Annotated in this window: 53 protein-coding genes and 1 riboswitch (2 of these 54 cut by a window edge); of the genes, 45 read left to right on the forward strand and 8 right to left on the reverse strand. The window is 36.6% G+C overall.

What is annotated here, in order from left to right:
- From MHH96_RS09435 to MHH96_RS09520, 18 genes are all read left to right on the forward strand, one after another.
- Positions 1-886 carry the 3' portion of an ABC transporter ATP-binding protein gene (locus MHH96_RS09435; protein ID WP_047941673.1) on the forward strand. 74 nt of this gene lie to the left of the window's left edge, so the window shows 886 of its 960 coding nt (coding positions 75-960); its start codon lies beyond the left edge, outside the window; it ends in the stop codon at positions 884-886.
- Between the two features lie 3 nt (positions 887-889).
- Positions 890-2,404, forward strand: a complete 1,515-nt coding sequence (gene opuFB / locus MHH96_RS09440; protein ID WP_047941672.1) for an osmoprotectant update ABC transporter permease/substrate-binding subunit OpuFB — start codon at positions 890-892, stop codon at positions 2,402-2,404.
- A gap of 274 nt (positions 2,405-2,678) precedes the next feature.
- Complete coding sequence (locus MHH96_RS09445) at positions 2,679-3,104, forward strand: NUDIX hydrolase (RefSeq protein ID WP_047941671.1); 426 nt, start codon at positions 2,679-2,681, stop codon at positions 3,102-3,104.
- 291 nt (positions 3,105-3,395) lie between these two features.
- Positions 3,396-4,229: a phosphate ABC transporter substrate-binding protein gene (locus tag MHH96_RS09450; protein ID WP_095259177.1), complete on the forward strand. Its 834-nt coding sequence runs from the start codon at positions 3,396-3,398 to the stop codon at positions 4,227-4,229.
- Between the two features lie 38 nt (positions 4,230-4,267).
- Positions 4,268-5,182 (forward strand): phosphate ABC transporter permease subunit PstC, encoded by a 915-nt coding sequence (gene pstC, locus MHH96_RS09455; protein WP_341117153.1) that lies wholly within the window; start codon positions 4,268-4,270, stop codon positions 5,180-5,182.
- Between the two features lies 1 nt (position 5,183).
- The gene (gene pstA / locus MHH96_RS09460; protein WP_047941670.1) at positions 5,184-6,008 is read left to right on the forward strand and encodes a phosphate ABC transporter permease PstA; all 825 of its coding nucleotides are present in this window, start codon (positions 5,184-5,186) and stop codon (positions 6,006-6,008) included.
- Between the two features lie 19 nt (positions 6,009-6,027).
- Positions 6,028-6,858 (forward strand): phosphate ABC transporter ATP-binding protein PstB, encoded by an 831-nt coding sequence (gene pstB, locus MHH96_RS09465; protein ID WP_047941669.1) that lies wholly within the window; start codon positions 6,028-6,030, stop codon positions 6,856-6,858.
- 12 nt (positions 6,859-6,870) lie between these two features.
- Positions 6,871-7,530: a phosphate signaling complex protein PhoU gene (gene phoU / locus MHH96_RS09470; RefSeq protein ID WP_047941668.1), complete on the forward strand. Its 660-nt coding sequence runs from the start codon at positions 6,871-6,873 to the stop codon at positions 7,528-7,530.
- Positions 7,531-7,860: 330 nt separating this feature from the next.
- The gene (locus tag MHH96_RS09475; RefSeq protein ID WP_053215640.1) at positions 7,861-8,898 is read left to right on the forward strand and encodes a substrate-binding domain-containing protein; all 1,038 of its coding nucleotides are present in this window, start codon (positions 7,861-7,863) and stop codon (positions 8,896-8,898) included.
- On the forward strand, positions 8,899-10,659 hold the full coding sequence (locus tag MHH96_RS09480) for a sensor histidine kinase (RefSeq protein WP_061801251.1): 1,761 nt from the start codon (positions 8,899-8,901) through the stop codon (positions 10,657-10,659). It abuts the gene before it with no gap.
- An 11-nt stretch (positions 10,660-10,670) separates the two neighbouring features.
- Positions 10,671-12,290 carry a response regulator gene (locus MHH96_RS09485; RefSeq protein ID WP_186325657.1) on the forward strand — a complete coding sequence of 540 codons (1,620 nt, stop codon included), beginning with the start codon at positions 10,671-10,673 and terminating at the stop codon, positions 12,288-12,290.
- A 397-nt stretch (positions 12,291-12,687) separates the two neighbouring features.
- Positions 12,688-13,785, forward strand: a complete 1,098-nt coding sequence (xylF, locus tag MHH96_RS09490) for a D-xylose ABC transporter substrate-binding protein (protein ID WP_061801249.1) — start codon at positions 12,688-12,690, stop codon at positions 13,783-13,785.
- Between the two features lie 68 nt (positions 13,786-13,853).
- Entirely contained in the window at positions 13,854-15,395 is a 1,542-nt protein-coding gene (locus MHH96_RS09495) for a xylose ABC transporter ATP-binding protein (protein ID WP_341117154.1), read from the forward strand.
- Positions 15,370-16,530: a sugar ABC transporter permease gene (locus MHH96_RS09500; protein WP_144545410.1), complete on the forward strand. Its 1,161-nt coding sequence runs from the start codon at positions 15,370-15,372 to the stop codon at positions 16,528-16,530. The genes MHH96_RS09495 and MHH96_RS09500 overlap by 26 nt, the downstream gene beginning before the upstream one ends.
- Before the next feature lie 223 nt (positions 16,531-16,753).
- A complete protein-coding gene (locus tag MHH96_RS09505; protein WP_144545408.1) occupies positions 16,754-17,737 on the forward strand; it encodes a ketoacyl-ACP synthase III in 984 nt (327 codons plus the stop codon).
- 246 nt (positions 17,738-17,983) lie between these two features.
- On the forward strand, positions 17,984-19,198 hold the full coding sequence (locus tag MHH96_RS09510) for an MFS transporter (protein WP_341117155.1): 1,215 nt from the start codon (positions 17,984-17,986) through the stop codon (positions 19,196-19,198).
- A 126-nt stretch (positions 19,199-19,324) separates the two neighbouring features.
- The gene (locus tag MHH96_RS09515) at positions 19,325-20,368 is read left to right on the forward strand and encodes an ArsR/SmtB family transcription factor (RefSeq protein ID WP_144545406.1); all 1,044 of its coding nucleotides are present in this window, start codon (positions 19,325-19,327) and stop codon (positions 20,366-20,368) included.
- Between the two features lie 939 nt (positions 20,369-21,307).
- A complete protein-coding gene (locus tag MHH96_RS09520) occupies positions 21,308-22,528 on the forward strand; it encodes an MFS transporter (RefSeq protein WP_082810095.1) in 1,221 nt (406 codons plus the stop codon).
- 53 nt (positions 22,529-22,581) lie between these two features.
- Here the strand turns inward: MHH96_RS09520 and fabF are convergent, their stop codons facing one another.
- Positions 22,582-23,814, reverse strand: a complete 1,233-nt coding sequence (gene fabF, locus MHH96_RS09525) for a beta-ketoacyl-ACP synthase II (RefSeq protein ID WP_341117156.1) — start codon at positions 23,812-23,814, stop codon at positions 22,582-22,584.
- Positions 23,815-23,920: 106 nt separating this feature from the next.
- On the opposite strand from fabF, the gene MHH96_RS09530 reads away from it, so the two are divergent.
- Entirely contained in the window at positions 23,921-24,754 is an 834-nt protein-coding gene (locus MHH96_RS09530) for a helix-turn-helix transcriptional regulator (protein WP_095330886.1), read from the forward strand.
- Positions 24,755-24,796: 42 nt separating this feature from the next.
- Here MHH96_RS09530 and MHH96_RS09535 read toward each other — a convergent pair whose 3' ends face one another.
- Positions 24,797-25,657: an SDR family oxidoreductase gene (locus MHH96_RS09535; RefSeq protein ID WP_144545400.1), complete on the reverse strand. Its 861-nt coding sequence runs from the start codon at positions 25,655-25,657 to the stop codon at positions 24,797-24,799.
- A gap of 172 nt (positions 25,658-25,829) precedes the next feature.
- On the opposite strand from MHH96_RS09535, the gene MHH96_RS09540 reads away from it, so the two are divergent.
- Positions 25,830-26,177, forward strand: coding sequence for a winged helix-turn-helix transcriptional regulator (locus MHH96_RS09540; protein WP_047941655.1), 348 nt, complete (start codon positions 25,830-25,832; stop codon positions 26,175-26,177).
- 31 nt (positions 26,178-26,208) lie between these two features.
- Here the strand turns inward: MHH96_RS09540 and MHH96_RS09545 are convergent, their stop codons facing one another.
- Together MHH96_RS09545 and MHH96_RS09550 are read right to left on the reverse strand one after the other, a co-directional pair.
- The gene (locus MHH96_RS09545) at positions 26,209-26,937 is read right to left on the reverse strand and encodes an amino acid ABC transporter ATP-binding protein (RefSeq protein ID WP_095330890.1); all 729 of its coding nucleotides are present in this window, start codon (positions 26,935-26,937) and stop codon (positions 26,209-26,211) included.
- Positions 26,924-28,318 carry an amino acid ABC transporter substrate-binding protein/permease gene (locus MHH96_RS09550; RefSeq protein WP_235850288.1) on the reverse strand — a complete coding sequence of 465 codons (1,395 nt, stop codon included), beginning with the start codon at positions 28,316-28,318 and terminating at the stop codon, positions 26,924-26,926. Before MHH96_RS09550 ends, MHH96_RS09545 begins: the two co-directional genes overlap by 14 nt.
- A gap of 536 nt (positions 28,319-28,854) precedes the next feature.
- Between MHH96_RS09550 and abc-f the strand changes: the two genes are divergently transcribed.
- Complete coding sequence (abc-f, locus tag MHH96_RS09555) at positions 28,855-30,486, forward strand: ribosomal protection-like ABC-F family protein (RefSeq protein ID WP_144545398.1); 1,632 nt, start codon at positions 28,855-28,857, stop codon at positions 30,484-30,486.
- Positions 30,487-30,501: 15 nt separating this feature from the next.
- Here abc-f and MHH96_RS09560 read toward each other — a convergent pair whose 3' ends face one another.
- Positions 30,502-30,714 (reverse strand): DUF5316 family protein, encoded by a 213-nt coding sequence (locus MHH96_RS09560; RefSeq protein WP_061800598.1) that lies wholly within the window; start codon positions 30,712-30,714, stop codon positions 30,502-30,504.
- Between the two features lie 124 nt (positions 30,715-30,838).
- On the opposite strand from MHH96_RS09560, the gene MHH96_RS09565 reads away from it, so the two are divergent.
- From MHH96_RS09565 to MHH96_RS09575, 3 genes are all read left to right on the forward strand, one after another.
- On the forward strand, positions 30,839-31,804 hold the full coding sequence (locus tag MHH96_RS09565; protein ID WP_061800600.1) for a S66 family peptidase: 966 nt from the start codon (positions 30,839-30,841) through the stop codon (positions 31,802-31,804).
- A 22-nt stretch (positions 31,805-31,826) separates the two neighbouring features.
- Positions 31,827-32,891, forward strand: coding sequence for a UvrB/UvrC motif-containing protein (locus MHH96_RS09570; protein ID WP_061800603.1), 1,065 nt, complete (start codon positions 31,827-31,829; stop codon positions 32,889-32,891).
- Between the two features lie 65 nt (positions 32,892-32,956).
- Positions 32,957-33,781: a GNAT family N-acetyltransferase gene (locus MHH96_RS09575; RefSeq protein ID WP_061800605.1), complete on the forward strand. Its 825-nt coding sequence runs from the start codon at positions 32,957-32,959 to the stop codon at positions 33,779-33,781.
- Positions 33,782-33,831: 50 nt separating this feature from the next.
- Here the strand turns inward: MHH96_RS09575 and MHH96_RS09580 are convergent, their stop codons facing one another.
- Positions 33,832-34,368 carry a CueP family metal-binding protein gene (locus tag MHH96_RS09580; protein WP_061800606.1) on the reverse strand — a complete coding sequence of 179 codons (537 nt, stop codon included), beginning with the start codon at positions 34,366-34,368 and terminating at the stop codon, positions 33,832-33,834.
- Positions 34,369-34,622: 254 nt separating this feature from the next.
- Positions 34,623-34,708: riboswitch (cyclic di-GMP riboswitch) on the forward strand.
- A gap of 108 nt (positions 34,709-34,816) precedes the next feature.
- Between MHH96_RS09580 and MHH96_RS09585 the strand changes: the two genes are divergently transcribed.
- From MHH96_RS09585 to MHH96_RS09620, 8 genes are all read left to right on the forward strand, one after another.
- The gene (locus MHH96_RS09585) at positions 34,817-35,788 is read left to right on the forward strand and encodes a sensor domain-containing diguanylate cyclase (RefSeq protein ID WP_053215639.1); all 972 of its coding nucleotides are present in this window, start codon (positions 34,817-34,819) and stop codon (positions 35,786-35,788) included.
- Positions 35,789-35,935: 147 nt separating this feature from the next.
- The gene (locus MHH96_RS09590; RefSeq protein ID WP_061800608.1) at positions 35,936-37,411 is read left to right on the forward strand and encodes a protein adenylyltransferase SelO; all 1,476 of its coding nucleotides are present in this window, start codon (positions 35,936-35,938) and stop codon (positions 37,409-37,411) included.
- 246 nt (positions 37,412-37,657) lie between these two features.
- Positions 37,658-38,686 (forward strand): TFIIB-type zinc ribbon-containing protein, encoded by a 1,029-nt coding sequence (locus tag MHH96_RS09595; protein ID WP_341117162.1) that lies wholly within the window; start codon positions 37,658-37,660, stop codon positions 38,684-38,686.
- Complete coding sequence (locus tag MHH96_RS09600) at positions 38,683-39,534, forward strand: TPM domain-containing protein (protein WP_053215638.1); 852 nt, start codon at positions 38,683-38,685, stop codon at positions 39,532-39,534. Before MHH96_RS09595 ends, MHH96_RS09600 begins: the two co-directional genes overlap by 4 nt.
- Before the next feature lie 35 nt (positions 39,535-39,569).
- Positions 39,570-40,580: an SPFH domain-containing protein gene (locus tag MHH96_RS09605; RefSeq protein WP_047941644.1), complete on the forward strand. Its 1,011-nt coding sequence runs from the start codon at positions 39,570-39,572 to the stop codon at positions 40,578-40,580.
- Between the two features lie 155 nt (positions 40,581-40,735).
- Entirely contained in the window at positions 40,736-41,179 is a 444-nt protein-coding gene (locus tag MHH96_RS09610) for a MarR family winged helix-turn-helix transcriptional regulator (RefSeq protein ID WP_047941643.1), read from the forward strand.
- 178 nt (positions 41,180-41,357) lie between these two features.
- The gene (locus tag MHH96_RS09615; RefSeq protein WP_251688055.1) at positions 41,358-42,719 is read left to right on the forward strand and encodes an MATE family efflux transporter; all 1,362 of its coding nucleotides are present in this window, start codon (positions 41,358-41,360) and stop codon (positions 42,717-42,719) included.
- 387 nt (positions 42,720-43,106) lie between these two features.
- Positions 43,107-44,045 carry a magnesium transporter CorA family protein gene (locus tag MHH96_RS09620; protein ID WP_095259202.1) on the forward strand — a complete coding sequence of 313 codons (939 nt, stop codon included), beginning with the start codon at positions 43,107-43,109 and terminating at the stop codon, positions 44,043-44,045.
- Between the two features lie 38 nt (positions 44,046-44,083).
- On the opposite strand, the gene MHH96_RS09625 is transcribed toward MHH96_RS09620, so the two are convergent.
- On the reverse strand, positions 44,084-44,899 hold the full coding sequence (locus tag MHH96_RS09625) for an AraC family transcriptional regulator (RefSeq protein WP_144545390.1): 816 nt from the start codon (positions 44,897-44,899) through the stop codon (positions 44,084-44,086).
- A gap of 115 nt (positions 44,900-45,014) precedes the next feature.
- On the opposite strand from MHH96_RS09625, the gene MHH96_RS09630 reads away from it, so the two are divergent.
- The 4 genes from MHH96_RS09630 (at position 45,015) to MHH96_RS09645 (ending at position 47,968) form a co-directional block, all read left to right on the forward strand.
- The gene (locus MHH96_RS09630) at positions 45,015-47,021 is read left to right on the forward strand and encodes a beta-galactosidase (protein WP_047941639.1); all 2,007 of its coding nucleotides are present in this window, start codon (positions 45,015-45,017) and stop codon (positions 47,019-47,021) included.
- Positions 47,022-47,086: 65 nt separating this feature from the next.
- A complete protein-coding gene (locus MHH96_RS09635) occupies positions 47,087-47,248 on the forward strand; it encodes a hypothetical protein (RefSeq protein ID WP_328283071.1) in 162 nt (53 codons plus the stop codon).
- 256 nt (positions 47,249-47,504) lie between these two features.
- Entirely contained in the window at positions 47,505-47,663 is a 159-nt protein-coding gene (locus MHH96_RS09640) for a hypothetical protein (RefSeq protein ID WP_161798424.1), read from the forward strand.
- 134 nt (positions 47,664-47,797) lie between these two features.
- A complete protein-coding gene (locus MHH96_RS09645; protein ID WP_186325656.1) occupies positions 47,798-47,968 on the forward strand; it encodes a hypothetical protein in 171 nt (56 codons plus the stop codon).
- Positions 47,969-48,014: 46 nt separating this feature from the next.
- Here MHH96_RS09645 and MHH96_RS09650 read toward each other — a convergent pair whose 3' ends face one another.
- Positions 48,015-48,929: an ArsR/SmtB family transcription factor gene (locus tag MHH96_RS09650; RefSeq protein ID WP_047945017.1), complete on the reverse strand. Its 915-nt coding sequence runs from the start codon at positions 48,927-48,929 to the stop codon at positions 48,015-48,017.
- Between the two features lie 286 nt (positions 48,930-49,215).
- Between MHH96_RS09650 and MHH96_RS09655 the strand changes: the two genes are divergently transcribed.
- From MHH96_RS09655 to MHH96_RS09695, 9 genes are all read left to right on the forward strand, one after another.
- On the forward strand, positions 49,216-50,667 hold the full coding sequence (locus MHH96_RS09655; protein WP_061800617.1) for an alpha-N-arabinofuranosidase: 1,452 nt from the start codon (positions 49,216-49,218) through the stop codon (positions 50,665-50,667).
- 1 nt (position 50,668) lies between these two features.
- The gene (locus MHH96_RS09660) at positions 50,669-50,905 is read left to right on the forward strand and encodes a DUF6171 family protein (protein WP_328283073.1); all 237 of its coding nucleotides are present in this window, start codon (positions 50,669-50,671) and stop codon (positions 50,903-50,905) included.
- 611 nt (positions 50,906-51,516) lie between these two features.
- A complete protein-coding gene (gene nrdI, locus MHH96_RS09665) occupies positions 51,517-51,918 on the forward strand; it encodes a class Ib ribonucleoside-diphosphate reductase assembly flavoprotein NrdI (RefSeq protein WP_047945020.1) in 402 nt (133 codons plus the stop codon).
- Complete coding sequence (gene nrdE, locus MHH96_RS09670) at positions 51,878-53,971, forward strand: class 1b ribonucleoside-diphosphate reductase subunit alpha (RefSeq protein WP_047945021.1); 2,094 nt, start codon at positions 51,878-51,880, stop codon at positions 53,969-53,971. Before nrdI ends, nrdE begins: the two co-directional genes overlap by 41 nt.
- A 65-nt stretch (positions 53,972-54,036) precedes the next feature.
- Positions 54,037-55,014 (forward strand): class 1b ribonucleoside-diphosphate reductase subunit beta, encoded by a 978-nt coding sequence (nrdF, locus tag MHH96_RS09675; protein ID WP_047945022.1) that lies wholly within the window; start codon positions 54,037-54,039, stop codon positions 55,012-55,014.
- 220 nt (positions 55,015-55,234) lie between these two features.
- Entirely contained in the window at positions 55,235-55,741 is a 507-nt protein-coding gene (locus MHH96_RS09680) for a sigma-70 family RNA polymerase sigma factor (RefSeq protein ID WP_047945023.1), read from the forward strand.
- Between the two features lie 3 nt (positions 55,742-55,744).
- Positions 55,745-56,767 carry an anti-sigma factor gene (locus MHH96_RS09685; RefSeq protein WP_047945024.1) on the forward strand — a complete coding sequence of 341 codons (1,023 nt, stop codon included), beginning with the start codon at positions 55,745-55,747 and terminating at the stop codon, positions 56,765-56,767.
- The gene (locus MHH96_RS09690) at positions 56,752-57,060 is read left to right on the forward strand and encodes a hypothetical protein (protein WP_047945025.1); all 309 of its coding nucleotides are present in this window, start codon (positions 56,752-56,754) and stop codon (positions 57,058-57,060) included. The genes MHH96_RS09685 and MHH96_RS09690 overlap by 16 nt, the downstream gene beginning before the upstream one ends.
- A gap of 136 nt (positions 57,061-57,196) precedes the next feature.
- A protein-coding gene (locus MHH96_RS09695; protein WP_047945026.1) for an ABC transporter ATP-binding protein crosses the window boundary here: on the forward strand, positions 57,197-57,671 show its 5' end (the start). 1,265 nt of this gene lie beyond the right edge of the window; only the first 475 of its 1,740 coding nucleotides appear in the window; its start codon is at positions 57,197-57,199; its stop codon lies beyond the right edge, outside the window.

The following is a 57,671-nucleotide window of genomic DNA, read 5'->3' on the forward strand; positions in this document are numbered from 1 at the left end:
TAAGCAAGGGGAATTTTTTGTTATTATCGGACCAAGTGGTTGTGGGAAAACAACGACATTAAAGATGATTAATCGTTTAATTCCTCTTTCAGATGGCACCATTTATATAAAGGGGAAAAAAATAAGCGAGTATGATATTCATGAATTACGGTGGAATATTGGCTATGTGCTCCAACAAATTGCTTTGTTTCCCCATATGACAATTGAAGAGAATATCGCAATAGTTCCTGAATTAAAACAGTGGGAAAGAGACAGAATTAAACAACGAACCGACGAGCTTTTAGAAATGGTTGGTCTCGATCACCAAACATACGCCAATCGAAAGCCTAGTGAGCTATCAGGAGGAGAACAGCAAAGAGTTGGGGTTATTCGTGCTCTTGCGGCAGATCCAGAGATTCTATTAATGGATGAACCCTTTAGTGCCTTGGATCCGCTTAGCCGTGAAAAGTTACAAGATGATATGTTGGACTTAAAGAAAAATCTAAAAAAAACGACTGTATTTGTTACACATGATATGCAAGAAGCTTTAAAACTAGCAGATAGAATTTGCATTATGAAAAAAGGGAGGGTCGTTCAGATTGGCACCCCTCAAGAACTTATTACGAATCCTGCTAATGATTTTGTGAAGAACTTTGTTGGAAATAAACATGATAGCTGGAGCAATGATTTTCAACTGGAGAACTTATTAGAGCCAATTATGGAAGAAGAGGATATGCAAAAAAATCAAGTGAGTGCACCAATTACTGCTACTATGCAAGAGATAGTAGATTTGCTAGTGGAGTATGAACAAGTAATAATCGAACGAGATGGAACGCCTATTGGATTGGTTAATCGCAGGTCAATAATGAAATATGTATCTTCTAGTCTACTTCAGAAAGGGGTGTAAGGAATGAAGGAGCTGACACAAGTATTTCAAGACAGAAAGTCCGAATTAGCGAGCGCATTGTTTGAGCATATTCAAATATCCTTTATTGCGCTCTTTTTTGCAGCCATCATTGCTATTCCACTAGGAATTTATATTACTAGACATAGGAAGGTGGCCGAAGGGATAGTAGGAATCACATCTGTTATTCAAACAATCCCTTCTTTGGCATTATTAGGTATTTTGATTCCATTATTCGGAATTGGCAGAGTGCCGGCAATCATTGCTTTAGTTGCATATGCTTTGCTGCCAATTTTAAGAAATACATATACAGGAATTAAAGAAGTAGATCCGTCCTTAATTGAAGCGGCTCGAGCGATGGGGATGAATACAAGAAGAAGATTATTCAAGGTAGAAATTCCTCTTGCGATGCCAGTTATTATGGCAGGGATTCGGACAGCCATGGTGTTAATTGTAGGAACAGCCACTCTTGCTGCTTTAATTGGAGCTGGAGGTCTTGGCGATATTATTCTATTAGGTATTGATCGCAATAACACAAATCTAATTCTTCTAGGGGCGATTCCAGCAGCATTGCTTGCTCTTCTGTTTGACTACTTATTGAAAAAATTTGAGCAGCTATCCTATAAAAAAGCCTTTATTTCTGTTGGAGTGATTGCACTTTTATCGCTTTTAATAATTCTCATGCCATTAATAGGGCAGAAGGAGGAAGAGATTGTTATTGGGGGCAAATTAGGGTCTGAGCCAGAAGTTCTCATTAATATGTATAAAATACTTATTGAAGAAAAAACAGATCTACAAGTAGAACTGAAGCCGGGGTTAGGAAAAACCTCTTTCGTGTTTCAAGCATTGCAAACAGGAAGCATTGATCTTTATCCAGAATTTACAGGGACAGCCATTTCCGAATTTCTAAAGGAAACAGCTACTAGTACAAATCGGGAGGAAGTATATCGACAAGCAAGGGATGGTATGTTAAAAAAATATCAAATGATAATGTTAGAGCCGATGCAGTATAATAACACCTATGCATTAGCAGCTTCCAAGAGTCTTGCAGACCAATTCCAACTAGAATCAATTTCTGATCTGAAAGGGATAGAAGAGCAAATACAGGCAGGTTTTACATTGGAATTTTCAGATCGAGAAGATGGGTATCAAGGGATTCAGCATCTTTATGAACTTACCCTTCCTAATCTTGTAACAATGGAGCCTAAATTACGTTATGTAGCAGTTGAATCAGGTGAAATTAACTTAGTCGATGCATACTCCACAGATAGTGAGTTGCAGCAATACCAATTAAAGGTGCTAGAAGATGATCAAAATTTATTCCCGCCATACCAAGGGGCTCCTCTAATGAAAGAAGAAACGGCAAAAGAGCATCCTGAAATGGTAGAAGCACTAAACCAGTTAGCGGGAAAAATAAGCGATGACGATATGAGAGAAATGAATTATCAAGTAAATGTAGAAGGGGAAAGTCCGCGTGAAGTTGCCGAACAGTATTTGAAAAAAGCAGGTATTATTCAATAGGGAACATTGATTTTAATTCTATTTTTGGGAAAGCAGACCTAGCGCAGGATGGAGTAGTAATCTCAAAGCCCTTTCTGGCAAGAAGGAGGACAAAAGAAACAGAGCTACATTCTTAATGTCTTTTTCGCAAAGAGCTGAAGGATCCAAATTTCAGGCAAATCGCTTAGATTGAGAATCCTCTAAAAGATATAGAAAGAGTCAGTCCAATGGGTAAATTAAATAAGATAAAGAGAAATGTAAAGAAAACAAAGTAGATTAAGGGGGAGTTCACGAAATGTTTATTGTCAATGTAGAAGGAGCTGTTAGAAGAGCGGGTAAGTGGTTGATTGTGAAAAGAAGTAGAAAAGAGGAACACGCTGGGGGGATGCTCTCCCTTGTAGGCGGAAAAGTAGATTTGGAAGGGAATTCCATAGATATTCTTGAAAGAACGGTAAAACGAGAAATTTTAGAAGAAGTAGGTGTGACTGTTGCAGATAAAATGGAATATGTACATAGTACCTCATTCGTAACTGATAGTGGGAAGCATGTAATTGATATAGTATTTCTATGCGAGCATGAGCAAGGAGAAGCATTTGCTAAAAGTCCTGATGAAGTAGAAAATATAGAATGGCTGACAACTGAAGAGGTATTAGGTCATCCACAAGCACCTAGTTATGTAAAAGAAAGTATAAAGCGAGCGGCAGTATTGCTTCAAAAGTAAGCTTTATTAGGATAATCTACTTTAATTATTCTATGTGTAGTACCACCATTTGAGTATTGGGAAGCGATAGTAAGTAATACCAGTTTAAATATAGGTACTTAGTGAAAAAGATAACAGGATAACTGTTATCTTTTTTTTTGAATATTTACAAAAAATAACATTAGATAGATTGCTTTTAACGTTATTTACAAAACCTTTACATTCAGTCAATAGAATATTTACACTGGAGATTTATCATACTATTAGACAAGAAATGACATAAATAGTTGCTATTCTTTTTGGAGGTAAATCATGGTCATTATAAAAAAACTAAAAATAGTACTCTCGTTACTGTCTATACTCCTTTTATTATCAGCATGTTCAAGTAATGAAGAAACCGAACTATCAACAAATGACAGTAATCCAATATCGATTTCAGGATCTACTTCCGTTGGACCACTTGCTGAGAAATTAGCAGCAAAATATCATGAACACGATCAAACTAAAATTGAAATAAATCAAATTGGATCTTCCGCAGGAATTACAAATGCGATGAGTGGGGTTTCTGAAATTGGAATGTCTTCACGAGATTTAAAAGATGAAGAAAAAGGAAAATTAAAAGAAGTAGTTATTGCTTATGATGGAATAGTAGTTGTAACACATCCTAGCAATAAAGTGAAAGAATTGTCATTAGAACAAGTAAAGCAAATATTCACAGGGAAAGTGACAAACTGGAGTCAGCTTGGCGGCGATGATATGGAGATTGTGGTTGTTTCCCGTGAGGATGGCTCTGGTTCACGTGATGCATTCCAAGAAATTGTAGGCTATAGCTCAGGTGAATTAATTAGAAACTCTATCATTGCCAGTGGAAATGGAAATATTAAAACAACAGTTGCAAATAATAAACATGCTGTTGGCTTCATTTCTTTTGAATATATTGACGATGCTATCTCGACTATCGACATTGATGGCGTTGCTGCTACTGCTGAAAATGTATTAGAGCAAAAATATAAGTTAGCACGGCCATTTTTGTTTGTCTATAAAGATGGGAGTTTAACTGCAAATGGGCAGAAGTTCATCGATTTTATTCTAAGTGATGAAGGGCAAAAAATTGCAGCAGAGGCAGGAGCAATTCCTATTAAGTAATACCAAAATCTTTAGAAGTAATCTTGGAGGAAAATAGAGTGTCTATTCAAACAACCGAAAAGCAAGCCTCAGCAAGGGGCAAAGCAAATAAGAGGAAATATATGTTTGAGAAGGTTTCGGCAAGGGTTTTCTTGTTTTGTGCCCTTCTTTCCGTAATCAGCTTAGTATTAATTATTGGGTTTGTTTTCTATAAAGGGGCCCACCCTTTTATTGCAGAAGGATTTAGTTTTTTTGATTTTCTTTTTGGAGTCGACTGGGTGCCTAGTGAAGGAAAATTCGGGATATGGCCCATGATTGTCGCATCTCTGTATGCAACCATAGGAGCACTTATTATTGGAGTTCCCATCGGATTATTCACAGCCATCTTCTTGGCGGAAATAGCATCAAAGCCAATAGCTAAAATTGTTTCACCAGCCATTCAGCTTTTAGCTGGTATTCCATCAGTTTTATATGGTGTTTTTGGCCTAGCAATTATCGTACCTTTTTTACAAAATACATTAGGGTTAGTAAAGGGACAAAGTTTATTAGCGGTTATTTTAGTATTAGCAATTATGATGCTGCCAACGATTGTAACAGTCGCGGAGACAGCGATTCGCGCTGTGCCAAGAACATACCGGGAAGGATCCCTTGCGCTTGGTGTATCAGAAATTGGAACGATCTTTAAGGTTGTTGTCCCCGCAGCGAAGTCAGGTATTATGACAGCCATTGTATTGGGCTTAGGTCGAGCGATCGGTGAGACAATGGCGGTTATTCTCGTTGCTGGTAACAGTTTGATTGTGCCAGCAAGCTTAACAGATAGTATACGCCCACTGACAACAAACATTGCATTGGAAATGGGCTATGCAGCGGGGACGCATCAAGAAATGTTATTTGCAACTGGGATTGTATTGTTCTCGTTTATATTAATTTTGAATTTTGTTTTAGCGAAAATTAGTGCGAAGGGTGGCAAATAAGATGAGACAAATGAAAGATAACTTGTTACGCGGACTTCTTTGGCTTTCTGCTTTCTTGTCTGTTGCTGTCCTTGTTATGATTGTTGGATATATCTTTTATAAAGGAGCGCACTTAATCAGCTTCGATTTTATTTTTGGCGACTATTCTCCAAGTGGCGGCGGTGGAATTTGGCCGATGATTGTTACAACGATTTACACGATTGTCATTTCCTTGCTGATTGCCACACCAATAGGAATATTAGCAGCCGTTTATTTACAAGAGTATGCGAAACAAGGCCGATTGGTAAAAATAATTCGCTTTGCAACAGAAAGTTTAACAGGTATTCCCTCGATTATTTATGGTTTGTTTGGGGCAGTATTCTTTGTAACCACCTTGAAATTAGGAATGTCTATTTTAGCGGCATCTTTGACATTAACGATTATCGTACTGCCAGTTATTATCCGAACAACTGAGGAATCTTTAAAGACAGTTCCGCCTACTTATCGTGAAGGGTCATTAGCCCTTGGCACAACAAGATTGCAAACATTATATAAAGTTATTTTACCAAGTGCGATGCCAGGGATTTTATCAGGAATTATTTTATCCATCGGAAGAATAGTTGGAGAGTCAGCAGCTATTTTCTTAACGGCAGGAACAGTTGCTGCCATGCCAGAGGGCCTGCTGTCCTCCGCTCGTACGCTAACGGTTCATTCTTTTTTAGTAACACAAGAGTCTGGAGATATTGAATTAGCCGCAGCAGTTGGTATTGTGTTAATCGTCATTATTCTTGCTATAAACCTTATCGCAACATTTATATCGAAAAAGTTAAACAAAGCAGACTACTAATTTTTAAAGGGGTATGTTTATGACTACAACAGTAACGGAAAAAAGTCAAAAGAAAACAGGGAAAGCATTCTTAAAGGTTGGTCAAGAAGATACAGCTGGTGCATCGAAAATTAGTGTAAGTGACCTAAATTTATTTTACGGTGAAAAACAGGCTTTGTTTGGAGTAACTCTGGATATTGAAGAAAAGAAAGTAACAGCTTTAATCGGACCTTCTGGCTGTGGGAAGTCAACTTTCCTAAGAACATTGAATCGCATGAATGATTTAATTGATGGTGTAAAAATTGCAGGGGATATTATTATTGATGGTGAAAATATCTATTCTTCCAATGATGTTATTAAGCTTCGTACAAGAGTCGGGATGGTTTTTCAAAAGCCGAATTTGTTCCCGATGAGTATTTATGACAATGTGGCTTATGGTCCAAGAATGCAAGGTATTAAAAATAAAAAAGAATTAAATAAAATTGTCGAAGAGAGTTTGCGTGGGGCAGCGATTTGGGACGAAGTAAAAGATCGGTTAAAGACATCTGCACTTGGCTTATCGGGTGGACAACAGCAGCGTGTATGTATAGCTCGTGCCATTGCTATGAAGCCAGATGTTATTTTAATGGATGAGCCTACTTCTGCTTTAGATCCAATTTCTACATTGAAGGTAGAAGAGCTGATTACAAAAATGAAAAAAGATTATACAATTGTTATTGTTACACACAATATGCAGCAAGCAGCAAGGATTTCCGACAAAACAGCCTTTTTCTTAAATGGTGAAGTTGTAGAATATGATGAAACGAATAAGATTTTTTCTACACCAAGAGATCAGCGCACAGAAGATTATGTAACAGGTCGATTTGGATAATAGGAGGAACTAATGGTCATTCGAGAAAACTTTGAGAAGAAGCTAGGAGAGTTAAAAGAAAAAATCAGTGAAATGGGCGAAATGTCCATTACTCAGTTAGAAGAAGCTTTTGATGCTTTAAAGGCGCAAGATGTTGAAATTGCTTTAAATGTAATGGAAGAGGATAATGACATTGATAATTTAGAATCTGAAATTAATCATTTTGCGATTTGGCTAATGGCGAAGGAACAGCCAGTTGCAAGAGATTTACGTGTTGTAATTGGTGTTATCAAAATTTCCTCCGAAATTGAGCGTGTAGCTGATTTTGCCGTAAACATCGCTAAAGCAACTATTAAGATAGGAAAAGCAACTTCGCTTCTGGATTTAACCCATTTAGAGAAAATGAAGGAACTATCAATTGAAATGCTGCAAAAAGCAGTAAAATCCTTTATAGAGGAAGATATTGTGCTTGCAAAGGAAGTAAGTAAGTTAGAAGATAAAGTGGATGATTATTATTTAGAAACCTATAAAAAATTGACAGCCTATTTAAGTGAACATCCCGAAGAAACCAATCAGCTAGTTCAATTATTATTTATCAACCGTTATTTGGAAAGAACAGCTGACCATATAACCAATATGGCGGAAAGCACTGGGTATTTGATTAAAGGGAAGATTTATGATTTTAATTCCTAAGGGAAAAGCAATTCGAAAAAAAATAGACCTTTATCTCTTATCGATTGAGTTCTTATCCTAATATTAAAGTCACCAATTCAGAAGAATTGGTGACTTTAATATTGACAAAAACCTCATAATAAATAGAAAATATTGTTAACAATTATGTATTTCGTCATCTGTATCAAATTTCTTAAAATCAATTCATTTTCATCTAACTAAATTTGTGTCTTCTTTTTTATTTACTAACTATAATTTTGGTAGCGGTTTCATTTAGGTTGCATATGGAGTAACCTTTCTTTAATTTTATATGAGCTAGACCAATCAATGAGTAGGTTAGGGGAAGAAAGTATGAAAAACAAAGGCTATATCTTGTTAGTAATTCTGCTTATATTCGTTAGTGCATGTGAAAATAAACAGGCAACTAGCATTCGTATCAAAAGTAACTCCCATGAACAAGCGATCTATAAAGAGCCATTGTCTAATCAAGATAAGGAAAAGATAATTTCTTTTGTTACAAAGTCTCTTGATAATCCAGTTTTCATAGAAGCAAAGGAAGAAGCAGAACGAGTAAGCTCTCAGTTAGGGGTGAAAATGGAATGGTTAGCCCCGATGGTAGTAGATAGTCAGGAGCAAGAAAAAATAGTGGAGAGTTTAATCGAAAGAAAGGTAGATGGCATTGTTATCAGTGTCTTGGATACAAAGAAAATGACTCCGCTTATCAATAAAGCAGTATCACAAGGGATAAAGGTGGCTACTTTTGATTCAGATGCACCGGCAAGCAATCGGGCATTTTATGTTGGAACGAATAATTATGAACTTGGACAAGAAAGTGGAAAATCTTTGGTGAAAATAGTAAAAGAAAAAAATTTGCATCAGCGTCATCTCAGAGTTTTGATTATGACTGGGGTGAAGGAAAGTGTCAATATGCAAGAGAGAATCGAAGGATTTAAAGATGCAACGGAAGAATTAGATTTAGAGTTTGTTGATATGGTAGAATCCTATGATGACATAAATCGCGCTTCAGAGCTTCTAGAGAATTATGTGAAAAAGAATCCTCATTTTGACTTGTTTTTTAGTGCTGGAGCATGGCCGTTATTTTCTCCTCCTGAAGGGATGATTTCATATAAAAGGTGGAAAGAAAATGGCGGTATAGCTGTGATTGTTGATACATTTTATCCAATAGTATTTGCTGCCGATAAAGGATTAGCAGATGCGCTAGTTGGACAAGATTTTAAAGGGATGGGACGTCTTAGTGTTGAGAATATGTATAAATTAATTAATGGGGACGAAGTAAAAGAAACTATGATATATACGGGATTGGAATATGGCAATGTAGATAATTATGAAGATTTGTTAAAAAGAAAAAAGCCGTGGGAGATAAAATAAATGAGGAAATGGCTGAAATGGATCGATCGTTATAGTATCCGAACAAAAATGATTGTCTGCTTCTTGGCACTTAGTCTTATCCCGTTATTAATTCTTGGTTATCTTTCCTATCAATATTACATTAATGATCTCCAAAATAGTATCAATGTTTATACCAATGAAGTAATTGAACGTGTGGATAAAAATATAGAAACATACATTTTAGATATCGAGAATATTCTAGAAATCTATGATGATTATTACACAATTCAGTACTTAAGGCTGAATGAAGCAGGAGATATAGATGGGATACAGAAATATACTGTTCGTTTATGGGAAACGATAGAACTAATTAGGAATATGAAATCCGATTTGGTGGATATAAGAATCATTTCTCATACAGGAGAGACAATAAGCGCTCAAGGTGTATATTGGAGCGATATGAATGACCCTTTTTTTACGAATATGCGAAAAATAGATGAAGAGCAATTTGCAGTAAAGTCACCTTATATGGATATGTTTAATCGTAATGTTTTTTCTATTGGAAAGAAAATTTTATCTCCTAGTTTAAGTGAACCAGCTTATTTAATTATTGATATTGATGTAAATCTATTGAATCGAATTGTAAACGATATCAAATTAGGAGAGAAAGGGTATGTCTATTTTACAGATAGAACAGGGGAGGAAGAGTTTTTCCCGGAAGATACTAGTCATCCTATGTTTATAAAGGAACTAATGAACAATGATAGATTGTTAAATTCAGATAAAGGATCATTTGAAGAAGCTGTAAAGGGAAAGCATTATCTTGTTAACTTTAAACAATCTGAGATTACAGGTTGGAATATTATTGGGGTCACTTATGCAGATGAACTTAATGAAGACATAAATAAAATCCGGCAGATAACCCTTATAATTGCTGTGGGCAGTCTTCTGCTCGTTGTGCTAATAAGTGTTTATTTAACGAATATTTTAACAAATCCAATTCGTGATTTGCGCAGAACAATTAAACGGTTTGCAGATAATAATTTAGCCATTCGAGCACAAGTCAAAACGAACGATGAAATGGGGCAACTAGCAAATAGTTTTAATGAATTAATGAATCGAATTCAATGGCTTGTTCAAAAAACGATGGATGATCAAGTGAAAATCCGCAAAATAGAGATGAAAGCACTACAAGAATTAATAAAACCTCATTTTGTTTATAATACATTAGACTCGATTATTGGATTGTTAGAGCAAGAGCGGATTGAAGAAGCGCTTGATTTAATAGAAGCACTTGGCATGTTTTTTCGAACATCGTTAAGTCATGGAAAGGATGTCATTCTTATTGGTGCGGAAATCGAACATATTCGTAACTATTTTACGATTCAAAAGTTTCGCTTTTTTAATAAATTTGATACGAAAGTAGAAGTAGACGAAGAGATATTAAATTATGAAACGGTCAAGCTTATTTTGCAGCCATTGGTAGAGAATGCGATTTATCATGGAGTAAGACGGATGAAAGCGAAGGGGCTAATTGAAATTAAAGGAAAAGAAAAGGAGGGAGTAGTGGTTCTAGAAGTCAGGGATAATGGGGTGGGAATGTCAGTTGAAAAGGTAAATCACATTAATAATGTTCTAACAGGAATAGAGAAAATAGAGGATGAAAATGAATATTTTGGCATTCGAAATGTGAATGAGCGAATAAAATTAACCTATGGAATGGAGTATGGAATTTATTTTAAAAGTAAACCAGATGCGGGAACATCTGTAACAATCATTTTACCTATTGTAAAAATATGAGGAGGAATCCTATGTTTAATTTATTGGTTGTAGAAGATGAAGATATGATTCGTCACAAAATAATCAATAATACGAATTGGTTAAGTCATGGTTTCCAACAAGTATTTGAAGCGGAAAATGGTTCAGAAGCAGTAACAATTTTAGCTGAAAACCGTATTGATATTCTGATTACCGACATCAAAATGCCAGAAATGGATGGCATTCAATTAACAAAACATGTGAAAGAGTTTTATCCAGAAATAAAAGTAATCATTATTTCAGGTCATGCAGACTTTGACTTTGCAAGAAAGTCGATTACTTTAAAGGTTTGTGATTATATGCTAAAGCCTTTTCAATCTAAGAATCTATTAAAACTCGTATTAAATGTAAAGAAGGATTTGATTCGGGATAAGGGAGAACAAGAAAATGTAGAAAAAATGAAAAGGCAATTGCAAGAAAATAAGCATTCTTTACGAGAAAAACTAATCCAGAATCTCTTGACCAATAGTTTTGTGGGAGATCTAGAGACTGATTTGAAATATGTGGAAATGGAACATCTTAAGGATACCCCCTTTTTTGTAGCCGTCCTAAATATTGAACAACTCCAAACAGCTCGAAGTGAAATGGAGGAAAATGAAAAGTATTTATTTAATGTATCCATCTATAAGCGACTTTCTCATCTGCTAGAAAAGAAATGGGGGCAGTTTTCTGAACGTGGTCAGATAGAAAAGGGATATATCTTAAATTATAAAATGGATCAAATTGTGTTAATTGTATTCGAAGATATCGAGCGCATTAGACATCAACTAAGCAAGTTTATTCAGAAAGAATATCAGGAAAGAGGCATCTCTTTAACAATTGGTATAGGCGATAGGTATAATCAATTACTTGATTTATATTTATCCTATGAAGAAGCTTGTTCTGCAGCTGCATTAAGTCGAATTCACGGTTCTGGTGATGTGTATTTCTATCATAATATTATCAGCAACCATACTTATTACAGCAAGCAATTACATAAAATAGTAAATCATAAAATTTATCAGGATTTAAAATCTGGTGACTTTGAAGAAGTAAAAAAGGACGTAGCGGAATTGCTTGCAGAACTTAAGAATGAAAGTATTCCATATGAAGCAGTGGCAACAGCCATTAATAATATCGTATTTATGTCCTGTAAGACAATAAATGAACAAGGGTACGATGTGAACGAAATATTCGGAGAAACGGGACTACCCATCTTTAATCAAGAGAATAATTTTACTTATAAAGAAATAGAGGATTGCTTATATTCCTTTTATTCGGCTATTCATTCCTTCATCGAATCAAAACGTGGTAATCGAACAGAAAGGCTTATTATGGAAATGAAGGAGTACATGAATGAAAACTTTGCCGAGAATATTTCCCTAACGAGCCTATCCCGTGAATTTAATATAAGTCCTAGCTATTTAAGCATATTATTTCGAGAAATCACTTCCCAACATTTCAGTGAATATTTAACAAATATACGTATCCGAAAGGGGAAAGAACTGCTCAAGAATACAGATTTACGTATTAAAGAAATTGCCGCACAAATAGGGTATAGAGATGCGTATTACTTTAGCTCCGTATTTAAAAAAGTAACAGGGGTTAATCCTACTCAGTATCGGGATGAGTAAAATGGGGGGAAGGTTAACAGCAAAAGAATTGTAGTGAAACACTATGCAAAAAACATTCATCCATGATGAGTGTTTTTTTTATTCAAACTTTTAATATAGCAGTAATACTTCAACTGATGGAAGTTTTTTTTATGAAGAAGAAAATAGGAAATTCAAAAAATATTAAAGGATTATCAAAAATATTCTATTTCCAATAGTTATAAAAAAATATATCCTTTTTGTGAAAGCGTTTTATAAATGATTTAGAGGAGGGAAGAGACGAAGTCATTTCTACTCAACTATATGTTTTAGAATACGGAAAGTCGGCTTTATATTCGGTAATCAACTTATGTCTATTAATAGACCAAAGCAATCAATCCAATCTTATCGATTATCTTAAAATTAGGGGGATATTTTCATGAAAAAATGTAAGGGTTTACTTTCGTTTGTACTTATTCTATCTCTAATGTTCATCATGGCTGCATGTGGACAGGATGCAAATGGTACACCAGCAAATGAGAAAGGAAATAAGGACGGAGGAGGAACAGAAAAAAATAAGGTCACAATTGGTCTTTCTGTCTCTGATTTAACCTTAGAGCGTTGGCAACATGATCGTGATTTTTTTGTTGAAAAAGCAGAAGAGCTAGGAGCAAATGTGTTAGTACAATCAGCAAATGGTGATGAGGCAAAACAATTATCGCAAATACAAAATATGCTTTCACAAGGTATCGATGCACTAGTTATTATTGCTATCAATTCAGATGCCCTGTCAACGGTAGTAGATCAAGCTAAGGCCGAAGGGATTCCTGTGTTAGCATATGACCGATTAATTAATGGAACGGATATTGACGCCTACGTTTCATTCGATAATGTACGGGTTGGGGAAATGCAAGCAGAGTATCTTGTTGAAAAAGTACCCTCAGGAAAGTATTTCTTAATGGGAGGATCACCAACTGATAATAATGCCAAGATGTTTAGAGAAGGACAGATGAATATTATTCAGCCGCTAGTTGATAAAGGTAATATTGAAATTGTCGGTGATCAATGGGCAAAAGATTGGGATGCAAATGAAGCATTGAAAATTATGGAGAACGCTTTAACTGCCAATAAGAATGATATTGATGCAGTAGTGGCATCTAATGATAGTACTGCCGGGGGAGCAATTCAAGCACTAGAAGCACAGGATTTAGCTGGAAAAGTAGTTATCTCTGGCCAAGATGCAGACTTAGCAGGAGTGCAGCGTATTGCAGAAGGTGTTCAAACAATGACCGTTTATAAACCAATTAAGGCAATTGCAACAAAGAGCGCTGAAGTAGCTGTTCAACTAGGAAAAGGAGAAAAAGTGTCATCTGATTCAACTGTTAATAATGGAAAGATAGATGTGCCATTTATAAAATTGGATCCAATTAAAGTAGGTAAAGAGAACATTGTTGACACTGTAGTTAAAGATGGATTCCATTCATATGATGATATCTATAAAAATGTTCCAGAAAATGAACGACCAGAACGTCCGTAAGTCTCAAAATATTTAATTAAGGGGAGAGCAGCTAATGCTTTCCCTGACTAATAGGTGGTGAATGAATAATGGACACATATGCGCTTCAAATGAAAGGGATTGTGAAAGAATTTCCGGGTGTTAAGGCTTTAGATAATGTTACTTTTTCCGTAAAGAGGGGGGAGATTCATGCCCTTTGCGGAGAAAATGGTGCGGGGAAATCAACATTAATGAAAATCTTAAGTGGCGTTTATCCACATGGAACTTACGAAGGAGAAATCATCATTAATGGTCAAACAGTACAATTTAAATCTATTAAAGAATCGCAGGAGGCAGGAATTGGTATTATCTATCAAGAGCTTGCGCTTGTAGGGGAAATGTCAGTAGCCGAGAATCTTTTTCTTGGTCATGAGTTAATGAGAAAAAGAATAATCAATTGGAATGAAATTTATGTAGAGGCCCAAAAGTGGCTCGATCATATTGGGTTAAATATTGATCCGCAAACAAAAGTTGCCGATTTAACAGTCGGGAAACAGCAACTGGTAGAAATAGCAAAAGCTTTAACGAAAAAAACAAGCATACTCATTTTGGATGAACCAACTGCTGCTTTAACAGAAAGTGATGTAGAAATCTTAATCCATTTATTGCAAGATCTACGTTCACAAGGAGTTACCTGCATCTATATTTCTCATAAATTAGGAGAAGTTATGTCACTTGCTGATTCGGTCACCATATTAAGAGATGGCCAGACGATAAGCACTAATTCCATTGAGGAATTATCAGAGGATAAAATAGTCACAAAGATGGTTGGAAGAGAATTAACAGAACTGTTCCCATATGAGGAGCATGCTATTAGTAAAGAAAATATTTTAGAAGTGAAAGACTATACTGCCTATGATGAGCAAGGAAATAAAATCATTAATCAAGTTTCCTTTTTACTTAAAAAGGGAGAAATCTTAGGATTTTCAGGATTAATGGGAGCTGGACGATCAGAATTATTTATTAGTCTCTTCGGTGGATTCAAAGGAAAAAAAGAAGGAAAGGTCATCATAGATGGAAAAGAAACAAATATCCAAAAACCTGCTGATGCAATTAAAGAAGGATTAGCGTATGTTTCAGAGGACCGTAAGCGCTACGGTCTTGTGTTAGGAATGGATATAACAAAAAATACGACGTTAGCGGCGTTAAATAAAGTTGTTAAGCTAAATGTTATTGATCAGGCATTAGAAGTGAAAAGTGCAACAGATATAACGGAAAAAATGAAGTTGAAAGCACCGAGCTTAGAAGCAAGAGTTGGACAACTAAGTGGTGGAAACCAACAAAAAGTAGTTCTAAGTAAGTGGCTGTTAAATAACCCGAAAATATTAGTTCTTGATGAACCGACAAGAGGAATTGACGTTGGAGCGAAATATGAAATCTATAAGATTATTAATGAACTTGTCCAACAGGGGGTCGGAATTGTTATTATTTCATCTGAACTGCCTGAAGTATTAGGAATGTCAGATAGAGTGCTAGTTATGGCTGAGGGTGAAATTTCTGGCGAATTTTTACGTGAAGAAGCTACCCAAGAAAAAATTATGACATGCGCCACAGGAGGGAAGAAAAATGAATATTCAACATCAAACAGTTGAAGAGAGCAAGAAAAGAGAAATAAGCTTTAAAGTGGATATGCAATCTTACACACTTATTATCGCTCTACTATTGATTGCATTAATATTTGGTTTTTTCACTGGAGGTGAATTTCTTTCTTCCCGAAATATCTCTAACTTATTTACGCAAATGTCCGTTATTTCCGTCCTTGCTATTGGGATGACGCTAATAATTGTTGCAGGTCATATTGATCTATCAGTTGGAGCATTAGTAGGATTAACAGGAGGAATCGCGGCAATTTTGCAAGTCTGGTATGATTGGAATACTCTTTTAGTAGTCCTTTGTGCAGTAGTCGTGGGAGTGCTTTTAGGATTATGGCAAGGATGGTGGGTTGCTTACCGAGCTGTTCCTGCCTTTATTGTTACACTAGGAGGAATGCTTATCTTCCGAGGTATACTCATTGGTATAAGTAAGGGACAAACAGTCGCACCAATGAGTGATAGTTTTAAAAAAATTGGAACTAGTTATTTTCCATACATTCCTGGATATATTCTTGCATTAGTTAGTATCGCTTTGTTATTCCTTTGGACGACCAAACATCGTACAAAACGAAAAAATATGGGCTTAATGATCCCTGCTGCTAAGATAGACTATGGTAAGACTGTAGCCTATTCCTTTTTTATCCTGCTAGCAACCTATATGTTGAATCGGTATTTAGGTATTCCAATTCCAATCTTAATCGTTTTAGCAATTGCTGCAATTTTTATCTTTATTTCAAATAAAACGCCTTTCGGCCGATATGTCTATGCAATTGGGGGAAACCAAGAGGCAGCGGCATTGTCAGGGATTAATATAAAATGGAATACGCTGTGGGTGTTTATTACGATGGGAGGACTTGCTGGTGTGGCGGGTGTTCTGTTAACAAGTAGATTAAATGCAGCAACCGTAAGTGCGGGGAATATGTATGAGCTTGATGCGATTGCTGCATGTGTTATCGGTGGAACTAGTCTAATAGGAGGAAAAGGAAAAATTGTTGGAGCGCTAATTGGTGCTTTAATTATGGCTAGTATCGATAATGGGATGAGTATGATGAATATCCAAACCTTCTGGCAGTATATAGTAAAAGGGCTTATTTTAATTATTGCCGTTTGGATTGATATATCAAGCAAGAAGTAAATGAATAATAGGTTAGTTTAATCGGAATGGAAGAATCCTTACCTTGTAAAAAGGTGAGGATTTTTTGTGGTGAAAATAGGTAAAGCAAATACAACGAAAAAAACATATTCTAAAGAGAGATGAGCGAATATTTTTAAAGTAGAGAATAAAATTGCATAAAATTAGTACCAGGTAATAGTAATTGGTGTTAAAATAAAAGTAAATGAATAATGAGGTGATGTGAATGTCAATTTCCAAAGCGCGTATTACAGCGATTGGTTCATACGTTCCCGAACGTATTTTAACAAATAATGATTTAGAAAAAATGGTGGAAACAAATGATGAGTGGATTGTAAAGCGAACAGGTATTAAGGAAAGAAGAATTGCGGATGAGCAGGAATTTACAAGCAATCTTAGCTATAAAGCAGTCCTTGATTTAATGGAACGATACGATAAAACAGTTGATGATGTTGATTTAATCATTGTTTGTACGATGACTCCTGAATATAAAACACCGAGTGTGGCTTCCAGCCTGCAGGCTAAGCTAGGAATAAAGAATACAGGAGCAATGGATTTAAATGCAGCCTGTGCAGGATTTACTTATGGATTATATGTAGCCAATGGATTGGTTACATCTGGACTAAATAAAAAAGTTTTGGTTGTAGGGGCGGAAACATTATCCAAAATTACAGACTTTACGGATCGAACAACATGTATTCTTTTTGGAGATGGAGCAGGAGCTGTACTGGTAGAGTATGATGAAACAGAACCAAGCTTTCTTTCTTCTCATATCGGATCAGAAGGAGAAGGGGGGCAGCATTTATATTGCACCAGTCTAGCTACTCAAATGAATGGTGTTGACTTACAGGGAAATGGCTGTATTGTTCAAAATGGGAGAGAAGTCTATAAATGGGCTGTTAAAACAGTTACTAATGGGATGAAAATTGTTGCTGAAAGAGGAAATAGGACTTTAAATGAGATAGATTGGTTTGTCCCCCATAGTGCGAATTTAAGAATGCTAGAATCCATTTGCGAGAAAAGTAATTTTCCAATCGAACAAACTTTATATAGTTTAGTTAACTACGGAAATACCTCTTCTGGTACGATCCCATTGTCATTGGATATCGGAGTGAAAGAAGGGAAATTAAAGCAAGGGGATCATGTATTATTATATGGATTCGGCGGTGGTCTAGCACATGCTGGATTATTAATTAAATGGACGATTTGATAAGAAGAAACGGTGGCTTATTAGTAGAATCAAACGTTTGTTTAATCAAAAAGCTTATTTCCTTTAAAAACAGAAGCAAGAAGTTACTCCTTTATGATAAGATGAGTGTAACAAAATCTTAGAATATGCCTTATCCCCCTGGCTTATCTACTTAGAAGGAGTATGTATCAGAATGAACTGTCCAATTTAATAATCTCCGTTATTAATGAATAACTTAATTATTTTTTAATTAGCGGGGGATAAAGCATGAAATTAAATAAGAACTTTACATTATTATTGAATGGGCAGTCTTTTGCCAATATAGGGGATGTCCTCTATATGGTGAGTATTATTAATTTGATCTATACCGTAAAGGAATCAGCAACAGCGGCATCATTTGTGCCGTTTACGATTACAACTAGTATGTTTATATCAAGTATTTTAACACCACTTTTCGTGAGAAAAATTCGATTGAATCGGTTATTAGCTGGATCCCAAATGGGAAAGACCGGATTGCTCTTACTACTAGGGTTTATCTTACCAGGAATAACAGAAGCGAATTACTTTATCATCTTTATGATTATAGGTCTTATCGCATTTCTTGATGGCTGTGCCAATCCAATTACAAGAACTTTAATTCCATATTATGTTAGACCGGAAAAATTAATGAAAGCAAATGGGATGGTAGAAACAGTGACACAGCTGATTCAGGCCGGAATGTGGTTTGTAGGAAGCTTGTTTCTTCTTTTTTTAAGTCCACAGAATCTTATTTGGTTTGTTTGCTGTTTATTTTTTGTCTCAAGTTGTTTATTATGCCTTTTAGAAAACGTAGATGGGAAAACAATAGAGTCAGCGGGGAAACTAGAACAAATAAAAGCGGGCTGGAAAACACTGTTTCATACGCCTGTGTTAAGAAAAATGGCTTTCGTGGAATCTTTAGAAAGTCTCGCTGGAACGGTATGGATTGCAGCTGTTTTATACGTGTTTATTCAGGATGCTTTAAAGGTGGACCAACAGTGGTGGGGCTTTATGAATGGAACATTCTTTTTAGGATTAATTTTGGGAAGTCTCTATTGCATGAACTATTCTTCTTTTGTGGAAAGAAAATTAGGAGCGTTTTTAGCAGCAGGCTCTTTTATAAGCTTTCTACTAACGATTTTATTTAGTTTAAACAGCATTCCTATCCTTGCATTAGGTATATCATTCGGTGTTGGTATTGTTACACAAATAAAAAGTATACCGCAGCAAACTGTTATTCAAACCAGCGTCCCCAAAGAACAGCTATCAACCGTGTACACTTCTCTTGGAGCAATTGGTACAGGGATTTTCGGGATAGGCTCCTTATTGATGGGGTTACTGGCAGACTTATTAGGGGTAAGGATAGTCTTCGTTTTCTCAGGTGTTCTCCTTGCATTGGTCAGTATGATTATATATAAAAATAAATCTTTATTTCGTATTCAAAGCCATTTAGAAAAAGAGTAAATGTCATTTATCGAAAACTCGACCTTAACCAATAGGTCGAGTTTTTTGAATGAGATATTCTAAAAATATTGAATGTATAATTCGAATGATTTAGAATAAAAGAAAATAGATGGAGGTGTTTTGCTAATGAAAGTATTTAGTACAACAGGTCGGAAACAAGAAACATATCAAGTTGAAATGAATTATTCTTTATTATGGGAATGTGCATTGGGGATCGCTGCGATTACCAATGAACGTTTACTAGATTCATTAGATCAGCCGATGAGTTATTGGAAAAATGTCCGAACAAACCTTTCTCAGAATTTACAAGCGCAACTAGACTACGTAGAAGCGAATAATACATGGAAAGCATTACTGCAATTACTTCATCAACAGGATTTTGCGAGTCTGGACGTATTTACTGAATATATAAATAAACTAACGGAGAGAGAATTAATCTATCAATGTATTCCGTTTATAAGTGAAAGCCATCAACCTATCAGAGAGCAAGCAGCCGCTAGAAGCAGAGAAGCGATAGAACAGTTAAAAGAAGCTACAAAAGATAACCCTTTTTTCCCAACCTATATTTCTTTTATCTGCCAAGTTGATTCTCAGCAATTAAAGCAGCATCTCATCACCGTGATGAGTGGATGGTATGAAGCAGTTATAGAACCAGATAGAGAAAAACTTACATCCATTTTACAAACAGATGTCTCCATAAAGGAAAAAATGAGACAGAAAATGAATCCAGAAGAATTTGTAGAATGGGCTACAGGAGGAATACGATATACACCCGAGCCGAGTGTTCATAAAGTATTACTCATTCCTCAATACATCTATCGTCCGTGGAATATTACAGCAGATATAGAAGGGACAAAAGTCTATTACTACCCGGTTTCCAATGAAAGTATTTCGCCGAGCGATAAATATATGCCGAGTAACTTTCTAGTTTTAAAGCACAAGGCATTGGGCGATGAAGTTCGACTAAGAATGGTAAAACTATTATTTGAACAAAGTCGAACGCTCCAAGACATAACAGAAAAATTAGAAATGGGAAAATCCACGATTCACCATCATTTAAAAATATTGAGATCAGCACAGCTAGTAGGAATAGAAGATGGAAAATATGTATTAAAAAGGAGTGCAATTACCTCTTTAGCAAAAGAATTAGAGCAATACATTCAACAATAAACGATTTGAAGGAGATTAAAGAATTAAAGAGTGAAAGGAGGGATATCTTATCTAGAGTAGGGAGAGGAGTTAGCTAAAGGAGGTGGTATATCAGCCAAACTGGAGGGTATATCAGCCAAAGGGAGGAGGGAATCAGCCAAACTAGGAAAATATCAGCCAAAGGGAGGGGGAAATCAGCCAAACTGGGAAAATATCAGCCAAAGCGGGAAGAGAATCAGCCAAACTGGGAAAATATCAGCCAAAGGGAGGAGGAAATCAGCCAAACTAGAGAAATATCAGTCAAAGCGAGGGGGAAATCAGCCAAACTAGGAAAATATCAGCCAAAGGGAGGGGGGAATCAGCCAAACTGGGAAAATATCAGCCAAAGCGGGGAGGAAATTAGCCAAACTAGGAAAATATCAGCCAAACTAGAGAAATATCAGCCAAAGCGGGGAGGAAATCAGCCAAACTGGGAAAATATCAGCCAAAGCGGGGAGGAAATTAGCCAAACTAGAGAAATATCAGCCAAAGGGAGGAGGAAATCAGCCAAACTGGGAAAATATCAGCCAAAGGGAGGAGGGAATCAGCCAAACTGGGAAAATATCAGCCAAAGGGAGGGGGAAATCAGCCAAACTAGAGAAATATCAGCCAAAGCGGGAAGAGAATCAGCCAAACTAGAGAAATATCAGCCAAAGGGAGGAGAGAATCAGCCAAACTGGGAAAATATCAGCCAAAGGGAGGAGAGAATCAGCCAAACTGGGAAAATATCAGCCAAAGCGAGGGGAAATCAGCCAAACTGGGAAAATATCAGCCAAAGGGAGGGGGAAATCAGCCAAACTGGGAAAATATCAGCCAAAGCGGGGAGAGAATCAGTCAAACTGGGAAAATATCAGCCAAAGCATCCAAGATGAGAAGCCAAATCACCAATCAACTCACCAAACCAAAGAAAGTGGTGTTCATTTGAATATTTTTCGCAATAAATCATTCACGTTTATGTGGATTGGAAATGGGATATCGGAGTTAGCGGGAGCCTTTGGGACCTTTTGCAACTCGTTATTAATCTATGAAATTACTGGTTCATCTTGGGCATTAGGCAGTATGTGGCTATTATATTTTCTGCCTTCTCTCATCCTTCAGCTTTTTATTGGGCCATACCTTGATCGTTGGAGTAGAAAATGGATGATGATTTTTGCTCTCTGGAGTAGAGGCATGATATTTCTTTTTCCTCTCATTGGGTTTGTAACAGACACATTAGTACCGTGGCATGTTTATATTGTTCAAGTCATCATTGGATTAATAACTCCGATTTATTCTCTTGCTAATCAAGCCATACTGCCTAATCTTGTTTCGAAAGAGCAATTAAGTAGTGCTAATGCCTATGTAGAAGGGATGGCCAGATTAATGACGTTCGCAGCGCCAGTTGTGGCAGGGATTGTCATTGAATATATCGGAATTGGCAGTACTTTATTGTTTATTTGTACGGCGCTGATGCTTAGTGGATGTCTTTTGCTGGGGATTATGGAAGTAAGAGAAGCGAAAGTGGAAAGAAAAACATGGGCAGTGGAATTTATGGAGGGGGTTCGCTACTTTTTTCAACAAAAAACGATTGTGTGGTTAGGGATTTTTTTAGCATTTGTTCAATTTGGGGTAGGGGTCACAATGGTGATTAATATTCCCTATATTAAAACAGTGCTAAATGGAAATAATGCCATGTACGGTTATTTTATGGCGGGTTTTCCTTTAGGATATATGTTTGGAACCTTACTTGTTGGCAAAATCAAAATCCAATCACGGAGACGCTTGATGCTAGGGGCACTATTAATAGGAGGAGTGACATACATTAATTTAGGAATAACAAGTTCGCTCATTTCAGCCATCGTAACGGAAATCGTTGCTGGCATCACCATGGCATTTTTCAGCATACATAATATTACGATTTGTCAGCAAACCGTTCCCAATCATTTAATGGGCAAAATTATTTCGGTCCGATCCTTTATCATTCGAGCGCTGATGCCGCTAGGCGTAATAGCAGGCGGAGCATTAAGTGAATTATGGGGGATCCGGCCTTTATACGTTTTAATTGGAGCAATAATTACTACTGTATCTTTAGTGGGACTATTGATTCCTTACTTTGCCTTTTTGGATAAAGAAAGCACCGATAAAAACAAGCTGGCTGCTTAATCTATTAAGAAAGACTAGGAAATGGATTCATTCCTTTTTCCTAGTCTTTTCTATTAATATTTCTTTAACAAAATTGCTGAGTTATGACCGCCAAAGCCAAAGGAATTAGAGAGACCAATGGATATTCCGGCTTTTCTTGCTCCTTCTGGAACATAGTCTAAATCACAGTCTGGGTCTGGAGTTTCCAAATTAGTAGTTGGCGGGATAATCCCTTCTCTCAAGCTCTGTACTAAAGCAATTGCTTCCGCTCCACCAGCAGCACCAAGCATATGACCAAGCATGGACTTATTAGCTGTCACAGGGATTTTATAGGCGTCTTCTTCAAATAATTTCTTAATCGCTAATGTTTCCGAGAGATCGCCGACAGGCGTACTGGTTGCATGGGCGCTAATCACATCTACATCAGAAGGAGAAATATTTGCTTTAGTTAATGCCCGCTTCATAGCAAGATATGCTCCTCTTCCTTCTGGATGGGTAGCCACCATATGATGGGCATCTGAGCTTGCACCATATCCAATGATTTCAGCTAAAATGGGAGCATTACGCTTTATAGCATGTTCCAAGTCTTCCACTACTAAAATAGCTGCCCCTTCACTCATCACGAATCCATCTCGATTTTTATCAAAAGGTCTACTTGCTGAAGCAGGTTCGTCATTTCTTGTCGATAATGCTCTGGCATTCCCGAAGCTTGCTAAGGAAAGATTCGTAATTGCAGCCTCCGCTCCGCCCGCAACCATCACATCTGCATCACCATTTCGAATCGTATGAAAGGCTTCCCCAATCGATGTATTTCCAATGGAACAAGCTGTTACCGGAGAGAGGGAAGGACCTTGAGCTCCGAATTTAATACTAATTTGCGCTGCAGCTGCATTGGAAATCATCATCGGTACTAAGTTAGGACTGACTCGATTAGGACCTCTTTGATTCAATGTATTTACATTATCGATAAGGGTGGTCAAACCGCCGATTCCTGATCCTACATAAACACCCATTCGCTCTTTATCTATTGAATCTAAGTCTAACTGTGAATTTGTTAAGGCTTCTTCTGCAGCAGCTAACGCAAACTGGCTAAATCGGTCCAATTTTTTTGCTTCTTTTGCTCCCCATCTTTCATCTGGATGAAAGTCAGTTACTACTCCAGCTATTCTTGTTTTGGAATTAGATACATCTAAATGGTCGATAGAAAGGATTCCCGATTCACCCTTTAAGAGGTTCTGCCAATATTCATCCACGTTATTTCCTAACGGTGAAATAATTCCCATTCCAGTGACAACAACTCTTTTCACGATTTTTCCCCCATTCCTTTTTTCTTTATTGTATCCTTTTCTTATCCTATTACAAGTTGTAGTTTATACTAGTATAAATAGTACTAGCTTAAAAAGGAGAATGGATATGAATAGAGATATAAGGCTAGAAGCACTCTCGGAATTTTTGAAAACAAAGCGCTCTAAGATACAGCCGCAAATGGTTGGACTCCCAGCTGGAACGAGAAGAAGAACAGCAGGACTCCGCCGTGAGGAAGTGGCACAATTAGCTGGAGTAAGCACTACCTGGTATACCTGGCTAGAGCAAGGTAGAGATATTAAAGTGTCTATCTCTGTTCTCGAAGCAGTAGCAGATGCGCTGCAATTAAATTCGGATGAGCGAAAATATGTATATGGATTAGCGTTTGAGGAGGGAAATTCTTTTTTTCCTAAAGAGGCGGAAGAAGACATGATGACTCCAGCCTTAGAAAGAATTTTAAAGGAACTTCGCTACTGTCCAACTATTATAACGGATCGCCGTTCTTTTATCGTCGGCTGGAATGAAGCCGCCAAGCAAGTATTCCTAGACTTTGAAAAAATCCCATCGGAAAAAAGAAATCTCATCGAATTGCTTTTTTCCAGAAAAGAACTAAGAGCATTGGCAGTTAATTGGGAGGACTTTGTAAAAGGATTTATTTCCATCTTTCGCACTTATTTAGGACAATATATGGCCGATGAGTGGTATCAAGAATTTATCGAAGACATGAAAAAGAACTATCCAGACTTTAATAGGATGTGGAATGAAAGTGAAGTAAGTTCTGCTCCTGAGGTATTAATTGAATTTCGCCATTCCAAGGCAGGAAAAATGATTTATAATTTAACCTCCTTACAAGTTCATGGCGCAAATGATTTAAGATGTAGTATTTATACGCCTGTTGATGGAACAGGGACGGAGGAGAAGATTAAGCATTTGATGAAATGAAAGAAGGGACACAGTCGATTTTTGTGTCCCCTTTCCTGTTTATTAAGAATTAGAAATAAGCTTTCTAACTCCATCCACTACAGGTGTTTCCGAACGGCCCAGCAATTTTTCAAAATCATTGCTTTCAATGTCTAAAGTACCTTCGCGAATATCCTTTTGAATTGCTACAAGCATAGGAACAACAAAATCTGGTATGCCAGCTTGTGTCATTATTTCTGCATATTTACTGTCATCTACATGTTGGACAGGTACTTCTTTTCCAATCACCTGGCTAACAGCAGCAGCGATCTCTTCTTGTGATAAAGGTTTGCCAGAAAGTTCATAAATCGTATTTTCGTGTCCTTCACCGGCTAGCACTTCTGCTGCAGCTTCTGCATAGTCCTGCTGTAGAGCCCAGCCGACCTTTCCGCTGCCAGCAGAGGTAACCCACGGTGCTCCACTTTGAACTCCTTGAATAGTAGAAAGCTCATTTTCTAGGTACCAGTTATTACGTAAGAAGGAATAAGGGATACCTGTTTTTTGAATAGCAATCTCTGTTGCTTTATGAACTTCAGCAAGGAAGTTAGTGCTTTCCTGTGCATTCACAATACTTGTATATGCGATAAAGGAAACACCAGCGTTTTTAGCAGCATCGACAGCATTATTGTGTTGGCGAATTCTAGTTTCTGTATCTCCATCTGCTGAAATAATTAATAGGCGATCGATTCCTTTGAAGGCTGCTGCCAAAGTTTCTGGCTGATCGAAATCTCCATGGCGAACATCTACGCCTTTTGCGCGTAAATCCTCTGCTTTTTCTGGATTGCGTACACTGACAGCAAGCTGATCAGCAGGTACTTTTGCTAATAAAACATTTACGATTTTAGATCCAAGTTTACCAGTAGCGCCTGTTACTAATAGTTTCATTTGAAATTCCCTCCAATTAATGTTTTTCTTTCATTATAACCCAACGACTTTAACAAGATGTGTTGTTGGATATCCAATATAGGTATATAGTATATTCATAGTAAAAAAAATGAAAGTAGTTATTTTTTTATAACATAGTCACATAAATAGTACCATTGGAAGGAGAGAGAAAATGGCACGTTTTTTTGTTCAAAATGAATCTGTCTCAATCGATGAGGAGGGTTTTTGTCCTGTAACTTATACACAAAATTTAACGGCGGGAAGATGGAAGATTATTATCTTATGGCATTTAAGTCAGGGGACAAAACGGTTTAATGAATTGCAAAGACTATTGCCTGGCATATCAAAAGGGATTTTAACAAGGCAGTTAAGAGAATTAGAAGCAGATCAAATGGTGCACAGAGAAGTTTATAAAGAAGTGCCTCCCAAAGTGGAATATTCCTTAACAGAAAAGGGAGTTAGCTTTATTCCTATTCTTGATTTAATGGGAGAGTGGGGGAAAAAGCATTTTAAGGAATAAAAATGGGGACAAATAATTGTCCCCATTAGCTTTACAATACTTTATTCAAGAAATCTTTTGTACGCTCATTTTGTGGGTTTCCAAAAATCTCTTGTGGTGTGCCCTCTTCCACGATATAGCCATTATCCATGAAGATTACGCGGTCTGCTACTTCTCTAGCGAAGCCCATCTCATGTGTAACAATTACCATCGTCATTCCTTCTTGAGCTAATTGCTTAATAACGTTTAATACTTCTCCGACCATTTCAGGATCAAGTGCACTTGTTGGCTCATCGAACAGCATAATATCAGGGTTCATCGCAAGGGCGCGTGCAATGGCAACCCTTTGCTTTTGACCGCCAGACAATTTAGAAGGATTTTCATTAGCTTTATCCTTTAAGCCGACACGGTCTAATAGTTGTAAGGCTTTTTCCTTTGCTTGCTGTGGCGTTGCTTTTTTCAAATCAACTGGAGCAAGGGTGATATTTTCCAAAACCGTTAGATGTGGGAAAAGATTGAAATGCTGAAACACCATTCCGATATTTTCTCTGATTTTGTTAATATCATTTTTTTTATCCGTTAATTTAAAGTCATTTACAACAACTTCGCCACTTGTAACTTCTTCTAACATATTTAAACAGCGAAGAAGGGTACTTTTTCCGGAGCCAGAAGGACCGATTAAACAAACAACTTCGCCCTCTGTTACCTGTAAATCAATCGATTTTAAAACTTCAAGATTACCATATGATTTTTTCAGATTCGTCACATTAAGCTTGGCCATTTTTAATCCTTCTTTCTAATCGATTTGATACTTTTGTTAGAATCATAATGACGATAAAGTACATAATTCCGACGATTAGCCACATTTGGAATGATTCTAAGTTTCTTGCAATAATAATTTTTCCGCTTTGTGTCAATTCGTTAATACCGATAATGGAAAGAATAGACGTATCTTTTAGTGTAATAACAAATTGGTTAATAAATGCTGGAATCATTAATTGGATAGCCTGTGGAAGCACTACCTTTCTCATTGCTTTTCCATAAGGAAGTCCTAAACTGCGCGCAGCCTCCATCTGCCCTTTATCAACGGATTGAATTCCTCCGCGAACAATTTCAGCCATATAAGCACCAGCGTTTAAACTTAATGTAATAAGACCGGCAGCAACTGCTGTAATTCGGAAGTCAAGAGCTGCTGGAATTCCGAAGTAAATAAAGAATGCTTGGACAATTAATGGTGTTCCTCGGAAAATATCAATGTATATACCAGCAATTGTTCGTAAAACTTTACTTTTTGCAATACGTAATAGTCCAAAGATAATTCCTAGTACAGTTGCAATTAATAGAGAAACGACTGTTAAGATAAGTGTCATTTTTAAACCAGATAATAAGCTTGGGAAGCTCTCTTTTAATAAACCAAAAAAGCCACTCTTAGCTTCTTCATCTGATCCAGTTTCTAAGTATTTATCTAATATTTCTTGATATTCTCCAGATGCCTTTAGATTGGCTAATCCAGTGTTGAACATTTCAAGAAGCTCTGTATTTTGTCCTTTGGAAACAGCGAATCCATAAGAGGCTCCTGCTTCTTTATCTGTTACACTTTTTAAGCCATTTCCTTGCTTGATTCCATATGCTAATACTGGATAATCATCAAATACAGCCACGGAATTTCCAGTTCTTACTTCCTCGTACATATTAGCAGAATCATCGAATGTTACGATGGAAAAACCATATTTGTCTTTGATGCTTTCTGCAAAGCTTGCACCCTCTGTTCCTGTTTTAACAGCAACCTTTTGACCTTTCAAGTCTTTATAGGAGGAGACTTTATCATTATCGCTGTCGACGGCCATAATGATACCAGAATCAAAATAGGGTTCCGAGAAATCAAATTTCATTTGTCGTTCTTCTGTTATGCTCATCCCGGCAATAACAGCATCCACTTGTTTTGATTCAAGTGCTTGAACAGCTGCGTTAAATCCAAGTGGCTTCATTTCATATTTGAAACCTTGATCTTTCGCAATAGCAGCCATTAAATCCATATCGATTCCGACGAAGTCGCCATTTACATCCTGAAATTCAAATGGTGCAAATGTAATATCTGTTGCAATCTGATATACTTTCTCCTTTGCTTCTGCTTTTGATATAGGAGAAATAATATTCAGCATAGTTAAGATAACTACGAAGAATAAAACTAATTTAGACATCCTTTTCTTTTCTTTCATTCGTGCAACTCCTTTTCGTTTTTCTTAAGGTTATAAAGTTCTGGTATAACATGTTAGATTACCTAACAAAACATAATTAAAATAATACTAAACAATTTTGATCTTGTACAGATAGGAATATTAAGAGAAAATTTACCAATTATTTTTAAGACGCTGGATTCCTTAAGGGCAAGTATGTTATACTACAGTTACTTATAACGAAAGGGATGATGGGTGAACGATGAAGAACTAATCTTATTTTTCCAAAATTTGAATGAAATACATTTCAAATGGAACAAAAAATAGGATTAGTCTGCCCATTTCCATAAATCGCTTTTTCAAGCATATCTCTAATGGTATGTGCACAATGATTGGTCGATATGCACGCTTTTTGTATATCGGTTATGTATGGTGTGAATGAGCAAATAATTAGGTACGGCTAATCCTTCCAGAGAAAATTTGGGAGGATTTTTTTCTCCCTTCTGAAAGGGATTGATAATATGAAAGAACTCTTAAAGTTAATCAATATCGGATATGAAGTGCTCGATACAACTATTTTTACAAATATAAATGCAAGTGTACAGCAAGGAGAAGTTATTGGGATTATTGGCAAAAATGGTGCAGGCAAATCGACTTTACTGCAGTTAATAAATAAAGAAATTGTCCCTACAGATGGACATATTAAGTGGGTAAAGGAAGACTTATCGGTTAAAATGGTTGAACAGGAGACCGAAAATTATGACTTAGAGAAAGAAACTTTTTTGGAATCGAAGCTATTAGAGAAATGGCAGGTGCCGACAAAGGACTTCCGAGTAATGAGTGGCGGGGAAAAATTAAAAGCACGTCTTGGTAAAGGCTTTGCCCATGATGCTGATTTATTGCTATTAGATGAACCAACCAACCACTTAGATGAACAAAGTATGGCACTGCTTCATGAACTAATAACAGCATATAAAGGAACCATTATTATCGTTTCTCATGACCGCTATTTCTTGGATAAAGTTACGACGAAAATCTGGTCGCTTGAAAATAAACAGCTTATCGAACATAAAGGGAATTATACAAGCTATATGGAGGCACGCGAGCAAAAGAGATTAACCCAGCAGCGGGAGTATGATAAACAGCAGAAGAAGATTAAACAAGTGGAAGGACAAATGAAGGAGCTCACCTCTTGGTCTCAGAAAGCACATGCCCAATCAACAAAACAAGAATTCCCAAAAGAATATTATCGCACAAAGGCCAAACGAATGGATGCTCAAGTCAAATCAAAGCAAAAACGTTTAGAAAAAGAGCTGGAAAAAAATAAAGTGGAACGTTTAGACGAAGAGTATACGGTAGCTTTTTCGATTGAAGCGAATAAAAAGAAGGGGAAACGCTTTTTGGAAATTAAAGATTTATCCAAAGCATTTGACTCTAAAATGTTGTTTGAAAAGGTGAATATAACGATTCAGCATGGGGAAAAGGTTGCGATTATGGGATCTAATGGAAGTGGGAAAACAACCTTATTAAACATTATTTTAGGAAAAGAAAAGGCCAATGGAGAAGTCTGGATTTCACCGACAGCCACTATCGGCTATCTAACACAGGAAGTATTCGATCTTCCTTTAGAGGAAACACCAGAACAGCTATTCTTTAAAGAAACATTTAAAGAAAGAGGAAAAGTACAAACACTGATGAAACATTTAGGGTTTATGGCGTCTCAATGGAAGGAACCAATAAAAAGTATGAGCATGGGAGAACGGGTAAAATGCAAATTAATGGCTTATATTTTAGAAGAAAAAGATGTGCTCATACTCGATGAACCAACCAACCATCTTGATTTACCTTCCCGAGAGCAATTAGAAAAAACGCTATCCCAGTATAATGGAACACTTATTATTGTTTCCCATGACCGTTATTTCCTAGAGCAAACAACGTCAAGTAAGCTAATCATAGGTAATGGAACGGTTCAAAGGCAATGGACAGAGTCTCCAAAACGGGATAGAGATAATAAAGAAGAATTACGGCTAAAACTGGAGACAGAAAGACAAGAAGTGTTAGGAAAATTAAGCTTTATGACACCAAAGGATAAGGAATATGCGGAATTAGATAGAAAGTTTCTGGAATTAACGAAGCAAATGAAGGAGCTATAGGGGGTTATTCCCCTTTTAATTTGTAAAATAATTAATTATTCCAGCTATTGCTAATGAGACTACACCAATTAGAAAGGCTATCATGGATATTTTTATGTTTAATGCGCGATCTTCTTTTGTTTCTGTGAAATGGTGGTTTCTGTGCTGCCTGCCATCTGGCCACGCTCCGATCATTGTCACCGCGATGAAGATCGAGATGATACCGATGATGAAAAAAAACACAAACATAGATATTCCTCCTTTTTAAACAAGAAGTAATTTTCTTGTTTAAAATATACGTTTGATCCAACTTGAAAGTTACAGAAATATAAGATTATTTATGCTTTAATAAGAAGAAAGAGGAGGAACAGACATGAGAATACCTGCTAAGCTACAAAAGGGCGATGAAATTAGAGTAATTGCCCCTAGTCGAAGTGCAGCAATTTTATCAGAAGAGGGAATAGAGCAAGCAAAGAAAAGATTAGAGAATCTTGGCTTTGTTGTGACGTTTGGGAAGCATATTTTTGAATCTGACTTACAATTCTCCTCCACGATTGAGCATCGGGTGGAGGATATTCATGATGCTTTTCGGGATCAAAATGTAAAAGGAATATTAACGGTCATTGGCGGATTTAACAGCAATGAGCTGTTGCCTTATTTAGATTTTGATTTAATAAAAGCTAACCCTAAGATGCTTTGTGGGTATAGTGATATAACCGCTTTAGCAACTGCGATTACAACCAAGGCTGATTTTATTACCTATTCTGGTCCACACTTTTCTAGCTTCCAAATGGAAAAGCTACAGGAATACCAAACAGAATATTTCCGGAAATGCTTGATGGAAACTAGTGCGTTTATCATAGAGCCTTCTGATGTGTGGACAGATGATGCGTGGTATTTGGATCAAGAAAATCGCCAATATGAACCTGGAGGCTGGAGGGTATACCAAGAGGGAAGTGCAAAAGGGCAATTGTTTGGTGGTAATCTATGTACCTTAAATTTACTGCAGGGAACAGAATATATGCCTAATCTTAAAGATGGCATTCTATTTGTAGAAGATGATGAATTAACCATTCCAGAAACATTCGCAAGAGATTTAACCTCTTTGTTGCAGACAGCAGGAATAATTAAAGCATTAGTAATTGGGAGATTTCAGCGAGCTTCGAAAATGACAGAAGAGCAGCTTTTGTTTATTTTAGATAAACATCCTCTTTTGCAGCAAATCCCTGTATTATATGATGTGGATTTTGGTCATATCCAACCATTCTTTACTTTTCCCATTGGGGGAGAAGTAGAGATTGATACAAAGAACTATGGAATTAAAATGACTACTTTTTAAATGGTTCAGTGGAGGAATAGACTTGGAGCTTAAAGAAAAGATAAAAAATCTGCCCGCATCTCCAGGGGTATATTTGATGAAGGATTCCTCTGGACAAATCATTTACGTTGGCAAATCCAAAAGATTAAAAAATAGAGTTTCTTCTTATTTTCAGCATTCGAAAAATCGGATTGGTAAAATAGAAAAATTAGTGAAGCATATAAAGGATTTTGACTTTATTGTCACAGACACGGAGTTTGAGGCATTAATGCTGGAATGTAAGTTAATAAAAGAGATCCAGCCCATGTACAATCGGATGATGAAAGCGACAAAGGCATACAACTACATCATATTCCGATACCAGAAGGGCAGCTACCGTATGGAGATTGTAAATGAATTGGAGAAGGAAGATATTCATTATTATTTTGGTCCTTTCACTAGTAAAAGAACAGTAGAAAATGCGATAAAAGGAATCAAATCATTTTATAAAATAGATTGTTCCAATACGACAAACAGTACTAGTCCCTGTCTCAATTATACAATCGGAAAGTGTATAGGGATTTGCTTCAATCCAATAGCTGAAGAAACGTATCAACAAATTATCCATCGTCTTATCTCTTTATTTAAAAAACAGGATACTAGAATACTAGAAGAGATGTCCGCTGAAATGAATGAAGCTTCTAGTAATTTTGAGTTTGAGAAAGCAGCGGAAATAAGAGATACCATTGCCAAAATAAAGACGATTCTGCAAACAGAAACAGTAATAAATATTATGGTAGATAATCGTCTTTTTCTAGCAGTCGAGTACTTAGATAATGGCCGGATAAAGCTATTTCTGATTAGACGAAATCAAATTTTATACCGGCAAATATATGAAGCAAATCATTTTGATATGCAAGTGGTGAAGAGGCAGATTTGCACATATCTTTCAAGAAAGAATCTGTTTATTGGCACTTTAGATAAAGCAGAAATAGACGAAGCTTATATTATTTACAACTATTTAAACAGCGGCAATTGTCAGTATGTTGTCATAGAGGGCGAATGGCAGGGAAATAGAGAATGTGGTAATTTGGAAAACAATCTCAGGAAAATCATTCCCTTTCATTAATAAGAAATTTTTCAGGAAATACAGATAAAAATGCAGTGACATCCTAAAATAGAGGAGAAATCAATATGCTGTCAAAAGAACAAATTGCTGAAATTAGAGAGCTTAAGGATATTTGTGAGAAAGAAGAAGGTTTTGAGTTAAAGCTTAACTTTGATATGCTCGAAAATCGAAATGGAGAAAAGAAAGAGGACTTTTTTTATTATGTAGACGGCAAACTAGTTGGCTTTTTAGGGAGCTACTATTTTGGCAAAAAAGTTGAGTTGTGTGGTATGGTTCATCCACATTTTCGCCGGAACGGGATTTTTACAGCTTTGCTGGAAGAAGGCTTAGAAACAGCAAGACAGAGAGAAGCTACGAGTATATTATTGAATGCTCCTGCTGCATCGCAGAGTGCAAAAGTATTTCTAGAGAAGCTACCATGTTCCTATGCCTTTTCGGAACATCAAATGAAATGGCATAAGGAAGATTTAATAGAGGATGCTGCGATTTCTTTAAGACCATATGATTATGATCAGGATAAAGAAATAGAAATAGAGCTTGATGTTTTAGGCTTTGGTATAGCTGAGGAGGATGCTCGAGATTACGTTAACACCATAACGGAGCAGGCTGGTGATAAACGCATGATTATTGAGGTAGATGGAAAAACAGCGGGGAAAATCAGAGTTTCTGAAACCGATGGAGAAGCATGGATTTACGGGTTCGTTGTTGTTCCAGAGCTTCGCGGAAAAGGAATTGGCAGAAGGGCATTATCCAAAGTGGTAAAAATGGAAAAGGAAAAAGGCCTTTCTATCTTTTTAGAAGTAGAAGCAAAAAATGCTCGAGCGCTTAAACTTTATGAGTCTTGTGGATTTCGAAGCTATCATTCTCAGGACTATTATGAATATAAATAACTCTTTTGACAGAAGGTATCTAAATGTAGTCATTAAGATACCTTCTATCCTTATATCAAAGGAAGAGCAGTAATACATGTATTATCATCCTTAAAAGTAGCGAGATCCGATTTGGCTGTTTTGCCATTATAGGAGATGGTTAATTTTAAATCTTTATTGCGTGGAAGCCATAAATCGATAAACCCGTTTTGCTGAGAAGTTATAAGTTCATCTACATAAACATTCCCCACGTCATCTTCAATAAGTACCGCGAATTCCTTATTTGCCAATTCCCCGCGGCACCCTGTTAAATTATGGATAGCACAAGGGTGAGTATCTACTAAGTAAGGAGCAACAGAAACAAAAAATTCCTCCTTGGGCAAGCGATAGAGATGCTCTTCGTTGTCGAGAGTATTCACTGTTAATGTATCAGAGGTAATGGAAGCGGCAGCTGTTGACTTCTTCCCGGAACTAAAATCTTGAACAAGTTGTTTGAGATCGCTATCGTCCATTTTTTCATAGCGGTTATTTTGGGTAATAATTAAAAGAATCGTTACAGCAAATAGTATGGTAATAAATATCGGAATGATAAGTTTAGTTTTTTTCATATTAATCGCATTCTCCCTTTCAAGTTTGACTGCTTATGTATAAAGATAACAAAAAAGAGCAAAAAATTATGAAAGAAAAATGGAGATTTTGTGAATTTTTTTTATTTAATCGATTTCTTTTTCATTTTTCAGAAGTTTGGTAAAAATTGTGAGAAAAGTCCTTTCTTTCTCTTGTGTATCTGTCTATTTTCCTATAAAATTTGTAATAGAAACTAAAAAAAGGAAATAGAGTATTTCATTATTTAAATATAATAAAATGATAAAGGCAAATTCATCGAAAGGTGAAGACGCAAAGCTATAGGGACTAAGATCGTGGAGATTAAGTCAGCCAGTTACCGATTTATCTTGATAAAGAAGGGCTAATCGGTCGAAGATTAGCTTTTTTCTATTATTTGGATAGCTGTAATATGTCGATGATAGTCTCACTAATGGTAAGGTGAGGAGAAAAATGGGGATATTATATTTTTGCTGCGGAGTAATGATAGGTATTTTCTTTTGGAAAAAAAATGATAAGCGTAAATATAATAAGTGGAAAGCGAAAGTAGAAAAAGAAGACATTATGTTTCGACTAGTGGAAAGCTCAAAGGACATCGTTTATCGATATGAAGTGAAACCGCAAATGAGACATTCGTATATTAGTCCTTCCGCCGATGCTGTATTAGGAGATGGCATGGTCAAGGAATTTTATCGGAATCCGTATGCCCCTTTAGAAATGATTTATCCCGATGATTATCACATTATGTACAAAAAACTTCATGGTGCAATTGATTATAGTCAGCCATTGGTTCAACGAATGAGATGTTCAGACGGTTCTTATAAATGGTTTGAGGAATATGCGACGCCTATTTATGAGCATGGAGAGCTTGTAGCGATTCATGGAATCATTCGTAATATCGACGAGAAAGTAAGACTACGAGAGAATTTAGAGCATCAGCTGATCCATGATGCATTGACAGAAGTATATAATCGCTTTTACTTTGAACAAAAGATGGAAGAATTTGATACGAAAATAGATGAAGTAATTGCCATTATCCTATGTGATTTAGATGAACTAAAACAAGTTAATGATAAGTACGGTCATAAACAAGGCGATGATTTAATTAAAGCAGCTGGAAAATTATTAAATACTTTTTCTTCTCCTTATATTACGGTCTCGAGAATCGGCGGGGATGAATTTGTCTTGTTAATTCAAGGAATGCAGCAAGAAGAAATAGAAGAGTTATATAAGAGGATGACGATGGGATTAAGCGATAAGGGAAAATGCGTAGAAGAAAACATGGTGAGAATGTCGATTGGCTACGCATTTGGTCAAAGCTCTCTTGGAAGAATGACAGCCTTATTTACAGAAGCAGATAATCATATGTATCAAAATAAAGTTCAGAAGAAAAAGAAAAATCAAAATAAAGTATTGGCAGAATAACTTGTTTTGCAGCACAGGGAAGACAGCTTTCAACTAAAGGAAGCTGTTTTCTTTATATAGAATTGTTTTTTGCAAAGTGTTATTGCATGTTCTTCACGGTGAAAAGGGTATAATAGAAATATCAAAAAGGAATGGAAGGGAGCTAATATGAGTAATAAAGAGACAAAAACAGATGTTGGCTGGAATTTTGATAATAGTTATGCTCGTCTTCCCGAAACATTTTATTCTAAGATGACAGTAAATCCAGTCAGTTCCCCAAGTTTAGTGAAGCTTAATGAGGATTTGGCTAAGACACTTGGATTAAATGGGGAGCAATTGCAGCGCCCTGAGATAATACAAGTATTAAGCGGGAATGAGGTTCCAGAAGGAGGCTTTCCTCTTGCGCAAGCATATGCAGGCCATCAATTTGGCCACCCGACCATGCTAGGCGATGGAAGGGCGATGTTAATTGGAGAGCAGATTACCCCATCAGGCGAACGATTCGATATCCAATTAAAAGGCTCTGGCCGAACTCCCTATTCGCGCGGTGGCGACGGAAGAGCAGCGCTTAAGCCGATGCTAAGGGAGTATATCATTAGTGAAGCGATGCATGGACTAGGGATTCCGACTACTAGAAGCTTAGCGGTTGTTGATACAGGTGAGAAGATTGTCCGGGAAACGAGTTTGCCAGGAGCGATTTTAACAAGAGTGGCAGCAAGCCATCTTCGCGTAGGAACATTTCAATATGCAGCTGCTCTTGAGTCAAAGCAGGATCTTAAAGCACTTGCGGATTATGCTATGGAACGGCATTTCCCAACAATTAAGAAAGATGGGAATCCGTATGTTGAAATGTTTAGAGAAGTAATGAAGCGGCAGGCTGCATTAATTGCTAAATGGCAATTAGTTGGTTTTATCCATGGTGTTATGAACACAGATAATATGACGATTAGTGGCGAGACGATTGACTATGGACCATGTGCGTTTATGGATAGCTTCCATTTAGATACTGTTTTTAGCTCGATTGATGTTCAAGGTCGGTATGCCTATGGAAATCAGCCGAAAATAGCGGGATGGAATCTGGCTAGGTTTGCAGAAAGCCTGTTGCCATTATTCCATGATGATACGGAAAAAGCAGTGGAACTTGCGCAAGCACAATTAGATCAATTTAATCCTTTATATCAGCAGCATTGGCTTGATGGAATGAGAGGAAAATTAGGATTAGTGGCAGCGGAAGAAGAAAAAGATGCTAAGCTAATAGAGAAGCTCCTTGGCATTATGCAAAATAATCGGGCGGACTATACAGATACTTTCCGTGCTTTAACGATAGGGGAAGTAGAACGAATAGAACTAAATAAAAATCAAGCATTTAGCGAATGGCATAAAGCTTGGAAGGAAAGAATTGCAGGACAAGAAGGGGGAGAAGTGGCTGCTCGTGAACGAATGAAAAAACATAATCCGGTCGTAATCCCTCGCAATCATCGTGTCGAAGCAGCACTTGATGCTGCAGAAGGCGGAGATTTAAGTGTAATGGAGGAATTATTACAAATGCTATCTAACCCGTATGCATATACACAAGCACAAATGGAGTACGGCATAGCTCCAGTGAAGATTAACCCTGCTTATAAAACGTATTGCGGAACATGATGATTTTAATAGGGCATAGATAACAATCGAAGGTTCCTTGTTTCTTTTTAGAAACGAGGAACTTTTTTTATTATTTTCGAGTAAATGTTTACATCTCTGTCATCTATAAACAAAGTGTGAAAATGAAACTTTTTAAACGTTCAATCAGTATATGTATATAACGGAAATTTTTCACGGCAGCAGAGCAGCGAGTGGATAAATAAGGTATGATTAGTATAAGAAGAGATAAAAATTGAGGTGATTTACTTGATCCTTCATTATAAATGCCCAAATTGTGGGGGAGATATGAGCTTTAATGCAGATACAGGCAGTTTATCTTGCCCTAGCTGTGGAAATGAAGAGAATATTGAGAGCTATCCAGAAAATTTAATGACCGCTTCTTTTGAAGAGAATGAGGTGAAGGAATACCATTGTGACAACTGCGGGGCAGTATTACTAACAGAAGCAGACACAACGGCAACAAATTGTAGCTTTTGCGGTGCAGGCGTTGTTATTGCTGACCGCTTGGCAGGAGCGCTTGCTCCTAAGAAAGTGATCCCTTTTACAATCAGTAAAGAAGAAGCTATGGCGGCTTTTCAAAAATGGTGCAGAAAGGGACTATTGACTCCAAAGGGATTTATGAATGCAGACAGGATAAAAAGTATTACTGGTATGTATGTACCATTCTGGCTTTATGATTTAAACAGTGATGTTGATGTAACTGCCCTTTGCACAAAGGTCCGGACGTATACAAGCGGTGATTATATCTATACGGAAACGAAGTATTATGAAGCATATCGAAAGATAAATTTAGATTATACGAAAATTCCAGTTGATGCTTCTGAAAAAATGAAAGATGAATTAATGGATAAATTGGAACCTTTTCCATATGAGCAGTTAAAAGATTTTAAAACACCTTATCTAGCTGGCTTTATTTCTGAAAAATATAATTATACGGATGCGGAATTATTGCCGCGAGCCAAAGATAAAGTGAGTGATTACATTGATTCCTTTGTACACTCTACTTTTATAGGGTATCATACGATAAATTATCGGGATAGAAATATTGATACAAAAGCGGTCCGGAGTGATTATGTCTTGCTACCTGTATGGATGGTCAGTTACGATTACGAAAGCCAAGAGCATATTTTTGCGATGAATGGGCATACAGGAAAAGTAGTCGGGAAACCGCCGATTAGTAAAGGCAAGGTAGCGCTATGGTTTAGCGGAATTGCTTGCGGCACATTCCTTGCATTAAAAGGTATCTCCTTCTTAATGGGTGGTGGTTTCTTTTGAGAAAAATTTTAAGGAACTATAGTAGTTTACTATTTATTGCCTTGGCAATATTTACTCTGTTTTCAGGCAGTGCTGTAAGTGCAGCTTCAGAAAATCAAACGGAATATATCTTTGATGATGCCCAGCTTTTAACAGATTCTGAAAAAACAGAACTGGAAAGCTTAGCAGAGGAATTAGGCGAAGAAACCGAAACTGCCTTATTGATTCTTACGCTAGATGGTACAGATGGAAAAGATATCGAACAATATGTAGACGATTATTATGATGAAGAAGCACCAGGCTATGACCAGCCTCATGGAAATACAGCCATCTTAGCCATTGATATGGAAGAAAGAGATATCTATTTAGCAGGTTTTAAAAGAGCGGAAGATGCATTGGATAACGCGACAATTGATTATATCCGTGAAGAGATAACACCAGCTTTATCAGATGGTGAATATTTTGAAGCTTTCTCCACTTTTATGCATGAATCGGCTTATTATTTAGTGGATGACCCGGCTAATTTAGAAGATGATTATGATTATAGCGGCATAGATGAGGCTCGAAATGAATATAACGAGGAAAATAATGCAAGTGGAATGCCAGCATTTTTCTTCCATTGGGGCTTTCAGCTAATTGCCTCGCTCGTGATTGCAGGGATCATCGTGAGTATAATGGTTTTCCAATCTGGAGGAAAAGTAACCGTGAATGGCAATACGTATATGGATAACTCGAAGATTATAAATAGACATGATCGCTTTATTCGAAAAACAGTAACAAAACAAAGAAAGCCACAAAACAACTCAGGTGGCGGTGGCGGGATCACTGGCGGTGGTCACTCCCATAGTGGAAGCAGAGGAAAATTCTAAACAAATATTTACTTATTGAAAGGGGTTAAAAAAGGATGTCATTTTTTCGTAATCAATTTGCCAATGTAGTGGAATGGGAAGAATTTCGTGAAGATATGATTTTTTATAAATGGAAAAATCGTGAAATTAAAAAGGGAAGTAAATTAATTATTCGCCCAGGACAGGATGCTATCTTCTTAAATAATGGCAATATAGAAGGAGCTTTTCAAGAGGAGGGTGAGTATGATATTGAATCGCAAATTGTTCCATTTCTGTCCACTTTAAAAGGCTTTAAGTTCGGATTCAATAGTGGAATGCGAGTTGAAGTACTATTCGTCAATACTAAGGAATTTACAGTTAAATGGGGCACGAAAAATGCAATAAATATACCAGCTGCTGGGCTTCCTGGTGGAATGCCAATAAGAGCAAACGGAACCTTTCAATTTAAAGTAAAGGACTATATCGCGCTGATCGATAAAATTGCTGGGATTAAAAATCAATATTTAGTAGAAGATGTAAAAATTCGCATTATCTCTGTGCTGGATCAATTATTAATGAAGTGGATAGTCACAGCAGGTAAGGATATGTTCAATCTCCAAGCAAACTCCTTTGAAATTGCCAAAGGCATTCAAGAAGATTTAAATAGCCAGATGATGGAAAGCGGGCTTGCGATAACAGGCTTCCAGATTATGAGCTTCAGCTATCCGAAAGAAGTACAGGAAATGATTAATAAAAATGCCTCACACGGAATGGTTGGCAATATAGATAAGTACCAGCAAATCTCGATGATTGATGGCATGGCTAATGGGAAAATGTCAGGCGGGGGTGCAGCGTCTGATATGGCTGGCATGATGATGGGAATGAATATGGCTAATCAAATGATGGATAAAATGAATAAGCAAAATCAAAGCCAGGGGCAAAATCAGCAGCAAGCGCCGGCTCAACAACCAACACCAGAAGCAGCATCCCAGAATCAAGAGAAAAAACGGCCCAATTTTTGTCCGAATTGTGGAACGAAAACAGGGGAAGGCAATTTCTGCTCCAATTGTGGCCATAAATTAGTATAAAAGAGACGCAAAACGGTTTTCCATAGAGGGAAACCGTTTTGTTTTTGGGTTTATAGGTTGTTATTTTACAAACACAAAAAGCATTTTATTGACATTATATAGAAGGTGAGGTAAATTAGTTAGTATTCTAAGTAATTGAAAAGGAAGGAATGAACATGAAGGAGAGGGAGTTTGAAGTAAATTTTCAATATCTTATTCGCACCATTAATCATAAAATTAAGCTAAGTGGTGATAAAAGGTTGGAAGCGCATGGGATTACATTAGAACAGGCTCGTACTATGGGTTTCATTGATGCGCATGAGGAACAGGGGATTACGCATAAGGATTTAGAATCAAGGTTTAATCGAAAGGGTTCCTCCATCAGTAGTATCATTCATAATTTGGAAAAAAAAGATTTTATAAAACGTACAATTGATCCAAAGGATGAGCGTAGAAAGTTATTGTCTCTTTCAGAGAAAGGGAAAAAAATCGTAGGTGATTTTGAAGCTTTTTTTGCAAATGCTGAGAATATGCTGGTAGAGGGTTTTAGTGAAGAAGAGAAAAAACAGCTATTTCATTTTTTAGAACGAATGAATGTAAATGTAGACAAACAACTTTAGCAAAGTGATATCTTACAGGGGATATCACCGTATATAGTTAGAGTTCTAAGTAAATAAAAAACTAAATTGTTTTTCCTTTTCAATACATTTAGATTAAGTACGGTTCAACGAATGAGGTCTGTTTATTACAAATAAATAGTTAGATTTCTAACTAAATAAAAAAGAAAGTAGTGGGAATATGGAAAAAGAAAATCTTTATTATTTTGAAAAAGCACCAATTGCTAAAGCGGTTGCCCATTTTGCTATCCCAATGATGCTTGGTATGTCAATGACAGTAGTTTATTCGATTTTAAATGCTTATTTTATTGGCTTTTTACAGGACACTGCGATGCTTACAGCTATTACACTAGCACTTCCAGTCTTTGCTCTAATCATGGCTTTTGGAAATTTAATAGGAATGGGAGGAGGTACCTATATATCAAGGCTTCTTGGTGAAAAAAATTATTATAGAGTAAAACAAGTATCTTCGTTTTCTATTTACAGTTCTATTTTATTAGGTTTATTAATCATTATAGCTACACTTCCATTTATAGATTCGATTGTTTCATTATTGGGTAGTAGCCTCCATTCCTTTGATTTTACAAAACAATACGTAATGATGTTAATTATTGGTTCACCGTTTATTATTTTATTTTTTACTATGGAACAATTAGTTCGATCAGAAGGTGCGGCAAATGTTTCCATGATTGGAATGATACTTAGTGTAGCCATAAATATTGTGCTGGATTTATTGTTTATTTTTGTTTTAAAGCTAGGAATTATGGGGGTCGCAGCAGCAACCATTCTCTCAAATATTATGGCTTGTATTTATTTTAGTTATTATATGGGAAAAAAGAGCAAATTCCTTACCTTATCTTTTCGGGATTTTTCATTCGAAAAAACTATCCTTAAGCATATTTTAACGATTGGGGTTCCGGTATTTTTGATGAATGTTTTTATGGGAGTTACAGCCCTCTTCTTTAATCACTTTATGATGATATATGGAGATAAAGCTGTTGCTGCTTATGGAATTTCCTCAAGATTACAACAGTTTCCAGAGTTTTTCATCATGGGAGTTTGTGAGGGTGTAGTGCCGTTAATAGCTTATTCCTTTACAGCAGATAGAAAGCGGATGAAAAAAGTTGTGTCGTTTACGAGTAAGCTTATACTAGGAATGGCCGTTCTTTTCGGATTAATCATCTTTTTTGCATCCAGCAACCTTATCGGTTTATTTACTAATGATATCGCATTAATTACTGTAGGAAGCTATATCTTAAAAGTAACGTTCTTATCTATGTTTTTATCTGGATTTACGTTTTTAATTATTGGGATGTTTCAGGCGACTGGTCAGGGAACTGCTGCCTTTGTTATGGCCTTTGTGCAAGGATTGGTGTTAATTCCTATTTTGTTTTTTGCTAATTTCACTTTTGGTTTTCATGGTGTCGTTTGGTCCCTGTTTTTAGCAGATAGTATTACATTCATAGTAGCCGCAGCAATACTATATGTATTAAGAAATAAATTAAATAGTCCTTCTGTGGAAGAGTTGCTGCAGGGAGAATAATACGCCAAAATAATGGATTCTTACTTTGATAAACAAAAATGCAATATTGCTGTAATAGGGGAAGGGGAAGAAATACTACCTGTATTCTCAGCAATATTGCAGAGATAGTGTCTATTTATGTAAGCTATAAGGAGAACGAGAGAAATTTAATCTTTATCGGTTTACAATCAATAAATTATAAAGTAGTATGTAAGAGGTTTAAAGATTACAAGCAAGGAGTTGAATTTTTATGAGTACTCGAAAGTGTATGGAACCTGAACCAGAACCCACGGCCATGAAAGAGGAAGTCATATATAGCCCTTCCTTTAGAAGTTTGAATACTGATAAAGATTCAACTTTATTTGGCAGAGAATGTTGACTTCCTCTACAACAAGAGGAGGTAAAAGCATGAGAAAAATTTATATTTCAAATGAAGATGGAATGTTGCAGGAAACAGATAAAATAGTCAATGGCTGCTGGATCAATTTAATAGCACCAACAGAGCATGAGATAACAGAAATTGCAACAGGTTTAGATATTCCATTAGCGTTTATGAAAGATCCATTGGATGAAGAAGAGCGTTCAAGAATTGAAAAAGATGGGGAGAATATATTGATCATTGTCAATCTTCCGCTCGTTTCGTTTGATGAAAAAAAGACACAAATTTATGACACCATTCCATTAGGAATGATTATTTCCAAGAATTGCTTTATTACTGTCTGCTTAAAGGATAATCCTATTTTTCAACAATTTTCTGAAGGGAGAATGAAGAGCTTTTTTACGTACAAAAAAACTCGTTTTTCCTTGCAAATACTGTATAGTATGGCGACAGCTTATTTAAAATATTTAAAGCAAATCAGCAAGAAGACAGATAGCATTGAAAAAGAACTACAGCAGTCCATGAAAAATAAAGAGCTTTTCTCTTTGCTTAACATCGAAAAAAGTTTAGTGTACTTTACGACTTCTTTAAAATCGAATAATATTGTTATGCAAAAAATGCTCAAAAGTAATTATTTGAAAATGTATGAAGATGATCAAGAATTGCTAGAGGATGTTATCATAGAGAATCAGCAAGCAATTGAGATGGCTGAAACCCATATGTCGATTTTAAGTGGGATGATGGATGCCTTTGCTTCGGTTATTTCCAATAATGTTAATATGGTCATGAAGTTTCTCACATCCTTCACGATTATTTTATCCTTACCAACAATGGTTGCGAGCTTTTACGGAATGAATGTGCATATTCCATTTCAGGATATGTCCTATTCTTTCACCATTGCAATTATGATTTCCTTCCTATTATCAGGAATAACCGCTCTAGTCTTTTGGAAAAAGAAGTTCTTTTGACAATGTACAGCTCCTCCCTATGATAGGGAGGAGCTTCTTTAATAAAACGAACGAAATTCTTTCGGTGTAAACCCCGTTTCCTTTTTAAAGGTGGCAACAAAATGACTGGTGTCATTGAAGCCAGTTAAGAACGTAATGTCCTTGATTTTTATATCTCTATTGGTAACTAAGATTTCTTTTGCCTTTTTTATTCTGTATGCAAGGACATATTGATAGACAGAAACACCGACAAAGCGTCGAAAAAGCTTATTCAAATATTGTGGGGAGATATAGAGTCTCTTTGCGATATCGGCAATATCACATTTCTCTACATAGTTTGTTTCAATCCATTGGATACTTGGCCAAATATATTGCTGATATAAATCATTGGTATGGACGGTTCTATGTAAGCCATGGTCTCGTATATTTAATAAGAAGGTATACACATCAATGGAAAGCTGCTGCTGCTGGCTATTTTGGTTTTCGTTTTTTATACGGGACAACATTCTTCTCGTCCAATCACTGTAAGAAAAATCTGGGCAATCGTTGGCAAGATAGTAGGGAGCAGCTCCAAGGATATCTGCTATATTTGGCGAAAAACTACCGTTAATCGTTAAAAAATTTGTTTGCCAGCCAGTGGCGGAAATAGCCTCATAGTAATGTGAAACAAATGGTGCAATCAGAATTCCTTCTGAAGGTCTTAAGCGGATTTTTTCATTTTCAATAGTGACCTCCCCTAACCCCTTTTCCGTTTGTAACCAATGGTAATACGGATAGCCATCCGCTCGCATAATCATTTCTTGCTCCCACTGATAGCCGATGCTTTCGATGGAAAAGGGGTTAGAACCATCTAATAAATTAAAATGTACTTCCATTTATGTATCCCCTTACATTAGTTTCATATTTTTATATAAACTAGTTACTCTTATTATACTTTTTCTTTATTTGCCTATCTATAATGAATGTATAAAAAAAGGTGGAGGGATGAAGATGGCGAAAAAAGTCTTTAACCGTATTTTATATGGAGGAGATTATAATCCGAATCAATGGCCAAAAGATATTTGGGAAGAGGATATGCGGATATTTAAAAAGGCGGGTATTAATTCAGCGACGATTAATGTTTTTTCATGGGCAAAAATTCAACCTTCTGAAGATGAATACTACTTTGAGGAGCTAGATGACATAGTTGAAATGCTGAGCAAGGATAAATATGACATCATCCTGGCTACGTCGACAGCTTCGTTACCAGCATGGATGGTAAAAAAATATCCTGAAGTAGCTCGAACAGATTATGAGGGCAGACACCATAAATTTGGACAGAGACATAATGCCTGCCCAAATAGTCTCGTTTACCAAAAGTATGCAAGTAAACTAGCGGGGAAATTAGCAGAAAGATACGGAGATAATCCATATGTTACTTGTTGGCATATTAACAATGAATATGGCGGCGAGTGTTACTGTGAAAACTGTGAAAAGGCATTTCGAGTGTGGCTGAAAAAACGATATCAAACGATTGAAGCATTGAACCAAGCATGGAATTTGGAATTTTGGGGTCATACCATCTATGCGTGGGATGAAATCGTTCTTCCGAATGCACTAAGTGAAGGAATTGGCAGTGATAAAACCGCATTTGCTGGAATATCTATCGATTACCGCCGCTTTAATTCCGATAGTATGCTGGAAAATTACAAGATGGAACGGGATGCTATACGAAAATATGATGCCGATACGCCCATCACCACAAATTTAATGGGCACTTATAAAAATTTAGATTACTTTAAATGGGCAAAAGAAATGGATCTCGTTTCATGGGATAATTATCCAAGCTATAATACACCATTGAGCTACACAGCGATGTGTCATGATTTAATGCGCGGGCTTAAAGATGGGCAGCCGTTCATGTTAATGGAACAAACCCCTAGCCAGCAAAACTGGCAGCCTTATAATTCCTTAAAGCGACCTGGAAAAATGCGGGCACAAAGTTACCAGACGTTAGCACATGGAGCAGATACGATTCAATTTTTCCAGCTGCGTCGTTCCGTCGGAGCATGCGAGAAATTTCATGGTGCTGTTATTGAGCATGTCGGCCATGAAAATACAAGAGTGTTTCGCGAGGTAAGGGAACTTGGGAATGAATTACAGAAATTAGGGGATGAATTTTTAGGCTCTACCATTCATAGTAAGGTTGGTATCATTTTTGACTGGGAAAACTATTGGGCACTTGAGTATACGAGTGGACCAAATAAAGATTTAAAATATGTTGATCAAATTCATCAATACTATCAATACTTTTATACAAAGAATATTTCAGTTGATATGATATCGGTTGATAGTGACCTTTCTAAGTATGACGTGGTCGTTGCCCCAGTTCTTTATATGATGAAAGCTGGGCTGGCAGAGCGAATCACCGCATTTGTGGAAAATGGCGGACATTTGGTTACTACTTTTATGAGCGGAATAGTTAACGAATCAGATAATGTCTATCTTGGCGGTTACCCAGGGCCATTAAGAGAAATAGCAGGAATCTGGGTCGAGGAAATTGACGCATTAGCCCCAGAACAAAAGAACGGGGTTGAATTTGTGGATGGTAATGTCTATGTCTGTCAGCTGCTATGTGACATTATTCATCTAGAAGGAGCAGAGACCGTTGCTTTTTATAAAGAAGATTTTTACGGAAATACACCAGCTATTACAAAAAACACTTATGGAAAAGGGACTGTATGGTATGTTGGTACACAGGTAGAAGAGGACGGTCTTACTCATTTATTGAACCAAGTGATAGAAGGAACAGAGGCAAAGCCGATTTGTTCGCACGGAGAGGGCTTGGAAATTACCAAAAGAGATACAGACGAAGCTTCGTTTTATTTTGTCATTAACCAACAGGTAAACAAGCAGCTATTACCGAAAGATCTGGTTGGCAAAGTTAATCTACTAACTGGAGAAGTGGTGAAGGAAGCTGTGGAATTAAAGCAATTTGATGTACTTATATTGAAATAAAAATTACTTGGAGTTTGGCTACATCGAATAAGTCGATGTAGCTTTTTTATTTGGGAGGAAGGTGGATGGTATTTTACCTGATAGATGAAGGGGCGGGCGAGATGACGCTGCTGGAGGGGGTGAAAGTCACAATTTGTGAGAGAGAAGGGAAAAGAGGTGTTCATGGAGGGGATGAAAACCACAATCCTGGGAGACCGAGGAAAAAATGGTGTTCATCAAGCGGATGAAAACCACAATCCAGGAAGGAAGAGGAAAAAGTGGTGTTCATCAAGGGGATGAAAGCCACAATCCAGGAAGACCGAGAAAAAAATGGTGTTCACCAAGCAAATGAACACCACAATCCAAGAAGGCCGAGGAAAAAATGGTGTTCATCAAGCGGATGAAAACCACAATCCAGGAAGGAAGAGGGAAAAGAGGTGTTCACCAAGCAAATGAACACCACAATCCAAGAAGACCGAGGAAAAAATGGTGTTCATCAAGCAAATGAAAGCCACAATTCAGGAAGACCGAGAAAAAAATGGTGTTCACCAGCAAATGAACACCACAATCCAAGAAGGCCGAGGAAAAAATGGTGTTCATCAAGCAGATGAAAGCCACAATCCAAGAAGACCGAGAAAAAAATGGTGTTCACCAAGCAAATGAACACCACAATCCAAGAAGGCCGAGGAAAAAATGGTGTTCATCAAGCGGATGAAAACCACAATCCAGGAAGGAAGAGGGAAAAGAGGTGTTCACCAAGCAAATGAACACCACAATCCAAGAAGGCCGAGGAAAAAATGATGTTCATCAAGGGGATGAAAGCCACAATCCAGGAAGACCGAGGGAAAAGTGGTGTTCATCAAGCAAATGAAGCCACAATCCCAGGACTAAACAAAAAAATGGTGTTCATTAAAAGAAGATTTAAAACAAAAAGAAAAGGTGCTTTTCTTCCAACACCTTTTCTTTAGACATAAAGTTTTATTCTATTAATTTGTACGACTTTTATCAGATTGACTACACGGGATTACTATAATAAGTAATGAAATTTATATCTTGATCGTAATTTCCAAACCCTTTTCCAAATAAAGTAACGCCGCCAAGATTTTCTGCATCTTCTTTTACTTCTACTTTTAAATCCCACATCCCACTTTGTTCTTCGCGAAACTGATCAATGGTAGTATCGGATAATTTTTTGCCATCAGCATAAACGCCATGCTTAGTGATGCGGATAGTAAGTAAGATACCGTATTGGTTGGTATCATTTGGCCACCAGCCGGGGGTAAAACGGCCTCTTGTATCAGAGAAGTCTCCTGGACTGGTCCATGTACACAGTTCTTTACCGTTTAAAGAAAACGTAATATCAGAAGGCCAGACATTATTCGAATAAGGAAATTCAGAAGAAGCTTCCAAGACAATATCAATCATCTCTAGTTTATCTTTTTCTTTCAGAATGGAAGGAATACGATATTCAATAAATCCTTTTGTGAACCACAGGATAGCTGCTTGGTTTTTTTCTGGATCCATAAAGTATTTAGGATCATCGTATTCGCCGATAGCTTTAGCGATAGTCGCCAGGCCGCAGGTAGGGTAAACTTTAAAATTAAAATAGTGACCTACAGGAATTTCTTGTTTATAGGTTTCAAAAGCAGAGTAAATCTTTTGAGGAAATTGTATTTCGATTCGATCTACTTTTAGGATAGCAATTTTTTGCAGACCAGATTTGCCAGGGATCGTTTCAGTTTTTACTAAACCTGCATCACTCATTTTTGTAATATGTCTACTGACTATTGCACTGCTTATATTCAATTCCTTTGCGAGTTCGCCAATATTCATTTTTTTCTTGGATAATAATTTAATAATGTTTATTCGTGTAGGGCTGGATAGAACCTCGTACACAGGGATAGAATTTTCCGATATATCTAATTGCATCTTTGGTACCCCCTTTATTACTATTATATTACTACAAGAATAAATGAATAGCAAAATCAAATATTTTATATAACCAACAGGTTAATCGATATTAATATTTTTATCATAATAGTATACTAACTAGTTATTGACAACGCTTTCTTGTTGTATTATATTTTAGTCATGAGTTTATCTTTTTAACTATGTAACTAGCAATAGTAGAAAGGAGGATATCGTACATAGTATTGTGAACAACTTAGTATCCTGTTATTGTTTTTCCAAAAATTGAAAATGGAGGAATCACAACATGCAAGTGAATTTATTAGTTGATAAGCAAGGACCAACAATAAGTAAATATATTTATGGACAATTTGCAGAACATCTAGGACGGTGCATTTATGAAGGTGTTTGGGTTGGTACCGACTCTGATATTCCAAATGAAAATGGAATTCGTAAAGATGTGGTAAATGCATTAAAAGAGATTCAAATTCCTGTAGTTCGTTGGCCAGGTGGTTGTTTTGCTGATGAATATCATTGGAAAGACGGGATTGGACCAATAGAGAATAGAAGTACAATAGTGAATACACATTGGGGCGGAGTAACCGAAAATAATCACTTTGGTACACATGAATTTTTTGAATTGATCCGCCAATTAGATTGTGAAGCGTATATTAATGGGAATGTAGGAAGCGGTACAGTCCAAGAAATGCAAGAATGGGTGGAGTATATGACCATGAATGGCGAATCTCCAATGGCAAACCTCCGCCGGCAAAATGGCCAGGAGGAAGCTTGGAAAGTAGCATTTTTTGGTGTAGGTAATGAATCTTGGGGCTGTGGCGGAAATATGCGTCCAGAATATTATGCGGACCTTTACCGGAGATATCAGACCTATGTTCGGAAATATGGAGAGCATAATATCTACAAAATTGCCTGTGGGGCAAATGTAGATGACTATAATTGGACAGAAGTATTAATGAAAAATGCAGCAAGATTTATGGATGGAATCAGCCTGCACCATTACTCCATTCCAACCAGAGTATGGCAGGATAAAGGCGATGCTGTAAATTTTCCAGAAGAACAGTGGTATTCTGTATTAGAGCATGCTCAGTACATGGACGAATTGATTACAAAACACAGTACAATAATGGATAAATATGATCCTGAAAAACGTGTTGGTTTAATTGTAGACGAGTGGGGAGCTTGGTATAACGTAGAACCTGGAACAAACCCTGGCTTCTTATATCAGCAAAATACTATTCGTGATGCTATGCTTGCTGCAATTACATTAAATATTTTCCATAAGCATGCAGACCGAGTTCATATGGCGAATATTGCGCAGATGGTGAACGTTTTGCAGGCAATGCTATTAACAGAAGGGGAGAAAATGATCAAAACCCCTACTTATCATGTTTTTGATTTGTATAAACATCATCAGGATGCAGAGTTAGTTGATTCTTATGGGGATGAAAGTAATCATGTAACATATACAGCTTCTAAGAAGGATGGAAAATTAACCGTTTCTCTATGTAACTATGATTTAACGGAAACGAGAGAAATTACCCTTTCCAGAGAAAAAGGGGAGTTTGAAATAGTGGAAGCAGAATATATTACGGCAGATACAATGAATGCCCATAATACATTTGAAGAACCAGAGGCTGTAGCAAAAAAAGAGTTTACTAGCTATATAGTAGAGAAAGGAACATTAAAGGTTACTTTACCGCCTATGAGTGTTGCAAGCATCATAACAAAGGAAAACTAAGATGGCTTGTGTAGGCTGCGAGCTAAAGGAACAAGTTAGTCAATTAGATGTTGATACACTTGTTCAAGAACAGCTTTCTTTCGAAGTAGATTTAGCGCGAGAGGAAATAAGAGAGCTGCGATTGAGCATATGTGCCAAATGCGAACACCTAAATCAGCATACATGTGGAAAATGCGGATGTTTTGTTCGCTTCCGTGCTAGCATAGACAAAAAAAGCTGTCCTGATAAAAAGTGGTAGGACTAATAAGAATGAAATATCGAGTGAGATAAAGGGAGGCAGCACATTGCTGCCTTCTTTCTTTATGAATAAAAGTACAAACAAATATTTTTTAGAGAAAAAGGTGTAATCTTTTTAAGAGAAGGGAAAGAAAAAAGCAAAAAATGTATGGAAAAAAATTGGCTGCAACCTTATAATAAACTTTTGAATTTAAATGGAAAAATAAAATTTTTTTATAAGATGAACTTATGCAAAAGAGTAATAAAAATTTTTTAGCGTTTATCTAAAGACAAATATTTTTTAGGGTGATAAAAAAGTAAGAGCCTTCTTTTTAAATGAAAAGTCGAATGAAAACAGTCTGTATCAAATGTTAGTTAAATTCATTCAAAATTATTCGACAAGGAAATATAAAAATCTATCAAATTTAAGCGATAATTGTTGACAAAAAAATATAAAAGTACGTTATTGACTCTTACCTCAAAAAAGGATTATATAGTCTTAGACACAATATATTGAAACGGAATATCGACATCTATCTATATTTAGTAGACTTTGTAAGAAATGGAGCGTATTGCTTAAAATATAGCTTTTTTTCTTTTTTTTATTCAAGTCTTTGCAAGGAGGGAGAATTAGTGCTTATTGTTTATGACAGTAAGACGGGAAATGTACGAAGATTTTTTAATAAATTAGGACTTCCAGCAAATAAAGGAATCGAGATAAGCGCTGGGTTAAAAGTTCATGAACCATATATACTATTAACTTACACAACCGGGATGGGACAAGTTCCTCAAACAACTTTAGACTTCCTTAAAATAAATCATCCAAACCTTCATGCTGTAGTTGCCAGTGGAAATAAAAACTGGGGCCAGAATTTTGCTTTAAGTGCTAATAAAATATCAACCATGTACGGAGTACCAATCTTACATAAATTTGAAATGAGTGGTATGCCTGAAGATGTAGAGATAGTTAGAGAAAGGGTGCAAAGTATTAGCTATGAGACATATAGAACTAAACAACGAAGTGACACAGCTTAATGAAAAGGGGTTTTTCCGCCTCGAAAAAGATAAAGAAGCTGTTGCTGAATTTCTAGAATCTGAAATCAATCCAAAATTGATTCGTTTTGACTCTATTGAACAAAGATTTAAATATATGGTGGAAGAGGACTTCTATTATCCACAGGTTTTAGAACAATACAAGATTTCGGAAATTGAGGAAATTACAAAGCTTGTATATGCATATGAATTTGAGTTTCAATCCTATATGGCCATATCCAAATTTTATAAAGATTATGCCTTAAAAACAAATGACAAGAAGCAATACCTTGAAACATATGAGGACCGAATTATTATTGTTGCTTTATTCTTGGGACAAGGTGATTTCGAAAAAGCAAAGAAAAATGCAATCGCAATGATTGAACAGCGTTACCAGCCTGCTACACCTACTTTCTTGAATGCAGGTAGAAGTCGCCGTGGTGAGATGGTTTCTTGCTTCTTATTAGAAATGGACGACTCTTTAAATTCGATTTTCCATAATATTAATACATCTGGACAGCTATCGAAAATAGGAGGAGGCGTAGCCCTTAACCTTTCGAAGCTTCGTGCCCGCAATGAGCAAATAAAAGGAATTGATAATGCTGCTTCAGGTGTAGTGCCTGTCATGAAGCTTTTAGAAGATACTTTTTCTTATGCAAACCAATTGGGGCAGCGAAAAGGCGCAGGTGCTGTCTACTTAAATATTTTCCATTGGGACATTGTGGAATACTTAGATACAAAGAAAATCAATGCCGACGAGAAGTCGCGGATCCAAACACTTTCAATCGGCTTAATTGTGGAAAATAAATTCTTCCAATTAGCGAAAGAAAACAAAGACCTATACGTATTCGCACCATTCAGTGTGTACAAGGAATATGGCATTCATATGGATGACATGAGAATGGATGAAATGTATGAGGAGCTTGTAGCTAATCCGAACGTGAAAAAACGTGTCATTATGTCTGCACGTGAAATGCTGACAAAAATCGCACAAATCCAATTGGAGTCTGGTTATCCATATTTTATGAATAAATCAAATGCCAATAAAGGACATGCTCTTAAAGATATTGGACAAATTAAAATGAGTAATTTATGTACAGAGATTTTCCAGCTTCAAGAGACATCAGAAATTACGGATTATGGACAAGAAGATATTATTCGCCGTGATATTAACTGTAACTTAGGCTCTTTAAACATCCCAAATGTGATGAAGCCAGGCGAAGTATTCAGAGATTCTGTTCATGTTGGTATTGAAGCATTAACTACTGTATCAAATATTTCAGACATTCAAAATGCTCCATCTGTTAAAAAAGCTAATGAAGAACTTCATGCAGTCGGTTTAGGGGCGATGAACCTTCATGGCTATTTAGCGAAAAACAAGATTAGCTATGAGTCAGAAGAAGCAAAAGATTTTACTGCTACTTTCTTTATGATGATGAACTTCTATTCTATTGAGAAGAGCATGTTAATAGCTAAAGAAAGAGAAGAAACATTTAAAGAGTTCGAAAAATCGGAGTATGCTAAAGGAACTTATTTTGAAAAATATAAACAAGTAAGCTTTGCTCCGAAAACAGACAAAGTAAAAGAACTATTTGCAGGTATTTATATTCCAACTTGTGAAGACTGGGCAGAATTAGCTGCACAAGTGCAAAAACATGGGATGTATAATGCGTATCGCTTGGCTGTTGCACCAACCCAGTCAATAGGGTATATCCAAAATGCGACAGCATCGGTAATGCCGGTTGTTAACCAAATTGAGTCTCGCACTTATGCTAACTCTACGACTTATTATCCGATGCCATATATGGATGAAACGAACTTCTGGTATTATAAATCAGCGTTTGATATGAACCAATTCAAGGTAATGGACTTAATCGCTGCAGCTCAAGAGCATGTTGACCAAGGGATATCAACGATTCTTTACGTAAACTCAGATGTTTCTACGAAAGAATTAGCTCGTTATTATATTTATGCAAATGAAATTGGATTAAAATCACTTTACTATACAAGAACTCGCAATCTAGCTATTGATGAGTGCATTGCATGTGCCGTTTAAGAGAAGAATGAAGAAGTAGGAGGAGGAAACTCCTCCTGTTTTCTGGAATTACTGGGGGTAATAAAATGACAAAGTATGCTGTTAACTGGAATCAGCATGAAGATGATTTCACACAAATGTTCTATACACAGAATACTAGACAGTTTTGGCTGCCAGAAGAAATCAGCCTTTCTTCTGATAAAAATACTTGGGTGGAATTGTCGAAAGAGGAGCAAGATACTTACAAAAAAGTACTTGGTGGTCTTACGCTGCTGGATACAGAGCAAGGTGGCGAGGGAATGCCGCTAATTGGCATGCACATTGAAGGATTGCAGCGTAAGGGCGTTCTTTCTTTTATGGGGATGATGGAGCAAATCCATGCTAAATCGTATTCCACTATTTTTACTACATTAGCGTCTGAGGAAGAAATTGACGAAGTATTTAATTGGGTGCATAATCACCCACAGCTACAAGCAAAGGGAAAACGTATCTCTGAATATTACCAGAAGCTGTTTAGCCCGAAAATAAACAAATATGATCTATATATGGCAATGGTTGCTTCCGTTTATTTGGAATCATTCCTTTTCTATTCCGGCTTCTTTTATCCTCTATTTTTAGCTGGACAAGGAAAGCTAACTGCTTCAGGTGAGATTATTAACTTAATCATTCGGGATGAGAGCATTCATGGGGTCTATGTTGGGCTTCTCGCTCAAGAATTATATGCACAATTGACACCAGAGGAACAAGAACAAGCTACTCGCGAAAGATTAGCATTACTAGATTCTCTATATGAGAATGAATTGGAATATACACAGGATTTATATCAGCAAATCGGATTAGTCGAGGAAGTAAATAAATTTATCCGTTACAATGCCAATAAAGCTTGTATGAATCTTGGCTATGAACCTGTCTATCCTTCCGAACCAATCAACCCGATTGTTGAAAATGGCATGAAGACAGATACAAAGAACCATGACTTCTTTTCTGTAAAAGGAAATGGTTATGTCAAAGCGACAAAAGTAGAACCTATATCAGATGATGATTTTGTTTTTGATTGGAAGTAAGGCAAGCTATTAAAAAGAATAGTTTAGGTGAGTGCTAGTGCTCGATAACTACCTCGAAATCCCCTCTGCTTGCGGAGGGGATTTTTTTGCCTTCTTCTCATAAGGTTGCGCCTATATTTTACGGTTCGGTACACTGGGATAAACGTAAAATGAATTTTTTTACAAAAAGTGCAACTTTATGTATGGATGAAACGTGGTCTAGGTGAAAGGGGGAAAAAGTTTGGAGCTAGATGATGCATATCGCATGTATGTAAATGAATTATATCGTTATCTATATTCCCTTTCAAAGGACCATCATACTGCAGAGGACTTGGTACAAGATGCCTTCTACCGAGCATATAAACAATTAGATACTTATGACATTCTGGAAATCAAACCATGGTTATTCAAAGTAGCTTATCATGCATTTATCGATTACACCCGAAAAAGAAAACGAATTGTTCTAAAGGAATCCTTTCAGGAGGAAATAAACAATTCCACACCAGAAAGTAAAATCGTGCATAAAGAAAGCTTTAACCAGCTCTTATACTATATATCCCAGCTTTCAGAGAAAGAAGCAAATGCGATTATTTTGTGTGATTTCCATCAGTTTCCTTATAAAGAAGCAGCTGCAGTGCTAAATCTAAAAGAAAATACGGTGAAGAGCCATGTCTTCCGCGGAAGAAAAAAATTGAACAGGATGGTTCAAAAGGCAGAGGAAAATAGCATGGGAAAGAAAGGCAGGTAACTTATGAAAAAAGATGGATTTAAAGAAGAAGAAGAGAAAGATTATCTAAATAAAATCCAAGAGGCAATAGATGAATTTGAAGCAGAGACCCCATTTACAGATAAGGATCAGCAATTGATTGTAAGAAGAGGGAAAGTGGAGGCAAGACTTACCAACATTTTATATAGTCTTACCATTCTCCTCCTTATCATCCCGGCTGCAACGCTAGGGAGCTATCTTTACTACGGAATAGGAAATAAGGCGAATGATTTAATTGATATCATGGACAAAACGATTTATATTACCAAACCGAATGTAAGCTTAGAAGAAATGGAGATTGACAGCAAGATAGGCTTCTTCAATATGGATTTATCCTATGATCTATATAAAAGGGTAGGAAAAAAGGATGTTCGAATTGGAGATTCAAAGGCTCACTTCACCTTTAGTACGCCTTCTTTTCCAGATACAAGTTTTATTACAGAAAAACCATTTACTGAATACCGCGATGAGGATAAGGAAGTATTATTTCACCCCCATAGAGCCATTCCTTATACAGTTAAACAAGACGAAACGGTATTAAAAGGATTGCCGGATGGAACTGTTGCAGAGGCTTTTGTTTCATTTGACCAATTATATACAGAAAAAGAGCTTTTTAGTGAATTTCCAAAGGATATAGATTTAATTTGGTTCGCAGTTGATACAGGTTTAGAAGAGAAAAATTTAAGTGCAGATGGCGATTATATTTCCCCTATTGGATATCCGGCACAAGAAGATCCTGATAATTGGTCTCCTTTTAATAGCGATGAAATAAACAGTAAGCAATTCATGGAAATACTTACGTTTCTAAGCAAAAATCAAGAAACGGCAGAAACGATTGCGGAAAGACCCCTGGCTTTGCCTGAGAGAATCGCCTATCTGCAGAAAAATGGTATTCACATTTATGGAGCTGTTGTAACAGGGCCAAAAGAATCGCTTGTTAAGCTGCAGGACAACGATATGGTTAAAGGAATGAAGCTAGGGGAAGTGAGGTTATGGAATTGGTATTGAAAAAACAAAGAATAAGATCAACAAAAAATACATGGACTGGACTTGTTTCATTTTTATTAAGCTTAGTTGCATTAACAGGAATAAACTTAGGGCTTATTTTTGAGGTGGATATTTTTCCTGAATTAGTCTTTACAAAAATCCCATTCATTAGTTTGCTTTTAGGGATAATTGGTTTATTTACAAGAAATAGGTCAAGGGCGTTTGCGATTATAGGTATTTCTCTTAGTGTTTTTATTTTCGTTTTCTTCATTATGATGTTTGGCTTAGCCTGGACAATCAATCCAAAACCATAAGCTGAAAAAAGCTACTATTAAGGTAGCTTTTTTATTTTAAAAAGAAAGAAATTTCATAATCCGAAAAATTTTTAGAAATTATGGTGAATATTTTCATTATTTGTAATACAATAACTCTTTGTGGGGAGGAGAAAGAATGAACTTATTAAGAACTACTTTACAGCATTTTAAACCATATTGGCGCAAGTTACTGATTGCCTTATTTTTCTCATTAGTTGGCGGTGCGTTTACGATTCTACCTCCAATCCTTGTCGGGAAATTGGTAGACGAAGTAATCGGTGATAAACCGATAGCCTTTATATTATGGATTGTTTTCGGAATATTAGCAGCATTTTTAGGAAAAGCGCTATTTGAATCCTTACAAGAATTTGTACAGGTGAAGATTGGCTTTGATGTTATTACAGATATGCAGATTCGTGCCTTTAAAAGGCTTCATCGAACACCGATGTCCTTTTTCTCGAATACACCTCGTGGAGACATGTTATATCGCCTGACCCATGATGTAGAATCTATTCAGAATTTGAACAATACCGTGGTACCTCGGATTCTTCAGCAAGTGATTAGTGCGGTAGCGGCTTTTATCACCGTGTTTGCAATATATTGGCCAGCAG

It is taken from the genome of Niallia sp. FSL K6-0212 (assembly GCF_038007605.1).
GTDB lineage: Bacteria > Bacillota > Bacilli > Bacillales > Cytobacillaceae > Niallia > Niallia circulans.

Excerpts from the sequence above, each read along its gene's own strand:
- opuFB (WP_047941672.1), top strand. The coding sequence starts at position 890 with ATGAAGGAGCTGACACAAGTATTTCAAGACAGAAAGTCCGAATTAGCG.
- MHH96_RS09445 (WP_047941671.1), top strand. The coding sequence starts at position 2,679 with ATGTTTATTGTCAATGTAGAAGGAGCTGTTAGAAGAGCGGGTAAGTGG.
- MHH96_RS09450 (WP_095259177.1), top strand. The coding sequence starts at position 3,396 with ATGGTCATTATAAAAAAACTAAAAATAGTACTCTCGTTACTGTCTATA.
- pstA (WP_047941670.1), top strand. The coding sequence starts at position 5,184 with ATGAGACAAATGAAAGATAACTTGTTACGCGGACTTCTTTGGCTTTCT.
- pstB (WP_047941669.1), top strand. The coding sequence starts at position 6,028 with ATGACTACAACAGTAACGGAAAAAAGTCAAAAGAAAACAGGGAAAGCA.
- phoU (WP_047941668.1), top strand. The coding sequence starts at position 6,871 with ATGGTCATTCGAGAAAACTTTGAGAAGAAGCTAGGAGAGTTAAAAGAA.
- MHH96_RS09475 (WP_053215640.1), top strand. The coding sequence starts at position 7,861 with ATGAAAAACAAAGGCTATATCTTGTTAGTAATTCTGCTTATATTCGTT.
- MHH96_RS09480 (WP_061801251.1), top strand. The coding sequence starts at position 8,899 with ATGAGGAAATGGCTGAAATGGATCGATCGTTATAGTATCCGAACAAAA.
- MHH96_RS09485 (WP_186325657.1), top strand. The coding sequence starts at position 10,671 with ATGTTTAATTTATTGGTTGTAGAAGATGAAGATATGATTCGTCACAAA.
- xylF (WP_061801249.1), top strand. The coding sequence starts at position 12,688 with ATGAAAAAATGTAAGGGTTTACTTTCGTTTGTACTTATTCTATCTCTA.
- MHH96_RS09495 (WP_341117154.1), top strand. The coding sequence starts at position 13,854 with ATGGACACATATGCGCTTCAAATGAAAGGGATTGTGAAAGAATTTCCG.
- MHH96_RS09500 (WP_144545410.1), top strand. The coding sequence starts at position 15,370 with ATGAATATTCAACATCAAACAGTTGAAGAGAGCAAGAAAAGAGAAATA.
- MHH96_RS09505 (WP_144545408.1), top strand. The coding sequence starts at position 16,754 with ATGTCAATTTCCAAAGCGCGTATTACAGCGATTGGTTCATACGTTCCC.
- MHH96_RS09510 (WP_341117155.1), top strand. The coding sequence starts at position 17,984 with ATGAAATTAAATAAGAACTTTACATTATTATTGAATGGGCAGTCTTTT.
- MHH96_RS09515 (WP_144545406.1), top strand. The coding sequence starts at position 19,325 with ATGAAAGTATTTAGTACAACAGGTCGGAAACAAGAAACATATCAAGTT.
- MHH96_RS09530 (WP_095330886.1), top strand. The coding sequence starts at position 23,921 with ATGAATAGAGATATAAGGCTAGAAGCACTCTCGGAATTTTTGAAAACA.
- MHH96_RS09535 (WP_144545400.1), bottom strand. The coding sequence starts at position 25,657 with ATGAAACTATTAGTAACAGGCGCTACTGGTAAACTTGGATCTAAAATC.
- MHH96_RS09540 (WP_047941655.1), top strand. The coding sequence starts at position 25,830 with ATGGCACGTTTTTTTGTTCAAAATGAATCTGTCTCAATCGATGAGGAG.
- MHH96_RS09545 (WP_095330890.1), bottom strand. The coding sequence starts at position 26,937 with ATGGCCAAGCTTAATGTGACGAATCTGAAAAAATCATATGGTAATCTT.
- MHH96_RS09550 (WP_235850288.1), bottom strand. The coding sequence starts at position 28,318 with ATGCTGAATATTATTTCTCCTATATCAAAAGCAGAAGCAAAGGAGAAA.
- abc-f (WP_144545398.1), top strand. The coding sequence starts at position 28,855 with ATGAAAGAACTCTTAAAGTTAATCAATATCGGATATGAAGTGCTCGAT.
- MHH96_RS09560 (WP_061800598.1), bottom strand. The coding sequence starts at position 30,714 with ATGTTTGTGTTTTTTTTCATCATCGGTATCATCTCGATCTTCATCGCG.
- MHH96_RS09565 (WP_061800600.1), top strand. The coding sequence starts at position 30,839 with ATGAGAATACCTGCTAAGCTACAAAAGGGCGATGAAATTAGAGTAATT.
- MHH96_RS09575 (WP_061800605.1), top strand. The coding sequence starts at position 32,957 with ATGCTGTCAAAAGAACAAATTGCTGAAATTAGAGAGCTTAAGGATATT.
- MHH96_RS09580 (WP_061800606.1), bottom strand. The coding sequence starts at position 34,368 with ATGAAAAAAACTAAACTTATCATTCCGATATTTATTACCATACTATTT.
- MHH96_RS09585 (WP_053215639.1), top strand. The coding sequence starts at position 34,817 with ATGGGGATATTATATTTTTGCTGCGGAGTAATGATAGGTATTTTCTTT.
- MHH96_RS09590 (WP_061800608.1), top strand. The coding sequence starts at position 35,936 with ATGAGTAATAAAGAGACAAAAACAGATGTTGGCTGGAATTTTGATAAT.
- MHH96_RS09605 (WP_047941644.1), top strand. The coding sequence starts at position 39,570 with ATGTCATTTTTTCGTAATCAATTTGCCAATGTAGTGGAATGGGAAGAA.
- MHH96_RS09610 (WP_047941643.1), top strand. The coding sequence starts at position 40,736 with ATGAAGGAGAGGGAGTTTGAAGTAAATTTTCAATATCTTATTCGCACC.
- MHH96_RS09615 (WP_251688055.1), top strand. The coding sequence starts at position 41,358 with ATGGAAAAAGAAAATCTTTATTATTTTGAAAAAGCACCAATTGCTAAA.
- MHH96_RS09620 (WP_095259202.1), top strand. The coding sequence starts at position 43,107 with ATGAGAAAAATTTATATTTCAAATGAAGATGGAATGTTGCAGGAAACA.
- MHH96_RS09625 (WP_144545390.1), bottom strand. The coding sequence starts at position 44,899 with ATGGAAGTACATTTTAATTTATTAGATGGTTCTAACCCCTTTTCCATC.
- MHH96_RS09630 (WP_047941639.1), top strand. The coding sequence starts at position 45,015 with ATGGCGAAAAAAGTCTTTAACCGTATTTTATATGGAGGAGATTATAAT.
- MHH96_RS09635 (WP_328283071.1), top strand. The coding sequence starts at position 47,087 with ATGGTATTTTACCTGATAGATGAAGGGGCGGGCGAGATGACGCTGCTG.
- MHH96_RS09640 (WP_161798424.1), top strand. The coding sequence starts at position 47,505 with ATGAAAGCCACAATTCAGGAAGACCGAGAAAAAAATGGTGTTCACCAG.
- MHH96_RS09645 (WP_186325656.1), top strand. The coding sequence starts at position 47,798 with ATGATGTTCATCAAGGGGATGAAAGCCACAATCCAGGAAGACCGAGGG.
- MHH96_RS09650 (WP_047945017.1), bottom strand. The coding sequence starts at position 48,929 with ATGCAATTAGATATATCGGAAAATTCTATCCCTGTGTACGAGGTTCTA.
- MHH96_RS09655 (WP_061800617.1), top strand. The coding sequence starts at position 49,216 with ATGCAAGTGAATTTATTAGTTGATAAGCAAGGACCAACAATAAGTAAA.
- MHH96_RS09660 (WP_328283073.1), top strand. The coding sequence starts at position 50,669 with ATGGCTTGTGTAGGCTGCGAGCTAAAGGAACAAGTTAGTCAATTAGAT.
- nrdE (WP_047945021.1), top strand. The coding sequence starts at position 51,878 with ATGAGACATATAGAACTAAACAACGAAGTGACACAGCTTAATGAAAAG.
- nrdF (WP_047945022.1), top strand. The coding sequence starts at position 54,037 with ATGACAAAGTATGCTGTTAACTGGAATCAGCATGAAGATGATTTCACA.
- MHH96_RS09685 (WP_047945024.1), top strand. The coding sequence starts at position 55,745 with ATGAAAAAAGATGGATTTAAAGAAGAAGAAGAGAAAGATTATCTAAAT.
- MHH96_RS09690 (WP_047945025.1), top strand. The coding sequence starts at position 56,752 with ATGGAATTGGTATTGAAAAAACAAAGAATAAGATCAACAAAAAATACA.